This is a genomic window from Vibrio sp. 10N.261.51.F12, from assembly GCF_041471725.1.
Taxonomy (GTDB): Bacteria; Pseudomonadota; Gammaproteobacteria; order Enterobacterales; family Vibrionaceae; genus Vibrio.
Genome location: NZ_JBFROV010000016.1, coordinates 213,819 through 271,489, shown reverse-complemented (window position 1 = coordinate 271,489; position 57,671 = coordinate 213,819). Strand labels below are relative to the sequence as shown.

General features: G+C 44.4%; 45 protein-coding genes and 1 riboswitch (2 of these 46 cut by a window edge). Of the genes, 24 read left to right on the top strand and 21 right to left on the bottom strand.

Annotated features, from left to right (window positions below; genetic code table 11):
- The 4 genes from cmoB to AB4405_RS11470 form a co-directional block, all read left to right on the top strand.
- On the top strand, window positions 1–351 hold the final stretch of the coding sequence (gene cmoB, locus AB4405_RS11485; RefSeq protein ID WP_372060865.1) for a tRNA 5-methoxyuridine(34)/uridine 5-oxyacetic acid(34) synthase CmoB. Its footprint begins 627 nt before the window's first position; only the last 351 of its 978 coding nucleotides appear in the window; its start codon lies beyond the left edge, outside the window; it ends in the stop codon at window positions 349–351.
- 150 nt (window positions 352–501) lie between these two features.
- Window positions 502–1,236: a RimK/LysX family protein gene (locus AB4405_RS11480; protein ID WP_372060864.1), complete on the top strand. Its 735-nt coding sequence runs from the start codon at window positions 502–504 to the stop codon at window positions 1,234–1,236.
- A gap of 54 nt (window positions 1,237–1,290) precedes the next feature.
- Window positions 1,291–2,796 (top strand): inactive transglutaminase family protein, encoded by a 1,506-nt coding sequence (locus AB4405_RS11475; protein ID WP_102471411.1) that lies wholly within the window; start codon window positions 1,291–1,293, stop codon window positions 2,794–2,796.
- A gap of 3 nt (window positions 2,797–2,799) precedes the next feature.
- Complete coding sequence (locus AB4405_RS11470) at window positions 2,800–3,771, top strand: alpha-L-glutamate ligase-like protein (RefSeq protein WP_372060863.1); 972 nt, start codon at window positions 2,800–2,802, stop codon at window positions 3,769–3,771.
- Window positions 3,772–5,288: 1,517 nt separating this feature from the next.
- On the opposite strand, the gene mukB is transcribed toward AB4405_RS11470, so the two are convergent.
- The 4 genes from mukB to cmoM are packed head-to-tail and all read right to left on the bottom strand — an operon-like array spanning window position 5,289 to window position 12,589.
- On the bottom strand, window positions 5,289–9,737 hold the full coding sequence (mukB, locus tag AB4405_RS11465) for a chromosome partition protein MukB (RefSeq protein ID WP_372060862.1): 4,449 nt from the start codon (window positions 9,735–9,737) through the stop codon (window positions 5,289–5,291).
- Window positions 9,734–10,480, bottom strand: a complete 747-nt coding sequence (mukE, locus tag AB4405_RS11460; RefSeq protein ID WP_372060861.1) for a chromosome partition protein MukE — start codon at window positions 10,478–10,480, stop codon at window positions 9,734–9,736. The genes mukB and mukE overlap by 4 nt, the downstream gene beginning before the upstream one ends.
- On the bottom strand, window positions 10,461–11,798 hold the full coding sequence (gene mukF / locus AB4405_RS11455) for a chromosome partition protein MukF (protein ID WP_372060860.1): 1,338 nt from the start codon (window positions 11,796–11,798) through the stop codon (window positions 10,461–10,463). Before mukF ends, mukE begins: the two co-directional genes overlap by 20 nt.
- Window positions 11,795–12,589 (bottom strand): tRNA uridine 5-oxyacetic acid(34) methyltransferase CmoM, encoded by a 795-nt coding sequence (gene cmoM, locus AB4405_RS11450; RefSeq protein ID WP_372060859.1) that lies wholly within the window; start codon window positions 12,587–12,589, stop codon window positions 11,795–11,797. The genes mukF and cmoM overlap by 4 nt, the downstream gene beginning before the upstream one ends.
- Before the next feature lie 114 nt (window positions 12,590–12,703).
- Between cmoM and elyC the strand changes: the two genes are divergently transcribed.
- Entirely contained in the window at window positions 12,704–13,651 is a 948-nt protein-coding gene (elyC, locus tag AB4405_RS11445; RefSeq protein ID WP_372060858.1) for an envelope biogenesis factor ElyC, read from the top strand.
- 233 nt (window positions 13,652–13,884) lie between these two features.
- Here the strand turns inward: elyC and torR are convergent, their stop codons facing one another.
- A complete protein-coding gene (torR, locus tag AB4405_RS11440) occupies window positions 13,885–14,595 on the bottom strand; it encodes a two-component system response regulator TorR (RefSeq protein WP_102471594.1) in 711 nt (236 codons plus the stop codon).
- A 291-nt stretch (window positions 14,596–14,886) separates the two neighbouring features.
- Between torR and torD the strand changes: the two genes are divergently transcribed.
- The 5 genes from torD to AB4405_RS11415 all read left to right on the top strand — a co-directional run bounded on the left by torD (window position 14,887) and on the right by AB4405_RS11415 (window position 18,979).
- Complete coding sequence (gene torD, locus AB4405_RS11435) at window positions 14,887–15,534, top strand: molecular chaperone TorD (protein WP_372060857.1); 648 nt, start codon at window positions 14,887–14,889, stop codon at window positions 15,532–15,534.
- Between the two features lie 347 nt (window positions 15,535–15,881).
- The gene (gene purR / locus AB4405_RS11430) at window positions 15,882–16,892 is read left to right on the top strand and encodes an HTH-type transcriptional repressor PurR (protein ID WP_102471403.1); all 1,011 of its coding nucleotides are present in this window, start codon (window positions 15,882–15,884) and stop codon (window positions 16,890–16,892) included.
- Window positions 16,893–17,064: 172 nt separating this feature from the next.
- A riboswitch (cyclic di-GMP riboswitch) is annotated at window positions 17,065–17,148 on the top strand.
- A 113-nt stretch (window positions 17,149–17,261) separates the two neighbouring features.
- Window positions 17,262–17,852: a TfoX/Sxy family DNA transformation protein gene (locus AB4405_RS11425; protein ID WP_102471402.1), complete on the top strand. Its 591-nt coding sequence runs from the start codon at window positions 17,262–17,264 to the stop codon at window positions 17,850–17,852.
- 123 nt (window positions 17,853–17,975) lie between these two features.
- Entirely contained in the window at window positions 17,976–18,662 is a 687-nt protein-coding gene (locus AB4405_RS11420) for a TVP38/TMEM64 family protein (protein ID WP_372060856.1), read from the top strand.
- On the top strand, window positions 18,659–18,979 hold the full coding sequence (locus AB4405_RS11415) for a DUF2007 domain-containing protein (protein WP_372060855.1): 321 nt from the start codon (window positions 18,659–18,661) through the stop codon (window positions 18,977–18,979). The genes AB4405_RS11420 and AB4405_RS11415 overlap by 4 nt, the downstream gene beginning before the upstream one ends.
- Before the next feature lie 62 nt (window positions 18,980–19,041).
- Here AB4405_RS11415 and AB4405_RS11410 read toward each other — a convergent pair whose 3' ends face one another.
- The 4 genes from AB4405_RS11410 to topA form a co-directional block, all read right to left on the bottom strand.
- Window positions 19,042–19,836 carry an alpha/beta fold hydrolase gene (locus AB4405_RS11410; protein WP_102471400.1) on the bottom strand — a complete coding sequence of 265 codons (795 nt, stop codon included), beginning with the start codon at window positions 19,834–19,836 and terminating at the stop codon, window positions 19,042–19,044.
- Window positions 19,837–20,031: 195 nt separating this feature from the next.
- A complete protein-coding gene (gene glgA / locus AB4405_RS11405; RefSeq protein ID WP_372060854.1) occupies window positions 20,032–21,489 on the bottom strand; it encodes a glycogen synthase GlgA in 1,458 nt (485 codons plus the stop codon).
- Window position 21,490: 1 nt separating this feature from the next.
- Window positions 21,491–22,708 carry a glucose-1-phosphate adenylyltransferase gene (gene glgC, locus AB4405_RS11400; RefSeq protein ID WP_102471398.1) on the bottom strand — a complete coding sequence of 406 codons (1,218 nt, stop codon included), beginning with the start codon at window positions 22,706–22,708 and terminating at the stop codon, window positions 21,491–21,493.
- A 497-nt stretch (window positions 22,709–23,205) separates the two neighbouring features.
- On the bottom strand, window positions 23,206–25,839 hold the full coding sequence (gene topA / locus AB4405_RS11395) for a type I DNA topoisomerase (protein ID WP_372060853.1): 2,634 nt from the start codon (window positions 25,837–25,839) through the stop codon (window positions 23,206–23,208).
- Window positions 25,840–26,173: 334 nt separating this feature from the next.
- Here topA and AB4405_RS11390 point away from each other — a divergent pair, with 334 nt between their 5' ends.
- Window positions 26,174–26,419, top strand: coding sequence for a YciN family protein (locus tag AB4405_RS11390; protein ID WP_102471593.1), 246 nt, complete (start codon window positions 26,174–26,176; stop codon window positions 26,417–26,419).
- A 40-nt stretch (window positions 26,420–26,459) separates the two neighbouring features.
- On the opposite strand, the gene aroA is transcribed toward AB4405_RS11390, so the two are convergent.
- Window positions 26,460–27,740: a 3-phosphoshikimate 1-carboxyvinyltransferase gene (aroA, locus tag AB4405_RS11385; RefSeq protein ID WP_372060852.1), complete on the bottom strand. Its 1,281-nt coding sequence runs from the start codon at window positions 27,738–27,740 to the stop codon at window positions 26,460–26,462.
- A 222-nt stretch (window positions 27,741–27,962) separates the two neighbouring features.
- Here aroA and aat point away from each other — a divergent pair, with 222 nt between their 5' ends.
- The 3 genes from aat to infA all read left to right on the top strand — a co-directional run bounded on the left by aat (window position 27,963) and on the right by infA (window position 29,704).
- Entirely contained in the window at window positions 27,963–28,709 is a 747-nt protein-coding gene (aat, locus tag AB4405_RS11380) for a leucyl/phenylalanyl-tRNA--protein transferase (RefSeq protein ID WP_372060851.1), read from the top strand.
- Window positions 28,706–29,404 carry an arginyltransferase gene (locus tag AB4405_RS11375; protein ID WP_372060850.1) on the top strand — a complete coding sequence of 233 codons (699 nt, stop codon included), beginning with the start codon at window positions 28,706–28,708 and terminating at the stop codon, window positions 29,402–29,404. The genes aat and AB4405_RS11375 overlap by 4 nt, the downstream gene beginning before the upstream one ends.
- An 81-nt stretch (window positions 29,405–29,485) precedes the next feature.
- Window positions 29,486–29,704, top strand: a complete 219-nt coding sequence (infA, locus tag AB4405_RS11370; protein WP_005600159.1) for a translation initiation factor IF-1 — start codon at window positions 29,486–29,488, stop codon at window positions 29,702–29,704.
- Between the two features lie 162 nt (window positions 29,705–29,866).
- Here infA and clpA read toward each other — a convergent pair whose 3' ends face one another.
- On the bottom strand, window positions 29,867–32,143 hold the full coding sequence (gene clpA, locus AB4405_RS11365) for an ATP-dependent Clp protease ATP-binding subunit ClpA (protein ID WP_102471393.1): 2,277 nt from the start codon (window positions 32,141–32,143) through the stop codon (window positions 29,867–29,869).
- 41 nt (window positions 32,144–32,184) lie between these two features.
- On the bottom strand, window positions 32,185–32,505 hold the full coding sequence (gene clpS, locus AB4405_RS11360; protein ID WP_102471392.1) for an ATP-dependent Clp protease adapter ClpS: 321 nt from the start codon (window positions 32,503–32,505) through the stop codon (window positions 32,185–32,187).
- Between the two features lie 546 nt (window positions 32,506–33,051).
- On the opposite strand from clpS, the gene cspD reads away from it, so the two are divergent.
- Window positions 33,052–33,273 (top strand): cold shock domain-containing protein CspD, encoded by a 222-nt coding sequence (cspD, locus tag AB4405_RS11355; protein ID WP_198593072.1) that lies wholly within the window; start codon window positions 33,052–33,054, stop codon window positions 33,271–33,273.
- Between the two features lie 244 nt (window positions 33,274–33,517).
- Here cspD and hisIE read toward each other — a convergent pair whose 3' ends face one another.
- The 3 genes from hisIE to AB4405_RS11340 form a co-directional block, all read right to left on the bottom strand.
- On the bottom strand, window positions 33,518–34,144 hold the full coding sequence (gene hisIE / locus AB4405_RS11350) for a bifunctional phosphoribosyl-AMP cyclohydrolase/phosphoribosyl-ATP diphosphatase HisIE (RefSeq protein WP_102471390.1): 627 nt from the start codon (window positions 34,142–34,144) through the stop codon (window positions 33,518–33,520).
- On the bottom strand, window positions 34,141–34,914 hold the full coding sequence (hisF, locus tag AB4405_RS11345; protein ID WP_102471389.1) for an imidazole glycerol phosphate synthase subunit HisF: 774 nt from the start codon (window positions 34,912–34,914) through the stop codon (window positions 34,141–34,143). Before hisF ends, hisIE begins: the two co-directional genes overlap by 4 nt.
- A gap of 332 nt (window positions 34,915–35,246) precedes the next feature.
- The gene (locus AB4405_RS11340; RefSeq protein ID WP_372060849.1) at window positions 35,247–36,737 is read right to left on the bottom strand and encodes a hypothetical protein; all 1,491 of its coding nucleotides are present in this window, start codon (window positions 36,735–36,737) and stop codon (window positions 35,247–35,249) included.
- 440 nt (window positions 36,738–37,177) lie between these two features.
- Here AB4405_RS11340 and AB4405_RS11335 point away from each other — a divergent pair, with 440 nt between their 5' ends.
- The 8 genes from AB4405_RS11335 to AB4405_RS11300 all read left to right on the top strand — a co-directional run bounded on the left by AB4405_RS11335 (window position 37,178) and on the right by AB4405_RS11300 (window position 49,248).
- Window positions 37,178–38,725 carry a DUF3360 family protein gene (locus AB4405_RS11335; protein WP_372060848.1) on the top strand — a complete coding sequence of 516 codons (1,548 nt, stop codon included), beginning with the start codon at window positions 37,178–37,180 and terminating at the stop codon, window positions 38,723–38,725.
- Between the two features lie 265 nt (window positions 38,726–38,990).
- On the top strand, window positions 38,991–41,267 hold the full coding sequence (pflB, locus tag AB4405_RS11330; protein ID WP_372060847.1) for a formate C-acetyltransferase: 2,277 nt from the start codon (window positions 38,991–38,993) through the stop codon (window positions 41,265–41,267).
- A gap of 234 nt (window positions 41,268–41,501) precedes the next feature.
- Window positions 41,502–42,482, top strand: coding sequence for a lipid A deacylase LpxR family protein (locus AB4405_RS11325; RefSeq protein ID WP_372060846.1), 981 nt, complete (start codon window positions 41,502–41,504; stop codon window positions 42,480–42,482).
- Window positions 42,483–42,727: 245 nt separating this feature from the next.
- Window positions 42,728–43,468: a pyruvate formate lyase 1-activating protein gene (gene pflA, locus AB4405_RS11320; RefSeq protein ID WP_372060845.1), complete on the top strand. Its 741-nt coding sequence runs from the start codon at window positions 42,728–42,730 to the stop codon at window positions 43,466–43,468.
- 162 nt (window positions 43,469–43,630) lie between these two features.
- On the top strand, window positions 43,631–44,131 hold the full coding sequence (locus AB4405_RS11315; protein WP_102471383.1) for a YfbU family protein: 501 nt from the start codon (window positions 43,631–43,633) through the stop codon (window positions 44,129–44,131).
- A gap of 287 nt (window positions 44,132–44,418) precedes the next feature.
- Window positions 44,419–46,353: a PrkA family serine protein kinase gene (locus AB4405_RS11310; RefSeq protein WP_102471382.1), complete on the top strand. Its 1,935-nt coding sequence runs from the start codon at window positions 44,419–44,421 to the stop codon at window positions 46,351–46,353.
- Window positions 46,354–46,431: 78 nt separating this feature from the next.
- The gene (locus AB4405_RS11305) at window positions 46,432–47,703 is read left to right on the top strand and encodes a YeaH/YhbH family protein (protein WP_102471381.1); all 1,272 of its coding nucleotides are present in this window, start codon (window positions 46,432–46,434) and stop codon (window positions 47,701–47,703) included.
- Window positions 47,704–47,715: 12 nt separating this feature from the next.
- A complete protein-coding gene (locus AB4405_RS11300; protein WP_102471380.1) occupies window positions 47,716–49,248 on the top strand; it encodes a SpoVR family protein in 1,533 nt (510 codons plus the stop codon).
- A 144-nt stretch (window positions 49,249–49,392) separates the two neighbouring features.
- Here the strand turns inward: AB4405_RS11300 and AB4405_RS11295 are convergent, their stop codons facing one another.
- Complete coding sequence (locus AB4405_RS11295; RefSeq protein WP_372060844.1) at window positions 49,393–51,618, bottom strand: NADP-dependent isocitrate dehydrogenase; 2,226 nt, start codon at window positions 51,616–51,618, stop codon at window positions 49,393–49,395.
- 312 nt (window positions 51,619–51,930) lie between these two features.
- On the opposite strand from AB4405_RS11295, the gene AB4405_RS11290 reads away from it, so the two are divergent.
- Window positions 51,931–52,656: a pseudouridine synthase gene (locus AB4405_RS11290; protein ID WP_102471378.1), complete on the top strand. Its 726-nt coding sequence runs from the start codon at window positions 51,931–51,933 to the stop codon at window positions 52,654–52,656.
- 17 nt (window positions 52,657–52,673) lie between these two features.
- Here AB4405_RS11290 and kdsB read toward each other — a convergent pair whose 3' ends face one another.
- The 5 genes in view from kdsB to AB4405_RS11265 are tightly spaced (at most 31 nt apart) and all read right to left on the bottom strand, a layout consistent with a single transcriptional unit that may run on beyond the window.
- Window positions 52,674–53,438: a 3-deoxy-manno-octulosonate cytidylyltransferase gene (gene kdsB, locus AB4405_RS11285; RefSeq protein WP_372060843.1), complete on the bottom strand. Its 765-nt coding sequence runs from the start codon at window positions 53,436–53,438 to the stop codon at window positions 52,674–52,676.
- Window positions 53,438–53,617, bottom strand: a complete 180-nt coding sequence (locus AB4405_RS11280) for a Trm112 family protein (protein ID WP_102471376.1) — start codon at window positions 53,615–53,617, stop codon at window positions 53,438–53,440. The genes kdsB and AB4405_RS11280 overlap by 1 nt, the downstream gene beginning before the upstream one ends.
- Entirely contained in the window at window positions 53,607–54,608 is a 1,002-nt protein-coding gene (gene lpxK, locus AB4405_RS11275) for a tetraacyldisaccharide 4'-kinase (protein WP_372060842.1), read from the bottom strand. The genes AB4405_RS11280 and lpxK overlap by 11 nt, the downstream gene beginning before the upstream one ends.
- On the bottom strand, window positions 54,605–56,359 hold the full coding sequence (msbA, locus tag AB4405_RS11270; RefSeq protein ID WP_372060841.1) for a lipid A ABC transporter ATP-binding protein/permease MsbA: 1,755 nt from the start codon (window positions 56,357–56,359) through the stop codon (window positions 54,605–54,607). The genes lpxK and msbA overlap by 4 nt, the downstream gene beginning before the upstream one ends.
- Before the next feature lie 31 nt (window positions 56,360–56,390).
- On the bottom strand, window positions 56,391–57,671 hold the 3' portion of the coding sequence (locus AB4405_RS11265; protein ID WP_372060840.1) for a DNA internalization-related competence protein ComEC/Rec2. Its footprint extends 1,014 nt past the window's final position; only the last 1,281 of its 2,295 coding nucleotides appear in the window; its start codon lies beyond the right edge, outside the window — the gene reads right to left on this strand; it ends in the stop codon at window positions 56,391–56,393.

Below are 57,671 nucleotides of genomic sequence, written 5' to 3'. Positions count from 1 at the left end.
ATTCAACTAAAAAACCAATTGGTCCCAGGTGGTGAGTTAATCCTTGAGACGCTGGTTATCGACGGCGATGAAAACGCCGTATTGGTGCCATTCGATCGCTATGCGCAAATGCGCAATGTCTATTTTTTCCCGTCTGCACTCGCGTTAAAGGTATGGCTCGAGAAAGTAGGCTTTGAAAATGTTCGCATTGTTGACGAAAACGTCACCTCTGTCGGCGAACAACGAACCACGGAGTGGATGACCCATAACTCACTACCTGATTATCTAGACCCTAGTGACCCAAGCAAAACAATCGAGGGGTATCCAGCGCCACGTCGCGCAGTACTAATTGCCGATAATCCAAGCAGTTAAATCGTTTTTTGCGCGGTTTTTCTACGATCAATACCAGCAAGTAATAACTCTGACGTAGCGCTGACAATAGGGAGTATCATCCTCCCTATTTGATGCGTTAAAATTCGCGTCGACCCATTCCCACTGACCACTTACTATTTAGGATTTAAGATGTACAAACGCTTGGTACCGCTTGCCGCCATCGCTCTGCTCGCTGGCTGCACTTCCGTAAACCACCAAGAACTTCACCAAAGTACCTTAAACGCGATTGAGACCTCAGAGCAGCGCATTGATAATCGCCTGACCAATTTAGATTTACAAATTAGCAACCAAAGTGACTACATCGATAGCCTTGAATCCGAAGTGATTGCGCTCACCGAACGCATCGACACATTACAAAGCAATCAAGAAAGCGCTGTTGAAAAACTTGCAGAGCCCCAGAAACAACCTGCCCCTATCATTGCTTCTAATTCATCGAAGCCCGTATTGTTAGGTTCAGTGGAGAAGGTTGAGCTGGATGCCCTAAAACGCGGCTTTGACGCTCGTGTGGATACTGGTGCCGCGACCTCTTCATTAAACGCGGTTGATATTCAGGTATTTGAGCGGGATGGGAAAGAATGGGTCAAGTTTCATCTCATCGACGATCACGCTAAAGAGCAAGAAAAACGCTGGATTGAATCCCCAGTAGTACGTTACGTCAAGATTCGCCAACCAACAAATGACAAAGCTGAACGCAGAGCTGTCGTTCAATTATGGATTCGTGTCGGAAAAATCCATGAAAAAGCGCAATTTACATTGGCAGATCGCTCTCAAATGACCCACCCTATATTACTAGGAAGAGAATTCATCAAAGATATTGCTTTAGTTGACGTAAGTCAGCAATATATACTTTCTTCTAACGAATGAATCTCTTTTGAATAACACTTTCAGGGAAAGTAAATTACAATAATAAGGTTGTTTATGACTTCACGTATTCCATTTTTTTTATCAGTTGGTGTACTGATTGCAATAGGTATCGCGCTTAGCGTCTTAAGACACGACACCTATGGTGTGCCTTGGACCCCGGGCGAAGCTCGTCAAGTTTGGGATATTGAATCTCGTGTCGAGTTCAATGGTACGGGCGAGCCAGCTAAAGTGTCCCTAGCCGCTCCCTATACACAAGACGGTTTCACTCTAATCAGTGAGTCAGCCTCTTCACCTGGCTACGGCATCTCTTACGTAGACACCGATGCTGGTCGACGAGCAGAATGGTCTATCCGTGAAGCTAACGGGCCACAAACGATATACTATAAAACACAGTTTTTAGTCGATGATCAAGCGGTTGCACAATCAGAGCCACCCACTGGCGACATGGTTATCCCAACCTTTGACGGCCCAGAAGAAGCCGCGGCGATTGCTCTAATTGATCGCGCAAATGGCCGCTCTTCTGACAACATCACCTTCACTCGCGAACTCATCAAAACCCTTAACGATGTCGATAGCCAAAACTCGGCACTTATCCTCAATACGATGAATAAAACCCAAGCGGCGGCTAAGCTGTTAGCGTTTGCTGAAGTTCCAAGTAAAACGGTTGGTGTGATTGAGCTAGAAGATGGTCGTCGTAGACAGTCGATTCAGCAAATGATCCAGGTCTGGGACGGCGCTAAATGGCAAATTTTTGCGCCCGAGTCTGCAGACGGTCTCAAAAAGAACAACCTACTGGTTTGGGATGCTTCAAACGTGTCATTACTTGACGTCGTAGGCGGTAAAGACAGTAAAGTGCACTTTACTATGATCGCTCAAGAAGTCAGCGCGCAAGAGGCAACAAACAGTAAAGTCGACTCTGATGGCCTATTAAACTTCTCTATCCACAGTTTGCCGCTCGAAGAGCAAGCTATGTTTAAGACCATTATGTTGATTCCGATTGGTGCGTTAATCGTTGTGTTATTGCGCGTTCTCGTCGGATTAAAAACATCGGGTACTTTCATGCCGGTACTGATTGCGGTCGCATTTGTGCAGACTCAACTGGTCACTGGTATTGTGGGCTTTTTGCTCATTGTCGGTACAGGTCTTGTCATTCGTAGTTACTTATCCAAGCTCAATCTCTTGTTAGTCGCACGAATATCTGCCGTCATAATCACGGTTATTTTGATTATTTCCGTCTTTACCGTTGTCGCGTTTAAGATTGGCCTTACCGAAGGACTCTCTATCACGTTCTTCCCTATGATCATCCTGTCGTGGACGATTGAACGTATGTCTATCTTGTGGGAAGAAGAAGGCGTGAAGGAAGTCGTGCTGCAAGGCGGTGGCTCTCTAGCAACGGCTGTGATTGTCTATCTGGCAATGACCAATCCATACATCCAACATCTGACGTTTAACTTTATCGGTTTACAGCTGGTCATCCTTGGAGCGATTTTATTAGTCGGTACTTATACAGGTTATCGTCTAACAGAGCTTCGTCGATTCAAACCTCTAACGGAGGATTAATCTATGTTCGACAAGATTACTAGCCCGTTTAAGCTACGTGACCGTGGCATTATGGGAATGAACAAGCGAAACCATAGTTACATTAGTAAATACAATGATCGCTCTAAGTACCCCTTGGTTGATGATAAGTTGCAGACCAAGATTATTGCGGAAAAAGCCGGAGCTACCACACCGGCTTTGATTGGCGTTATTCGCAGCCAAGCCGAAGTAAAGAAAGTTCATAAAATGGTCAAAGAGTGGCCTGGTTTTGTTATCAAGCCTGCTCAAGGCAGTGGTGGTAAAGGCATTCTGGTGATCATTGACCATAAAGATGGGGTGTACACCAAACCATCAGGGGCAACGATCAACGAGGTCGATGTTGAGCGTCACATCAGTAACGCGCTAGCAGGTTTGTTCTCTTTAGGTGGCAAAAATGACGTAGCGGTCGTCGAGAACCTCATCAAGTTTGATGATTGCTTCGACGGCTTTAGTTACGAAGGTGTGCCTGATGTCCGTATTATCGTCTTTCAGGGCTACCCTGTTATGGCCATGATGCGCTTGTCGACCTCGATGTCAGACGGTAAGGCAAACTTGCACCAAGGCGCCGTAGGGGTTGGTATTGACATTGCCACTGGCAAAGCCGTTCGCGCAGTTCAATACGATCAACCTGTACTGCTTCATCCTGATACAGGAAAAGAGTTGTCTCAATTAGTGGTTCCGCATTGGAAGCGCTTATTGACGCTTGCCTCCAGTGCCTATGAGATGACAACGCTCGGTTACATGGGCACAGACATGGTGCTCGACCGTGAAGAAGGGCCAATGGTGCTCGAGTTGAATGCTCGACCAGGGCTTGCTATTCAGATAGCGAACGGCAGTGGATTACTTCCACGCCTTCAACACATCGAGTCACTGGGAACACCAAACCCATTCGAATACCCTTCTCCGGAAGAACGAGTCGAGTACGCGGCGAAGATGTTTGGTCACCCAAACGACTAACAAACTAAACAAGAACGGTGAGTTTTATACTCACCGTTTTTTTTTGAGCAAAATACAGGTACTACTAATCGAACACTTCATGCTTACACTAGTTGTCGCTTACAGACGAGGGTCGCCCAAAGCGTGTGAATCACTTAAATAGACACGAATGACACCAGAATAGGTTCACAACACGCTGATGAAGATCCCCTTTTTCAAGGGGATGACGGTTAGTTTTATTTGTGAGATCACTAACATGCCAGAGTTCATTCTACGCTGGTGAAGACTAAGCCGACTCATTTCTGAGCAGTGACTTCCTAGCTGATCGCTCTTCCCCCTATTACGCCGTTATGCTCGTGCAGACGAGGATCGCCCAAAGCGTGTGACTCACTTAAATAGACACGAATGACACCAGAATAGGTTTACAACACGCTGATGAAGATCCCCTTTTTCAAGGGGATGACGGTTAGTTTTTATTTAGGATAGCACTAACATGCCAGAGTTCATTCTGCGCCAGTTAAGACTAAGCCGACTCATTTCTGGGCAGTGTCTTCCTAGCTAATCGCTCTTCAAACCATCTCAATTACGCCGTTATGCTCGTGCAGACGAGGATCGCCTAAAGCGTGTGGCTCACTTAAATAGACACGAATGACACCAGAATAGGTTCACAACACGCTGATGAAGATCCCCTTTTTCAAGGGGATGACGGTTAGTTTTATTTGTGAGATCACTAACATGCCAAAGTTCATTCTGCGCTGATGAAGACTAAGCCGACTCATTTATGGGCAGTGACTTCCTAGCTGATCGCTCTTCACCCCCCCCCTATTACGCCGTTATGCTCGTGCAGACGAGGATTGCGTAAAGCATGTGGCTCACTTAAATAGACACGAATGACACCAGAAAAGGCTCACAACACGCTGATGATGATCCCCTTTTCAAGGGGATGACGGTTAGTTTTTATTTGGGATAGCACTAACATGCTAGAGTTCAATCTGCGCTGGTGAAGACTAAGCCGACTCATTTATGGGCAGTGACTTCCTAGCTGATCGCTCTTCCCCCCCTATTACGCCTTTATGCTCGTGCAGACGAGGATCGCCTAAAGCGTGTGGCTCACTTAAATAGACACGAATGACACCAGAATAGGTTTACAACACGCTGATGAAGATCCCCTTTTTCAAGGGGATGACGGTTAGTTTTTGATACTGTTTTGGTTCAGTGAGCGCTGTCGGTAGATTCTTTTCTTCAAAGGAATGACGAATTGTTGGATGTTTTCGTTACTGATTAAGGCTAGCTTTTGTCCGGAAAGGTTTTTGAAATTTACGTTGAAATACGTCTCGGCTGACCCACGAGAAGTAGAGTGTCGAAATCACCCTAGACCGATACCGTCTTATACGAATGGATAACAACCCCGTGAGCACTTTTCGGCGTCGCCCAAAAAACGATTATCACCCTCATTGAATAAGGTTAAAGAGTGACAACAAAAAAGAGGCATGACACTTATCGTGCCACGCCTCTTTCTACCTATATCCAATTGGATCTTAACCTAAGATCTGCTCTTCAAGCTCTTTTATCTGTTCTGCTTGCTTATTCTCACCAAACCCTCGCAGACCAACGACATGCACATGCTCGTGATCTTTAAAGACCTTACGAACGAGTTTATACGTTGTACCCTTCTCTGGGCTGATGTTTTCAGGTGCCGCTATCAATAACTGCATGCCTTGACGATCACATAGCTCAAACAAGGTAGCGATCGACTTCGCATCTAAACGTGCTGCTTCGTCCAAGAACAATAATCGGCAAGGAACAATGTCCTTGCTACGTAAGCGTCTCGATTCTTCTTCCCAACTTTGTACGACCATCAATAGGATAGATTGGCCAGTACCAATGGCTTCACCTGTCGACAACGCACCAGACTCGGCTTGCAACCAACCATCGGACCCACGGTTCACTTCAACGCTGAGTTCGAGATAATTACGATAATCAAGAAGCTCTTCACCTAATACCTGTGGCGAGCGCTGCCCCATATCAATATGTGGATTAACGCGCTGGAACAATTTCGCCATCGCTTCAGAGAAGGTGTAGCGCATGGTTTCAAACAAGTCAGTGTGTTCGCGCGTCAATGCCTCGAGCAGCTGCTCATGGCTTTCACGAACTTTCACGTTGAGACGCACACCCTTGACTTGCCCAAAGTGGATATTGGATAAGCCTTGATTGAGCATTCGAATACGATTTTGCTCTCGTTGGATGGTCTTTTTAATGATACTAGAGACAGAATCTGAGCTCAATGCAAGGCGGTTTTCACGCTGTGTCAGTTCTTCAGTCAGTCGAGCAAGCTCCACTTCCATCTCTTCAATCGCTTCTACCGGATCATCGGTGCGAATAATATCTTGGCGAATTCGTTCACGTAAGTGTTGATAAACTGCGATATAGAATAAGACCTTACGCTCAGGCTTAGCATTGTCTTCAGACAACCTTAGCGCATCACGTAAGTTTTCATTATCAGCAACCGCTAAACGTAGCGCACCTAGCGACTTATCCGACATAGAACGCAGTTCATTTGCGCTAAGATAAGCCAATTCACGACGATGCAGTCGACGTTCTACATCATTTTCTTTTGCTAGACGTAGGACGCTGCACCAACCCGCCTTGGCGGCAACCACATAAGTGCGCAGTTCAACATACTCTTTTTGAGCCTTTTTCAGGCGCTTCACCAGCCCCTTCATTTCGAGCTCTGTCGCTGTCATGGTTTTTTCATACTCGCTTTTACGAGTACGTGAGGTTTGCAGCGCTAAATGCAGCTCTTCACGACGCTTTTCTGCACGCTCAAACGCGGTTTCATCCGCAACCACACCGTAGTCTTGCAACTCAACCTTAAATTCTTGAACGGTTTCTTGCTTCGCTTGATATGAACTTTTCAGCGAGGCCATGACTTGGTTGTATTGATTCGATTGTTCTTGAGCTTGTTTCAACCCATCACGCAGGCGACCACGAGCGGCTTCTGCTTGAACCAATTTAGCCTTGAGTTGCTCACTCAATTCGCTGCTTTTACTTAGCATCTCAACTGAATCTGCATAAGCGAAATGTGGACGACGCTCTACCAAATCAGCGACGGCAAAAATCTGACCTTTCAGGGTCTGCAGCGCGACATCAAGTCTGTTGTACTCACCTTCTAGCGCATCAAACTGTTCTGGATCGCTATCCAACGCATTCGACACTTCCGCCAATTTAGCAAGCACCGCTCCATGAACAGAGACAAATTGCTTCGCTGAATTCAGTTCTTCAATACGAACCTGTAAGGTTTCAAAGCGCTCAACAAGCGTCTCATCAAATAACATGTTCGCTGCCATGGTAAGACGGTCAAGTAACACAACCGTCTGTTTGGCTTGTTTAAATTGTGAGACCACACTCTGTTCTTGTTGCTTCAGATCGTTGTTCTGACGATTACATTGCCCTAATTGCTCACGCAATACGGCAATCGCCTGCTCAGGGTCCTCGTCAAAAGCGAGCTGCATGTGTTCGGCAACAAACGCATTGAACGCTTGATAAAGTCGTTGAAGTTTCTGAGCATCAAACGCAGCTTTTGCATGTAGCTCGACGGTCTCATCTCTTTGCTCACGCAACAACTCTAAACGCTGATCACGCGCAGCGCGTCCAAACAATGGAATGGTTGGAAAACGTGAATAACGCAGTTGACGTTCATTTAATTGAACGCAAACCGCGCCGCCGAGTTCGTCTGCATCAAAGGTGCTGTCATCAAAGGCATCAATATCACCTTCAATGATATAGAGGTCTTCCGGACAATCATCCAGCTCGACTAACTTTTCTTTAATGCCGTCTAGGTTTGAGACCACAATAGCGTGACGAGCTGGACCATACATGGCACTAAAATACGGGGCGTCATCTAAGGTAATATCGTCATAAATCTCTGACAATAGAACGCCACCTAATGTATCGGCTAACCCCTTGAGACGAGGATCGTTTGAACCACCCGGCGAAGCCAGGCGCTCGATCTCTCTTTCAAGCTCTTCACGTTTGATCGCTAGTGTGTCTCTAGAAGACGCTGTCTGGCGTTCAGATTCGTTGATCTGTTGCATTGAGGCAATCACATCAGAGCGGTCGACCAACTCTAGCGCCGATTGTTCACGTAATGCTTCTAAGGCGTTAAACGAGCGAATCCATTGTGGTGCATATGATTCTAATTTTGCGATGTCAGCACTGTAGGTTTGTGCTTTCTGTTTTGTATCGCGCTGCGTATCTTTTAGCGTTTCAAGCTGTAGCTCTGTTTCCAGTACACGTTCGCGCTGATTTTCTGACTCAAGTTCTAAATCGGCTTCACTGGTAATGACGACGCCTTGTTGCTCGACATCGGTTAGCAACTGCTTCGCTTGCTGCTGCTGTTCCATTGATTTCTCAACATCACGATACTGAGCGCGCAGTTGATTTTCATCTTTTAGCGTTTGCTGATGTTGGTTGAAATCTTTCATCAACCCTTTCGCGACACTTGACGCTTCAGCACGGCTCACGTTAGCCACAACCTGTTTGACTAACGCCAACGCAGACTCGAATTGTTGCGCGGCTGCCGACGATAAATCGACACGATGCTTAAGCTCAAGCAGGGTTGTCGTGGTCGTGGTTTCTTGCGCTTTTAATGCCGTAAGCTGAGCCGCGGCCGTGCTTTCATCAAGATCAACTTGACCCAACAACTGGCGAGCTTTCTCCAGCGCTTGCACGGCTTGTTGATACTGCAAGGTTCGTGTTTGCTGAACATCAAGCGCTTGTTGGTAATCAGCGAGTTGAGTCTTAAGGCTATCCACCTCTTCCTCGGCCTGAACACTTTGCTCTTCTGCGATGAGTTTACGCTCTTGCGCTTCCTCAACCACCATCACCTGTTCTTCTAAACGCTCGCTCAGCTCTTCAAGATCTTCCTGATAGCGAGCAATTTTTTCTTGCTGGCGTAGGGCGTTTTGCACCAGTTGTAGATGGTCTTGCGCCGCTTGATGGTCTTGTTCTAAGCCAGCCTCACTTTCCACCAGCATGGTCAACGCCTGCTGAACGTTGTTGAGCAATTCGTTTTGAGAAATAAGACTTTGGCGCGAACCAAATAACTCACCACGCAGCGCCAGTGTTTGCTCTAGCTTATTACGCCTTTCATTTGCATGACGCATGTAATCAGCCGCCACGTAATTCGTTGACTCGGTGATCAGATGTTTAAACAGATCTCGGTCGGCTTGTGTGGTTTTGATCGCCTCTAGGGTCATGCGGTTTTCACGCAGCGCCGACTCCATATCTTGGAAGGCTTTCTTCACACCACCATTCTGCGGTAATAGATAATCACGAAGCGAACGAGTAATCGCGCTTGAGATCCCGCCGTATAATGAGGCTTCAATTAATCGGTAAAACTTAGAGCGGTCGCTGTTATTACGCAACTTTTTCGGCAATACGCCGAAATCAAACATTTGCGAATGGTATTCAACAATCGAGCTGAAGGCTTTGAATTGAACGCCTTCCATCGCACTCACGACGTCTTTGACTTCGTTGATCTGGCGAACGCGAGCATGGTTGTCTGACACATTTTCAATCAACACATCGGTCGGTTTAACATGACTTGGCAAACCCTGAATAATAAAGGGCTTGATATCCACTTTCTTATCGCGACCCGCGACTTGCTGCAGCTTAACCACAAACAAAATGCGTTGATTTCGTGAATTCACCACATCCAGCGCTGAATAACAGGTACCCGGCTGTAGTTTTCCGTAAAGCCCTTTGTCACGCGAGGCTTGGGAGCTCCCTGCTTCTGTGGTGTTTCTAAAATGCAGTAAACTTTGATCCGGGATCAATGCCGTAATGAACGAGGCCATCGCCGTCGATTTACCAGCGCCATTTCCGCCAGATAAGGTGGTTACAAGACCGTCGATATCAAAGGTACGAGCAAAGAACCCGTTCCAGTTGATCATGGTCATTGATTGATACTTGCCTCTTTCAATCATACGTCAGCCTCGAATTGCCCTTGCTCGTTTTCGTTGTTACTTAATTGCTCATCATTACTAGTCGTTTCTTCGCTAGGAATCAAGCTTTGTTGCATAGGTGCTTGAGAGTGAGCAACCGCTTCACCGTCTCGAATCAGGCGAAGTTGTGCATCTCGCATATCGTCACCCAACCTCACGTCTGCACCAAACCTGAAGACCGCTTCGCTGATACGAAACTTGCCAGTATCACCGATAGAAATCGTCATACCTAAACGGCGTAAACGACGAAGAGACGTTTTCACCTTATCAAACAGTTTTTCTTTATCGAGATCAGAGCCGGTCGCGCGATTCGTTACGAGACGCATTAGTTTGGTTTCATCTGCCAATGATAGAATCTCTTCGTAGAGTTCTTGATTGGTGAAGATACCTTCATGCGCAAGACGCTCAGGGCTCAGATAAAGGAAACACAGTACTTTTCCGACCAGCATATCGAGCTCTGAAAGCACGCTTCGTCCAATCAACGTTGTAGAACGTGGTCTTAGGTAGAAGAAGCCTTCTGCGGCTTTCACCAGTTCGGTGTTATAGCGTTGATAGAATGAGGCTAGCTCTAGTTCAAAATCACACAGTAATGCGTGGTTGTCTAGGTCTTCCGACGAGACGTGTCGCCCTGCTCGAAGGGCACTATCGAGTGCGGGGAACAGGGGATTAGTGATTGCTTTTGCCAGTTTCTCTGACATGTATTCGTCAATATTTGTCGATGACATTTGCTTGTACCTTTGCGCCAAAATCGTTGATCGCTTGCCAGTCGGGCTGAATAGCCGCGTAGTCAGATTGTGAATAACCGAGTCTGACGGCTTGATCGATCACGATTCTTGCTAAATCAAAATGATGTGTTTGAGGATGGGCGGTTAAATAGTCTCTTAGTACTCGGCCTAAATCGATGGCCGCACCACGTTCTCTGTGCACTTTCAACATCTCAGCGATGCGCTCTGCAAGCTCATCATTCACTTGTTCAAATTCTTCGTATTCGACGTCTAATGGTACGGCACCCGTCACTTCTTCATTGCGCAGTACGAGGGCATCATCACGTAGGTCTGACAGCTTCTCAGCGTCAGCGTAGGTCAGATACCAAGGCGCATCAAAATAGTCCGTGACCGATTGGCGTAACCGTTGGCTAAACGCTCTGTTTTGGTCCATATCAATCGCGGTTCGAATGAACTTGTGCACATGACGGTCGTAGCCGATCCAAAGGTCGATGGCCTGCTGTCCCCAGCTAATAATGCGGTCAAGCTTCATTTGAAGCCCAAACAGTGCCTCACCAACAAATTCGAGCTCATCATCACCGTAGACGATCTCTTGAATATCAAGAATCTGGGTTTGTAGTTCATCACCAGCTGCCTGCAGCGTATCTTGCAATTCTCTAAGATTTGCAGACGTTTCTGATAGCAATGATTCACAGTTATTGATCGCCTCTCGCCAGTCTTTATTTAGTAGCTCTGCGATCTGCTGTTTCATTAATTGCTGCTGTTCATCCATGACACGTTGGTTAAGATCAATCTGGTCGAAAATTTCCCCAACCGAATACTTTAAAACGCCAAAGACATTTTTACGCCAATGGCCAACCGTGCCACCTTCTTGCGCAGACACAATGGCCTTCGCCATCTCATCAGCCACCATAGACAACTGAATCGATAAACGTAGCTTAGAAAATTCGCGATGTCTGACGTAATAGTCGGTAATACCAATCGCCAATGGACTCAAGCGATAAATGCTCGCCCCATCGGTCACTTCACTGGTAAAACGACTCATGAGCTTCTGTTTTACGAGCTCATTAATCGCATTATTTGCGCGGAATGCAGATGCATCACCGGTCTCATCAAACTGCTGGGTTACGATCTTGAACGCGTCATGCAATTCTCCTTCGCCCAGCTCTTCATCAAACCTTTCGTTACTCAAAACTGCGATAGAAATGAGAAACGCCAACCGTTCTGTTGACAGATTTAATGAAAAATCATGCTGTTTAACCCATCCGACAAGTTCGTCAATAGGTTTGTCTCCAGCAGGAAGAGCGTGTTCACTCATGATCTTTCCTGTTCATTTTTTTGTGCCCATACATGAATATATCGACCCATAGAGAGATAAGGCTCTTGCCGACACAGCTGTTGCTCTAACTTCAGAACCTCTTCAGCCGTGTAATCTCCCATGTACTGCATATTGCCGATGTAATCACTAAATGAGCGAATGCCAGATTTACCATGAATCGTAAATCCCGCTTCCTCAATCCACTGATACACCTCGTCTGGCTTCAACCCCTGTTGCGGCTGAAGCTTAAATCTTTTTCTATGAGGCATTCCATCCAACACATGCGGGATATTGCCACAAATGACATTCTTAAACACCAACCCATGATGGTTATAGAACATAACGGAGGCAACGCCACCGGGTTTGACTTGCCTTAATACGGTTTTAAGCGCTGATTTAGGGTCAGCTAACCATTCCATAACGGCGTGAAACAACACGAGGTCGACGGGGCCTTCTAACTGCTCATCAATATCTTGGACCGCACTGTGGACCCAGCGATACTGTGCCTGAAGACCCTTTTTATCTACGTCAGATTTCGCAAGTTTCAGCATCTCGGACGATAGGTCACATAAGGTGACATGATGGCCCCTCGCCGCAAGCCTTTGCGAAACTTGCCCTAATCCACCACCTGCATCTAATATTTGCAGTGTTTTTCTAGTATCATCCAACACGGCAAGAGCGTGGGTTAAGTCTTCCCAAACAATAGTTTGGCGTATTTCTCCCTTCTCTGAGCCGTAAATATTTTTTGCAAATTTGTGGGCGATATCGTCGAAATTACGGTCTTGCATCACGGTTTATTAAGTTAAGATAGCCAATCGGACTGCTATTCTGTCATATAAGTGACAGGAATAAAGGGGCAAGCTCCTTTTTTAGCGTTAAGTGGTGTTTTTTCGGACTATTAGTTTATGTTTGAGCTGAAAAAAATCGTGTCATCCCTTCTAATGCCTTTGCCAGCTATGCTGATCCTAGGTTTTTTGGGACTCGCGCTTATTATGTTTACTGCAAGGCGCAGAATAGGATGCATGATTATTCTTGTATCACTTTGTGGGATTTTTCTCATCGCCTTCCAACCTTTGTCAAGCCGATTATTGATGCCATTAGAGCGTCAATACAAGCCTTTCTTACCGATCAACGAAACGATTGACTATGTCATGGTACTCGGTGGGGGTCATACTGTTGATGATGATTTGCCTCCGACTTCGCAGCTTAGTCGAACCTCACTTATGAGGCTCAGCGAAGGCATACGAATTATGCGTATGTACCCTGGTGCAAAAATGATCCTCTCTGGATACGCAGGTGGCACCGATGTCAGCCACGCAAGAATGATGGCGAAGGTCGCACTGGGACTTGGTGTCGCTAAGTCCGAGATTATTTTGCTTGAAACCGCGAAAGACACCTGGGAAGAAGCAAGACAAGCCACCGCATTTGTCAAAAACAGAAAATTGGTTCTTGTGACGTCAGCCAGTCATATGCAAAGAGCGATGTACGAGTTTGAATCTGCAGGCTTAGTACCCTACCCTGCGCCCACTAACTTTTTGGCCCAAAAAGATATTGAGCAAGCATGGCAAAAATATACCCCGCAAGCTCGCTACCTCGAACAAACAGAGCGATACTGGCATGAAACCATGGGGCTGGCATGGCAAAGGTTACGTGACTGGGTTGCGAGCGAGGGAGTGTCGTCTACAGATGAGCTCACGCCTGAAGATAATCCACTTTCAACGTTAGAAGGTGACGACGATGCAACCGTTGTAGGAAAGAGTAACGTTGAGGGTGAACAGGGAAATGAAGGCACGCCATTGGATACCAGCACTGACAAGGCCCTTAGCCCACCCGCAGAATCTGCTCAACCTTAGCTAGGGATAATATCATCTCGCTCTAATTGCTGTGGTTCTAATTGCTGTGGTTCTATGTGCGCTGGTTCTAAGTGCGCTGATTCTAAGTGCACTGGCTCTAAGTACATTGATGTAAAAAAGCCAGGCTGTGTTAAACGCCTGGCTTTTTTAACGATGGAGCTCTGTTTTTTAATGATGAGACACGCTATTTTTGTGAAAGAGTGCAACCTACATCGTTAAATTAAACGTAGTCGCTAGTCACCCGCAAACATATATCCTTCACCATGAACCGTGATGAATATTTGTGGGTTTTTCGGATCCGCTTCCATTTTAGTGCGCATACGTCGGATTAATACATCAATAGTGCGATCATTTGGCGCGTCAACTCGATGACTGATCATGTTCAAGATTCGCTCACGACTCAGAACTTGATTAGGGTAAGTAGATAACGCGACTAAAAGCTCATACTCGGCTTTTGTCAGTTTGACTGGTTCACCATTGCAACTTAATGAGCGGCGCTGTTTATCGAATAACCACTCCCCAAAGTGCACAACATGCTCGTTCTCGGCACTTTGTGATATTAAGGGCTGCTTACGAGCTTGAGCAATACGCCACAGTAAGTTTTTAACTCTGACCAATAATTCTCTTAATTCAAACGGTTTCGTTACATAGTCATCTGCGCCCATTTCTAGGCCAACGATCCGATCAATACTATCAGTACGACCTGTTACCAATATAATACCGATATCAGACTGGCTACGTAACTCTCGAGTTAACATCAGACCATCTTCACCAGGAAGATTGATATCAAGCATGACAAGGTCGACACTGGAAGACTGCAATACTTGTCGCATCTCTTCACCGCTTTCAGCCTCGCTTACTAAATAGCCTTCACTCTCAAAGTAACCAGACAACTTGCTACGCGTAACGACATCATCTTCAACTACTAATACGTGATAACTCATATTCACCGTTTCTATTCTATCTATGACCGAAGCCATTCTATTCATAATTAGTCACAATTCTAGCGGACATTACGGTATTGTGTAGAAAGTCGTGCTTTTATTGATTCAAGACAAGAACACTTTTTATCCACTATATGCAATCAGAACCTTGCCCATCTGGTGTCGCTTTAAAACCATCAACCGCTCTTTTATTCATTTATCTTCATAAACGTTCGATTTTTTTCATTATTGCCCTTACTGCTGTTCATTTTTATTGTCTAAAATAAGGGCAAGACTTTTGGAGAGAACAAGATGCAAGAATTGAAAGCATTTAATGAACAACGTGCAGAGATATACTGGTGGCTTTCTAGCCTATTTGCCAAAGAGCTCACTCAACAAGAACTGGATAAATATCACAGTGTCGAAATACGTTCTTTTTTGAGCGGTCTCGGTGAAAACCCATCACTCGAAGCGCCGATCAATACACTCATTGATGGCTTGAACCGATTACAGACTCGAGAAGACGCCCAACTTGAGCTATCCGCAGATTTTTGTGACCTATTTCTTAAATCAGATAAGCATGGCGCATTACCTTATGCCTCAATGTACATAGGTGAATCAGGTCTTCTCAATGATAAACCGGCTAATGACATGACCGAGCTGTTAAAAAAACACAATGTCGCCGTCTCTGAAGACTTAAATGAGCCAGCCGATCACCTCGCGATAGAGTTGGACTTTCTCGGCAACCTTATTATTCGTTCTAATGAACTGGAGTCCGAGGCGCACATCAACAACGCATTATTAGAGCAAGCTGATTACCTTAATCAGCACCTGATGACATGGCTGCCTCAATTCGAAAAAAAATGTAAAGAGTATGATGTATTTGGATTTTACGCCGCGGTAGCAACACTCCTCATTGCATTTTGTCAGTTAGACCTTAACTATTTAACTGCTGAGTAACCGATGCAGACACCGCTATCAATCAAGGTGGCGGTGTTACCCCATATTAATTTTAATTTATCATCAAATTTGTCGGTTGAAACGTTGCTAGAGTCACCGACTAGCATTACAATCCGCCGTTTCAATGCGAAAACCAAATTTTAGTGCCCCATGCTTTCCTATCTTTAGCTATTATGTCCTTGTCAGGTGAATAGCTAACCCACAATTGGAATCCAATGTTTCACTAGGTTCACTTACTCGGTACGCATTCCATACACCAAAGCGCTTTTTTAATTAAACAAAGCTGCATTACCGCAACGACGTTTTTGCTGACCATACGCAAAAGCCGTTACTAATAGGATAAAGCTATGGCAACAATCAAAGATGTCGCCCGTCTAGCTGGCGTTTCAACTACTACTGTGTCTCACGTTATTAACAAAACACGTTTTGTTGCCGAAGCCACACAAGAAAAAGTCAACGCCGCCGTAGAAGAACTCAATTACGCGCCAAGCGCCGTTGCGCGAAGCTTAAAATGTAACTCAACAAAAACCATCGGTATGTTGGTTACACAATCAACGAACTTATTCTTCTCCGAGGTTATCGATGGCGTTGAAAGCTATTGCTATCGTCAAGGTTACACATTAATTCTGTGTAACACTGGTGGCGTGTATGAAAAGCAGAGAGATTACATTCGGATGCTAGCAGAGAAGCGCGTCGACGGTATTCTCGTTATGTGTTCAGATCTCACAGAAGAGCTTCTTAGCATGCTTGATCGTCACTCCGATATTCCTAAAGTGATCATGGACTGGGGTCCTGAGAGCTCGCAAGCAGATAAGATCATTGATAATTCGGAGGAAGGTGGTTATCTCGCCACAAAATACCTAATTGATAAAGGTCATACGGACATCGCATGTTTGAGCGGTCACCTAGAAAAAGCGGTGTGCCAAGAACGCATTATTGGTTACAAGCGTGCGCTATCAGAAGCCGGCATCGAAATGAAAGAAGACCGTATATTTGAAGGTAACTTTGAGTGTGACACAGCGGTCATCGCAGCGAATCGTATTGCCGCAATGGAAGAACGACCAAGCGCCGTGTTCTGCTTTAACGATACGATGGCGTTAGGCCTAATGAGTCGTTTACAACAACTCGGTTTGAACGTACCAGAAGATATCTCTGTGATTGGTTACGATAACATTGAGCTTGCTGAGTATTTTTCTCCACCACTGACGACGGTTCACCAACCGAAACGTCGTGTCGGAAAGAACGCCTTTGAGATTTTGCTAGAACGCATAAAAGATAAAGGTCATGACAAACGTATATTTGAGATGCACCCCGAGATAATTGAACGCCACTCTGTCAAAAACCTGACAAAAAAATGACAAAGGCGCCTAGTTAGGCGCTTTTTTTTGATCTTGTTCCCAGATTTTATACGCCTTATTGTTAGTTTATGTTACCTCTTAAGCACAAATACCCGTCTAATTTTTGAAGCAACATCACACTTTAGTTATATCTCAATGCAGATTAGCGCATTTTTTCTTTATTCTAACAAAGTCACGCACAGGGCAAACCATCTGAAAAGTTGGGACGCAAAGCCTCCGGCCTAAACCATTTATGGTAGGTAGCGGGGTTACCGATGGCAAAGGACACTGAATTCTTGTTTTTAATTTAACAAGGAATTGATGCCTGTTTGCTACACTCTCGGACCTGATTTTGGTGACACAATCAAATAACACCGAGAAAAGACAAATATGGACAATCCAATATTAAAAAATTCGATGCAGTTGTTCGCTCAACTTGGAAAAGTCAAATCCCGCTCTATGTTCGGTGGATTTGGCATTTTTGTTGACGATACGATGTTTGCATTAGCAGTGAACAGTAAATTACACATCAGAACTAACCCAACAACCGTCGCGACATTCAAGCAAAACGGCTTCAAACCTTACGTTTATAAAAAGCGCGGATTTCCAGTAGTGACAAAATATTTTGCCCTACCTGAAGATAGCTGGGATGACAGTGAAATAATATTGAGCTACGCACGCTCAGCGTTGGATTACGCAAAAGATGAAAAAGTAAAACAATCTGACTGCAAACCAACCCGATTAAAAGATCTCCCGAATTTACGTCTTGCAACAGAGCGCATGCTCAAAAAAGCGGGGATAGAATCGGTGAACTCACTTCAAGAGCATGGATCCGTTGAAGCCTTCAAGGCCATTCAAAAAACACACTCGACAAGTGTCGGTCTCGAATTACTTTGGGCGTTAGAAGGTGCGATTAATGGTACTCACTGGTCTGTGATTCCACAAGCCAAGCGCGACGAGCTAGCCAATCATATCAATTAGTACTTGCTCTCTCTTACTTATAAAAAAATCAGCCCATTAGCTGATTTTTTTTTATCTGTTTGAAAGTTAAATTCCGATGTTCGTGTCTTATACTAAAGATGCATTATCGACATGGAGTAGGACATGAGTAAAAAATTGTTATTGGGCTTAGGATTTGTTGCCGTTATTGTTTTTCTAGGCGTAGAGTTTGGACAATACCTGACCTTAGAAAATGCCAAGGCACAACAGGCAGCGCTTGCCACTTATATTGACAATAATTTTTTGGTTGCCGCGCTTACCTATTTCTTTCTGTATATCACCATCACCGCCTTCTCTGTCCCAGGCGCCGCTGTCGTCACTTTGTTGGGCGCCGCGTTATTTGGTTTTTGGGTGAGCTTATTGCTGGTCTCTTTTGCAAGTACTATTGGCGCTACGCTCGCTTTTCTTAGCAGTCGTTTTCTTCTACGTGATTGGGTACAAAAGCGGTTCGGCGGTAAACTGGCGACGATCAACAAGGGCGTTGAAAAGGATGGCGCGTTTTACCTTTTTTCTTTGAGGCTCATCCCTATTTTCCCATTTTTTCTAATTAACCTACTCATGGGGCTAACCCCAATTCGTGTTTCAAAATACTATTTGGTCAGCCAACTTGGTATGCTACCGGGTACCGCGGTTTACCTTAATGCAGGCACCCAACTCGCCAGTATTGACAGTTTATCAGGCATAGTATCACCCGCTGTTCTCGCTTCCTTTGCATTGTTAGGGTTATTTCCTTTAATCACGAAATGGGCGATGGCTCGGTTTTCAAAATCACCCCAGGTACAGACTAAATGAAGATATACATAGGTAATAATCCTACCGAAACACATATCATGCAACAGCAACTGTTTGCCGAAGGGGTTCAGTGTGAGGTACGTGGCGAGGGGGTATTTGGATTGAGAGGCGAAGTGCCTTTTGACGAAAGCTCCCTACCTTACATCTGGTTACACGAAGTGTCCCAAGAAGCGAAAGCTAAATCGTTAATCTTAGCGGTGCAACAACAAGAGAACAATCGCGACCAAGTTAGCTGGCACTGCCCACAATGCAATGAGCTCAATGAAGCGCAGTTTGGAGCATGCTGGAACTGTCAGCACTTAGCACTTAGCACTTAGCACTTAGCACTTAGCACTCAACGGTTAGCACTTAACCATCAATTAAAGTACTTAGGGTTATTTTATTGTACCGATTTAATAAACGCGATGGAGTGTTTATTAAATTCATCTGGTCTTTCGACATTACAGACATGCCCGCAGTTTTCAATTTCAAGCAAGCGGCTCGATTCATGCTCTGCTACCATTTCTTTTACTGGGTGGATGAACATATAGTCTTTATCCCCCATTAAATACAATGTTGGAATAGGAAGTTCTTTATCCTTGAAATAACGATGAAGTGGATTAACCTCTGTTGTTAGCGTGTACCATCTCTTAAATTCTTTCTGGCACAGCTTCTTCGCTTCTCGCACAAATAAAAGACGAGATTCTTTTTGTCCACGCTGAGGCATAACAATATAGGCGAATAAGCGATATAACCACATATAAGGGATAATATGCTTACTCCAATTCCCTAGGTTCACAAGCAACTGTGAGCGGGTATTAAACCGTGTTACAGCGCCCCCTAACACCATAGAACGAACTCGAGGTGAGGCCAGTTCAGCAATATTACGGACGATAATTGTGCCAAGTGACATACCAACAAAGTGTGCCGATTGAATTTTAAGGTGATCGAGCACTTTAAGAATATCAATAGTCACACTTTTAAACGTGTAGCCACTTGCCATAATATCTTTAATCAACTCGTTTGACTTACCATGCCCACGTAGATCGACAAACAGCAGATTAAAGTGCTCTCTGTAGGCTCTGATTTGTTTAAACCAAATCGAGGAACTTCCACCCGCACCATGTACAAACACCACCCACTCTTTGCTCGTAGGATGTGCGTAAGTTTTATGAAACAGTAGATTCTCTGACATAGGATCTTTTAGGTAATGGCGATGAGCATTACGGTATCACAATTCACGGAACGGCTGTTAAAAACTGCACATAATTTATTTGAAAATTATTTCGAAGTGTTAACCAGCTAGAGCGGTCCTTGACAAAAGCAACGGAAAAAATAGGCAGGAAATAAAAAAGGCGACCTGAGGTCGCCTTTTCGAGTTGGAACGAAATTAATGTTGATGCAGCGCTATCTCATACATTTTATTGTATTCTTTTGCTGACTCTAACCAACTGAAGTCGCGACGCATCGCTCTTAGTTGGATATTATGCATTTCATCTGGTTGTTGTAGATAAAAAAGCAGCGCCCTTTGCAACACAATAAGCAACGCATCATGACACGGCTCTTCGAAACCAAAGCCAGTAGCTTCTGATGGGTTATCATCAAAATCAATCACTGTATCTTTGAGTCCGCCAACCTTCCGAATGATAGGCAAGGTGCCGTAGGCCATACTGTACAACTGGTTTAGCCCACAAGCCTCAAACTCAGATGGCATCAAGAAGAAATCCGAACCCGCTTCTACGAGATGAGCAAAGCGATTGCTATAGGCTTCTACAAATGCCAATTTGTCTGGATACGCGGCGGCAACATCACGTAAATGGGACGCAATCTGAGACTCACCCGTTCCAATAATAACCATCTGCACATCGTTTTTGAGAAACTTCTCTAAGATAGGCAGGATATAATGAAACCCTTTTTGGTGGGTCAGACGACATACCATCCCGACCATAGGAACATTAGTCTCAGGCAGGTTCAGCTCTTGTTGTAATAACGTTTTGGACGCGAGTTTACCTTTTAGCATACTCGCTAATTCGGCTTCATAGCTAACCGGTAAGAACTCATCGTTCCTCGGATCCCACTCCGAATAATCACAACCATTTACGATACCGTGTAGGTCTTTGGCACGATGAACAAAATCATCGACTAGACCATGAGAACCCAGAGGGGTAACCAGCTCGGCAGCGTAATTTGGGCTAACCGCGTTCACTTTGTCGGCAAACGCAATGCCAGCTCGCAACATACTGACCCAACCTTCACCGTATTGCAGGAACTCCATGCCGGAAAGATTAAGTTCAGGGATGATTTCTAGTTGGCTATAAGAAAAAATACCTTTGAATATTGCATTGTGAACGGTCAGAACTGACTTCACATCCTTGAAACGGTCATCGCTACCGTATCGAGTTTTAAGCAAAAACGGCACCAAACTGGTATGCCAATCATTCGCATGCACTACCGCAGGTTTAATACCAAGCTTAGGCAATACATCGAGGCTCGCGGCTGAAAAAAAGCTAAATCTCTCGCCATTGTCAGCATACGCCCGGTTATGTTCTGCATACAACTCTGGGCGGTCAAAATATTTATCACATTCAATGACATAAACATCGACACCGTCGAGCTCAGTTTTCTTGACCTGATAAGCCGTATGAGGCCAATGCTCTAACTCTGTCGATAGAACACACTCATAATCTTGCTTATTCGGTAAGGTTTGATAACCAGGTAATGTGATAGCAACTGATTTCCCGAGCTCTTGCAATGCCTTAGGCAGGGCTTTGGCAACATCAGCCAAGCCCCCACTTTTTACAAGTCCTTGAGCTTCTGAAACTGGAAACCATACATCTATGTTTCTCATTCTAGAATCCAACTTTTGTCCCTTTTTTGATGACAACAATGCCACCTGGAGACACGTGGAAGCGTTTCGCATCCAACTCTAGATCTTCACCAATCACTGTCCCAGGGGCAATCTCTACATTTTTATCGATAATTGCGTTCTTGATTGTACACCCTGCACCGATTTTTACATCACCTATGATGACCGATTCACTGATCTTAGTGCCTGCGGCAATATTACTTCGGTAACCGAGCACCGACTTATAAATGGAAGCACCTTGAATATAACTTCCTCCAGCAATTAAGCTGTCAGTCACTTTCACTTTACGGTCTTCTGCATCGATAAATGTGGCTGGTGGCAGTGGTGGATAAAAGGTATGTAGAGGCCATTTACGGTTGTACAATGAAAAATCAGGATCATGTTCAAGTAAATCCATATGAGCTGACCAGTACGAGTCAATCGAACCTACATCACGCCAATAAGTGGTTCCTTTTTCACCGCTGATTTTATTGGTTGAAAAGTCATAAACATAGACTTCACCTTCAGGAAACATCTTAGGGATAATGTCTTTACCAAAGTCATGGCTTGATTCGGTATTGTCCGCATCAAGCTTTAGCTCTGTACACAAAGTGTCGGCGTCAAAGATGTAGTTACCCATTGATATTAATGCCATATCAGGGTGGCCTGGAATCGATTTCGGGTTCGATGGTTTTTCTTCAAAGCCAATCATCTTGCCTGTTTCGTCCACTTCAATCACGCCAAACTCTGAGGCTTCTGACAATGGCATACGCAGTGCAGATACCGTCAGTTTTGCATCGACTCTTTTATGGAAATCGAGCATTTGGCGGATATCCATTTTATAGATATGGTCAGAGCCGAAGATGCACACTTGGTCTGGGGTAGACAGCTCAATAAAGCTAATATTCTGATAGATAGCATCCGCTGTACCTTCATACCAACGTTTACCATCACGCATTTGTGCAGGGATTGGGTCGATGAAGCGGTCTGTAATACCGGCAAGGTTCCAACCCTTTCTCATATGCTGATAAAGCGACTGAGATTTGAATTGCGTTAATACGTAGATACGCATTAGATCCGCATTGATAAAATTATTAAGGGCAAAATCGATTAAACGATAACTGCCTCCAAAAGGCACCGCAGGTTTCGTGCGAGATTCAGTTAAAGGACGAAGGCGAGACCCTTCGCCACCAGCAAGAATCATTCCTAATACACCAGCCATTATATTCTCCGTTTTATAGCGTTATCATTGTCGCCAGACTTGTCTCTTGGACGGGGGAGTCTGACTTTATTAGTCACGGATGATGATGTCGATGTTGGCATCGAACACTCAAACGTTGAATCTGTATATCAAAGTGCGCGATGCTAAAGGTAGTCGCACAAATAGAGTTTCTTAGAACCATAATCTGCGTATGGTTTCGTTCTAAATTATCGTGTTGAAAAAAGATTACAACCCAAAATATGTCATTATGCTTGATGGAACCTAATTGCATTTCAGCACTTGGCATTGGTCACAAAATATTACTGTTAAGTCACATTTTAAACACAATAGGTTAACAGCAGAGTCACCTTAACATACTTTATTGTTATAGATATACCAGCTTATGTTTTATAAAATAATCGATGATATACGGACTGTATCGCTACGTCTTGATCCCTAACCTACGTTTATTACGGACATAAAAAAACAGCACCCTAAGGTGCTGTTTTTATAGTTATCTACGCTTCTTTTTTGGGTTTCTTACGTTTATCCGTAATCTCCCACTTCCCGTCTACGAACAATCCGGTCCAACCTGATGGTTTACCATCTTCTTCGGAACGAACATAGTTCTCTTTCGTCTTACGGCTAAAACGAACAACAGCTGGACGGCCATCTGGGTCTGCTGCAGGCGCATCGGCTAAGTAATGGAACTTAGGCGAGATACGTTCTTTATACTGCGCAAGTTCACTGACAAGCGGCGCACGTGTTTCCCTTGATTTAGGGAAGTTACTCGCTGCCATGAACAAACCAGATGCTCCGTCACGTAACACGAAGTACGCATCTGAGTTTTCACAAGGTAGCTCAGGGAAATGAACCGGGTCTTCTTTAGGTGGCGCAACCTCACCGTTCCTAAGAATTTTACGAGTATTTTTACATTCCTCGTTCGTACAACCCATGTATTTTCCGAATCGGCCGTTTTTCAACACCATTTCAGAGCCACATTTGTCACATTCAACCGTTGGGCCATCATAACCCTTAACCTTGTACTCGCCATGCTCAACGACATAACCTTCACAATTCGGGTTATTACCGCATACATGAAGCTTACGCTTATCATCAATGAGGTAAGCATCCATCGCCGTTTCACAGATTGGGCAACGTTTCTTCGCTCGCAACGCGGCCGTTTCAACATCTTCTTCTAGAACGTTGACGACGCCCTCTTCATCACCAAGGTTGATCGTTGTTTTACAGCGCTCTTTGGGTGGTAAAGCATAACCAGAGCATCCCAAGAACACACCCGTCGATGCGGTACGTATACCCATTGGACGAGAACATGTCGGACACTCGATGTCGGTTTCGACGATATGGTTAGGCTTCATTCCTCCCGTATCTTCATCAAGCTCTGCTTTCTCAAGATCGGTGGTAAACTCATTAAAGAAGTCGTTAAGAACGCCTTTCCAACTGGTTTCACCTTCAGCGATTTGATCGAGCTTTTGCTCCATTCGAGCCGTAAAGTCATAGTTCATCAAATCATCAAAGCTGTAGTTCAGGCGATCGGTAACAATCTCTCCCATTTTCTCAGCATAGAAACGACGCTGTTCTACTTTTACGTAGCCACGGTCTTGAATGGTCGAGATAATCGATGCATACGTCGATGGGCGACCAATGCCTTTTTTCTCTAACTCTTTAACCAACGCAGCTTCAGTGAATCGAGCAGGCGGCTTGGTAAAGTGTTGCTTTGGATCCAAAGCGACTAAATCAAGCTTATCCCCTACTTTTACCGCAGGTAGAATCGCATCTTCGTTTTTACCCATTGGGCGTTGAACACGAGTCCAACCATCAAACTTAAGAATACGACCTTTCGCTTTCAGGGTGAAACCCTCTGCTTTGACGCTCACGGTTGTTGAGTCATATTTTGCAGGTGTCATTTGACACGCGACAAATTGGTTCCAAATCAGTGAGTACAGTTTATGAGCATCTGCTTCCATACCCTGTAAATCATCAACTTTGACCGTGACATCTGAAGGACGAATCGCTTCGTGCGCCTCTTGCGCCCCTTCTTTGCTTCCGTAGCGTAGAGCATTGTCCGGTAAGTACTCTGCGCCAAATTCACTGTTGATATAATCTCGCAGTGTATCGACAGCCTCTGAACTCAAGTTTGTTGAGTCGGTACGCATGTAGGTGATGTAACCACCTTCATAGAGACGCTGCGCCAACATCATGGTCTTTTTAACACCGTATCCAAGACGGGTACTCGCAGCCTGCTGAAGTGTTGACGTAATGTAAGGCGCCGATGGCTTACTCTGTGTTGGTCGGTCTTCTCGCTTACATACCTCATAAGCGGCCTTTTCCAACACGGATGTCGCTGCGCTTGCCTCGGTTTCATTCGTCGGCTTAAACGCTTTGCCATCTTTTTGGGCAACTAATAAACGGAAATCCGTGTTATTAGCTGTTTTCGTATCAGCGTGAATATCCCAAAACTCTTCAGGAATAAACGCGTTGATCTCGCGTTCTCTTTCAACCAATAGCTTAACGGCAACCGATTGGACACGACCTGCTGACAAGCCTCGAGCCACTTTTTTCCAAAGCAGCGGCGAGACCATAAAGCCAACAACACGGTCTAAGAATCGACGTGCCTGTTGTGCATTAACGCCATCCATATTGAGCTCGCCTGGAGTCTCAAAGGCTTGTTGGATTGCGTTTTTAGTAATTTCGTTAAAAACGACTCGTTTATATCGCTGTTCATCGCCACCGATGATCTCACGAAGGTGCCATGCGATAGCTTCTCCCTCGCGGTCCAAATCGGTTGCGAGATAAACGTAGTCTGCGTCTTTCGCTAATTTTTGGAGCTCAGCAACCACTTTTTCTTTGCCAGGCAAGATTTGGTAGTTTGCGTCCCAATCGCTGTATGGGTCGATACCCATTTTTTTAACGAGCGCTTTTTTATCTTTTATTTTTTTAATTCGTGCCTTTTCTTCGACACTTAAACCTTTGGTTGAGACTGCCGCTGCTTTTTTACCAGTACTTTGACCTGCGGTAGGTAAATCACGTACGTGACCCACACTCGACTTCACTACAAAGTCTTTACCTAGGTATTTGTTGATGGTTTTAGCCTTAGCGGGTGACTCCACTATAACCAGTGACTTTCCCATAATGACACTAACGTCCTATATCACATTGCGAGTATTAATCGCACGATGTTCGAAATTTATGCTTCTTTTTACTATTGAGCGAGAACAAAAGAAGATCAACCTGTTTTTTTACAATTGTATTCTAATCGCTCGACAAATGTCCGATCGAACCGAGTTTACACGTTGAAAGACTGGCGCCATACTAAACGCCATACCCTTGCTGTGACTAGTGTTGATAATCAAAATTTGTTTCTTATCACATAATACCCGGCATTCTAGGCCGCAACTTAGCACTTGCAAACCCCCTACACCTCAATACACTATCGGATATTAACTAATGATTGAGAGCGCTTATATGTCCGAGAAACAACCCATTTCCGAGTTTGATTTATTGCTAATCGCAAACCAAATAATTCAAGAGCATGACGACTATTTGGAAGGCATGCGTGCAGAGAGTGTAGAAGAAAAAGAAGAGGTTCTGGTTTTCAAGGGGCATTATTTTCTCGATGAGCAAGGATTACCAACGCCAAATACCACCGCCGTGTTCAACATGTTTAAGTACTTAGCTCACCATCTCTCTAAAGAATTCACCCTGAAATAATAAAGCGCCCTGAATGGGCGCTTTATTTAAATCATATTCGTTAGTGGCTCAATTCAGCCAATTTTTCGAAATAATCCGGGAATGTTTTCGATGTGCACTTAGGGTCATTAATCGTGACAGGTGTATGACTAAGCGCCACCAATGAAAAGCACATGGCCATCCTATGATCATCATAAGTGTCAATCGTCGCATGCGTCAATTTAGCCACAGGTTCGACAATGATATAGTCCTCCCCCTCTTCAACAACCGCCCCCACTTTTCTAAGCTCAGTGGCCATCGCAGCTAAGCGATCGGTTTCTTTAACACGCCAGTTATAAACGTTACGAATCACAGTCTTACCCGTTGCAAACAACGCGGTTGTTGCGATAGTCATGGCCGCATCGGGAATATGGTTGTAATCCATATCGATGCCAACAAGTTCGCCTCTACGACACGTAATATAATCCTCTCCCCATTCAATTTCCGCACCCATTTTTTCCAATGCGTCAGCAAAACGGATATCACCTTGAATGCTATTTTTACCGATACCTGTGACTTTAATTTCGCCACCTTTTATCGCTGCCGCCGCTAAAAAATAAGAGGCTGAAGACGCATCGCCTTCCACTAAAAATTGACCAGGAGAGCGGTATTGCTGCCCGCTTCTAATGACGAAGGTTTGATAATTATTATTCTCTACCACAACACCAAATTGCTGCATAATATGCAGTGTAATATCGATGTAAGGCTTAGAAACGAGTTCACCGTCAATTTCGATAGTAACGTCTGATTCAGCAAACGGCGCTGACATTAAAAATGCCGTAAGAAACTGACTAGAAATAGAGCCATCAATCGTCACTTTTCCACCTTTCAGACCGGTACCATACAGTTTTAGCGGTGGATAATTTTCGTTTTCTAGATACTCAACTCTTGCACCAGCCTGAGTCAATGCGTCAACCAAGTGTCCAATTGGGCGCTCTTTCATTCTTGGTTCGCCAGTTAGGACATACTCACCCTGCCCCAGACATAATGCTGCAGCAAGTGGACGCATCGCAGTACCTGCGTTGCCCAAGAATAATTCCGTCATTTGACTCACAGAAAAAGGGCGACCTAATCCGTTCACAACACACTGTTTTTTATCATCTGACAATTCATAGCTGACACCGAGCGCCGTTAATGCGTTCAACATGTGCTTGATGTCATCACTGTCCAAAAGATTGGTTAGTGTCGTCGTACCTTGAGCTAAAGCTGCCAACAGCAATGCGCGATTGGAAACACTTTTTGAACCAGGAAGGTTTACGGTTCCGGAGACTTTATTGATGGGTTGGAGTGTTAAACTTTCCATTAGCTGTATCTAATCCTTTACTGACATCGTATGTCCTGCAACGAATGTCATCGTCATTCTTCGTAAAAGCAGCGTACCCAAATTACACGGATAACACCAGCTTTTATCCGCTGAAACCGCCTACCTTTTGCGCAATCAGTACTAGCTAGCTAGTACTGATTGCGCGCGTATAACTTGCGAAAATAACGTATAATTACGGCAAGAGCATCTAAACTTATTATCATGACTATCTATCTACCTGAACTCGGCCCTGACTGCTTTGACTTTCCTTCTCCGTTTGAAGCACTGCAAGACCCAAATGGGTTACTCGCTTTTGGTGGCGATCTCAATCCACAAAGAATTTTAAATGCCTACCGTCATGGTGTGTTTCCATGGTTTGGGCCTAACGAACCTTTATTGTGGTGGAGCCCAGCCCCGCGAGCGGTGTTTGTCCCCACCCAATTCACACCGTCGCGAAGCCTGAAGAAATTTCAAAAAAAAGCGCAATATCGCATCACGATTAATGCAGCAACAGAACAGGTCATCAATTATTGTTCCAGCACCCGTCCTGCAGAAGAAACGTGGTTAAACCAAGACATGCGGCACGCCTACATTGCATTGTCTAAGCAGGGACATTGCCATTCAGTCGAGGTTTGGGACGAGGATACCTTGGTGGGTGGCCTTTATGGACTCTCCATCGGCACTTTGTTTTGTGGCGAGTCAATGTTTTCCCTAAAAACAAACGCATCCAAAATTGCACTTTGGTATTTTTGTCAGCATTTCATGCGTCATGGCGGCACACTCATTGACTGCCAAGTAATGAATCCTCACTTAGCGTCACTGGGGGCAATAGAATTGACGAGAGAAACGTTTATCGAAAATCTCCATCAACGTAGAGAAGTGGCAATGGACAAAGGCTGCTACCACCGTCAAGAAATCAAAGTCAGCCACTCAACGACGTCAATAAAACGTGAGGAAGCAAGCAAATGAATATGGCTTCACAGCAAATCCGTATTGGCTTAACGACCAATCAACCCTGTAGTTACCTCAAAGGCCAGGATGAACGAGTTGCCATCGTTTTAGAAAAATATTGCCATGACGAACAACACTTCGAGATGTTACTGGCTAACGGGTTTCGACGCAGTGGTGATGTGATTTATAAACCCCAATGCGATCACTGCCAAGCTTGTCAGGCACTTAGAGTCGCTATCCCTGATTTCAAACCAACAAAAAGCCAAAAACGCCTTTTGGCCAAGTCTAAGCACCTCTCCTGGAGGATTAATTCAGAGCTCGATGAAAACTGGTTTGAGCTTTATGCCAAATATATTAACGCTCGCCACACAAGTGGCAGTATGCACCCCCCTAAAAAAGAACAGTTCTTTGATTTTGCAAAATGTGGCTGGATGACAATGCACTTTTTGCATATTTATGACGGTGACACACTTGTGGGTGTTGCCATTACTGATATTTTAGAAAACAGTGCTAGTGCTTTTTACACCTTTTTTGACCCTGACATCTCGTTGTCCTTGGGAACGCTTGCCGTACTCTTTCAAGCACAATACTGCCAACAATATGATAAACAATGGCTATATTTGGGGTATCAAATCGACCAATGTTCCGCAATGAACTATAAAACCCGCTTCCAACGTCATCAAAGGCTAGTAAATCAGCGGTGGCAAGGGTAGAATACGCGACAACTTTACTTATAAAGATTTTGACGGCACAATGCAGACCGTTAAAAGCGCCACATTTCGAAAGAGGGTTCAATGGCTAAAGAAGACGTAATTGAGTTGCAAGGCACTGTTCTTGATACTCTACCAAACACAATGTTCCGTGTTGAACTAGAAAACGGTCACGTAGTTACAGCTCACATCTCTGGTAAGATGCGTAAAAACTACATCCGTATCCTTACTGGTGACAAAGTAACTGTAGAGATGACTCCATACGACCTATCTAAAGGTCGCATCGTCTTCCGTGCTCGTTAATCTCTAGGTTTAACCGATCACAAAAAAACGGAGCTTAGGCTCCGTTTTTTGTTTTTAGTAGTACCAGCCATCATCTTAGGTTTAGCGTAAGCAGCCCCAAGAATGGTTAAAAAAAACGTACGATAATTCGTACGTTTTTTTCCTTTGGCAAACGGATGCTAACTAGTGAAGAACTTCTTCTTTCGAGCCAATATACTCAAAGTCTAAGTCATCATCTTTTAGCGATACTCTTACCGTGCCACCATCTATAAGCGAGCCAAACAACAGCTCATTAGCCAACGGTTTCTTAAGTTTGTCTTGTACCACTCGTCCCATTGGACGCGCGCCCATCGTCTTGTCATAGCCTTTAAGAGCTAACCAATCACGCGCATCTGCAGAAACCTCTAAAGATACCCCTCGTGAGTCTAGTTGGGCCTGGAGCTCAACGATAAACTTATCGACCACTTGATGGATAACGGTATCGTCTAGACTATTAAACCAAATAATCCCATCAAGGCGGTTGCGGAATTCAGGTGTGAATACGCGCTTAATCGCTCCCATGGCATCTGGTTGGTGATCTTGTTGAATAAGACCAATCGATTTTTTCTCGGTCTCAGAAACGCCCGCATTACTTGTCATGACAAGAATAACATTTCGGAAATCGGCTTTACGGCCATTGTTATCCGTTAATGTACCGTTATCCATGACCTGCAACAGCAAGTTAAAAATATCCGGGTGCGCTTTTTCAATCTCATCCAATAAGACAACCGAATGCGGATGTTTAATCACTGAGTCTGTGAGCAGTCCGCCTTGGTCGTAGCCAACATAACCAGGAGGCGCACCAATCAAGCGACTAACTGAGTGACGCTCACCGTACTCAGACATATCAAACCTTAGCAGCTCGATACCCAGTAATTTGGACAACTGAACGGTAACTTCGGTTTTACCTACCCCTGTTGGGCCTGCAAATAAGAATGAACCGACTGGGCGATCATCATTACCTAAGCCCGCACGAGTCATCTTGATTGCTTCAGATAGAACATCGATAGCCTTATCTTGACCAAAGACAAGCATCTTCATTTTTTCATCTAGATTTTGAAGAATGTCTTTGTCCGATGAAGACACTGACTTTTCTGGAATACGGGCCATCTTCGCAACCATTGACTCGATATCGGCAACCCCGACGGTTTTCTTACGTCGGCTCGCTGGGACTAACCGGCTACGAGCCCCCGCTTCATCGATAACATCAATCGCTTTGTCAGGCAGATGACGCTCATTAATATATTTGGCCGAAAGCTCAACCGCGGCACGAAGTGCTTTGTTGGTATAACGAACCTCATGGTGCGCTTCATACTTTGGTTTCAAACCAATCAATATCTTAGTGGTATCGTCTAATGATGGTTCAACCACGTCAATTTTTTGGAAACGACGAGATAATGCTCGTTCTTTATCAAAGATATTACTGTATTCCTGGTAGGTCGTTGACCCAATACAACGTAGCTTACCGCTGCTCAGTAATGGCTTGATAAGGTTTGCTGCATCAACTTGCCCGCCAGAAGCGGCACCCGCGCCAATAATGGTATGGATTTCATCGATAAATAGAATGGCGTCATCTTCTTTCTCAAGTTGCTTCAATATGGCTTTAAAGCGTTTCTCGAAGTCCCCTCGATATTTAGTGCCGGCCAGCAAGGACCCAATATCTAAAGAATAAATAACACAATTTTCAATCACGTCAGGCACCAAGCCTTCAACGATTCTCCATGCCAGTCCTTCTGCGATAGCCGTTTTACCGACTCCAGCTTCGCCCACAAGCAATGGGTTATTTTTACGGCGACGACACAATACTTGTATGGTTCTTTCAAGCTCTTTGTCTCGACCAATAAGCGGGTCGATGTCACCATCTTTGGCGACTTGATTCAGGTTGGTCGCAAAATTTTCTAAGCGATCTTCACCATTTGCATCTTCAACGGGTTCACTTCCTCCGCCCAATGAGCCGCTTGTCGGTTCACTGTCTGACGCACCAGAGTTTTTGGTAATACCGTGAGAGATAAAATTAACGATATCTAAACGGCTAATATCGTTTTTCTTCAGCAAATAGGCAGCATGTGATTCCTGCTCACTAAATATGGCAACGAGCACATTGGCCCCTGTCACTTCGCTACGACCAGAAGATTGCACATGGAAAACAGCACGTTGCAACACTCGTTGGAAGCTTAGTGTTGGCTGTGTCTCACGGGTATCGTCGTTATCAGGAATTAACGGCGTAGTTTGGTCGATGAATGCGTCGAGCTCTTCACGCAGATTGTCGAGATTTGCGCTACAAGCCGTTAAAGCTTCTTTAGCAGAATCGTTTTCTAACAATGCTAAAAGGAGATGCTCTACGGTCATGAATTCATGTCTTTTGTCACGGGCACGAGCAAATGCGCCGTTGAGACTCGATTCTAATTCTTTATTCAGCATAAGTACCTCCTAAGGAATGACAACTGCCATTCATTCGAAAATTAGGCTTTTTCCATGGTACACAAAAGTGGATGTTCATTTTCCCTTGAATACATGGTCACTTGAGCAACTTTTGTTTCAGCGACTTCGGATGTATAGGTGCCACATACGGCTTTACCGTCATAATGTACCTGTAGCATCACTTGCGTCGCTTGATCTTCGTTGAGTGAAAAAAAGCGTTCCAAGATTTCTACAACAAAGTCCATCGGGGTGTAATCATCATTATTTAAAACAACGTGGTACATGCCCGGTGGCTTAACCTTAGTTTTTTCTTTCTCCAGTAAATCTGAGTCTGGAGTCACCCATTCAAAATTTTTACTCATGGCCAGAATGTTTGAGAGTTTTCGTTAATATTCAAAAGACTGTATAAACAACATCGTTACCTTACTGTTACAGAGGTACATTGTCGCTACACTCGAAAAGCATCTCTATATTAGAGACTAAGACACCAATTGTATCGCTGCAAACAAAACAATGCTATTAGTGTGTGTCACATATGAGCCAAGTAGAAAAAACATTTCCCCCTCCCCATTAAGAATACATCATCACGCCCTAAACTAAAGCCACCGTTTGCGACATTGTTAAAACCAAAGTGAATATGTTTAGAATATGTGGTTATTTATGTGACATTCTTATTGACTAAGTTTAATGATTGACTAAAGTGGTTATTTAGTGACTAAAATTTAACAAGTTTATCTTGATACTCTCCCTTGGGTAGGAATTTACTTACTGTGGATTTTTTATCCTAGCCGCGATGAGATAATGAAAAGAGCTTTGAAAATTTAAGTGACCGATAAGGAAGTGTCGACGGTGAAGTGGTAACCCGTGTCTTCGAACAACTTCAGAAAAATGCATGAGGGATGTATAGCATGGCTACAGGTACAGTAAAATGGTTTAACAATGCCAAGGGATTTGGATTCATTTGTCCAGAAGGTGGCGACAACGATATTTTTGCACATTATTCAACGATTCATATGGATGGTTACCGCACATTAAAAGCGGGACAACAAGTCAACTATGAAGTAGAAGAAGGGCCTAAAGGATACCATGCAAGTTCTGTGACCCCTGTGGACGGTGACATGGCCAAATAACGTTTAAGTTCACACTAATAAATATTTAATCGAAGACACGATGTTTCAACGATCTAATGGGTATCAACAATATATTAGGTATCAACAACCTAATTGCTCTGCGGCTTAAATGATTACCACTCATTTGTGCAATATAATGTTATACGGCTTACAATTTAGTTAAGTGATTTACCGCACTATCGACGTAGATTCCATAAAAAAACCCTCTGTAGAGGGTTTTTTTATGCTTTGTTTACTGAGTCAGCTATTTATGACGCTCTTTCAGTTTGTTAACAACGTCATTAAGTGATAAACCTTGGTCCTGCAGTAAAACAAGTAAATGGTAAATTAGATCGGCAGACTCACAGACTAATTCCGCCTTGTCACCCGACGTTGCCGCAAGCGCGACTTCAACGCCTTCTTCGCCAACTTTCTGCGATATACGCTTGGTGCCCCTAGCATAGAGGCTCGCGGTATAGGAGGAGTCAGGATCAGCATTTTTTCGGTCGGCGAGCAATTGCTCAAGCTGATGAAGCCACACCATTTGTGATTCTTCTTGTTGATCGGCGTCGAAACACGTTGTGGTCCCAGTGTGGCAGGTCGGTCCAATAGGGTCTACTTTCACCAATAGCGTGTCATTATCGCAATCTAACGCGATCGATTTTAGTTGAAGAACATTCCCAGATGTTTCCCCTTTGGTCCAAAGTCGTGCTTTTGTACGGGAGAAAAACGTGACTTGTTGAGTCTCAGTCGTTTTATCTAACGCATCTGGTGTCATGTAACCCATCATCAGCACTTGGCTTGACTGAAAGTCCTGAATGATCGCAGGGATCAGTCCATCTACTTTTTCCCAGTCAATACGTTCTTTTAATGCTGCAGCTGTATTACTCATAATCTGATCTCCACACCTTGACCAGCTAAATATTGCTTTAGCTCACCAATATTAATAATTTGCTTGTGGAAGACAGACGCGGCGAGCGCCCCATCCACGTTTGTTTCTTTATATACTTCAGAAAAGTGTTCCATCGCCCCAGCTCCGCCTGAAGCAATGAGAGGGACATGGCAAACTTCACGAACCATGTTGAGTTGAGTCAGATCGTACCCACTACGAACACCATCTTGGTTCATCATATTAAGAACGATCTCTCCAGCCCCACGTTTCTGCACTTCTTGCACCCAGTCGCGAGTTTCCCATTGTGTCGCTTTGGTTCGGTTTTCATCACCCGTAAACTGGTAGACCTGATATTTACCCGTCTCTTTATCAAAGTAGGAATCTATGCCCACCACGATGCACTGGACACCAAATTTGTCGGCTAATTCAGTAATCAACTCAGGATTTGCTAAAGCCGGAGAGTTAATTGAGACTTTATCAGCCCCGAACTCCAAAATGCGAGCAGCGTCCTCTGCAGACTTGATGCCACCAGCAACACAAAATGGGATATCAATTACTTCAGCGACTCGAGCAACCCAGCTTTTGTCAACAACACGGCCATCACTCGATGCGGTGATATCATAAAAAACCAGTTCATCTGCACCTTCCTCGGCATAACGAGCGGCAAGAGGGACAATATCGCCTATTACTTCATGGTTACGGAACTGGACACCCTTCACCACTTGACCATCTCGGACATCCAGACAAGGAATAATTCTTTTTGCTAGCACTACTTGCTCCCTACGGCATAAAACGGAGTTATCGTTCCCTTTTAACCTTCAAACCTTCACTTTCATGTGATTTAACACCGTCGCTTCACACCGATTAGAAGCAACTCTAATGCGAGTGTATTGTTCCACTTCAGTCATGTAACTAAATCGTACGTCAAAACACTATATAACAACCTTTTTTACATTTCATTGAAAAGTTCAACTGTTCTTAAAACCCCATCCGCGCTCTGCTTCACATCTAGTTAACTTCGCATGTTATCGCGTAAAAAAAGAGCCTCGCATTTCTATGCGAGGCTCTTCAATTTAATCATTACAATACTGCATTCATATCGTTAATTATTTCGATTAGTCAAAAAGGTAAGCTCTGACTTCATCATGTTAATATCTTCAGTAAGGGAGTCAGCCTCCAGCACTACTCGACCATTAAAATCTGAGTAAGCCGCGCTTCCATTACTAACATGATCTTGCATATCTATAGAATTCTTCATTAGGTATTGAGCTGAGTAGGCAAAACTTACATTACTTTCATCAACTGCGACCAAACCTATCTCGATAGTATCACTCGCCGTAGTCGGCGAAACCTGCTCCGTTGGGCTTTCTAAAACGACTTGCGATGCTGTTACTGGGCCATATATTGATTGGTAGAAATTCTTATTTTGATCAGTTTTACTGCGAATTGCCGTTCTTTGGATAGCGAAATCGTTCACACTGTAAGAAGGTGAAGTTACACAATATCCCGAGTCGCAATTTGATATCGATGTCCCAGTAAAATCAGTGACTGTAGGAGCTACAATAGTTGCAGGTGAAGCAGATAGTGGGAGTAACCCAACATAATTCCAATCAGAGGTAGTCTTACCATAAACTTCGGCCGCCCAATTTGATAACCTCTTTTCAGACGCCACGTATGAAAAGTCGTTGGTGTCGCTATTGATCGGTTGCCATCCATAAACGTCGTTATCAAGTACAACTTTCACCTTACTTGCTTCATTTAATGTGATATTTGTATTTGTAAATGGATATTGAACCACATCTGAGCTGGTCATTTCTCTAATAGGCTTACTGGTTGGAGGCGTTTGCTTATCATACACGTCGGCTGACTCAATAATGGCATAGTGCGTAAGCGAATTTAGCTTGCTTCCCGTTGGGTTAAAACCAGTTACTATCTTTCTTTCTAATGCTGGAAACCCCGATACCACTGGTAAGTCAATTAACGTACTTCCTTCCAACACTTTCGCTCCTGATGCACTAGTTTGAAATTTAGTGGCACCTGAGCTGTCAGGTGAAACAGCAATCACCGCATCATCGTTAGCATTTTCTTCTAGCGCTAAACCACCGCGATAACAAGCATTTCCACTAGGTTGCTCATTTCTTACGGCAATAGTCATACTGTGCATCAAATCTTTTTGCACACCAAAGATATACGACTCTCTTTGCCCAGACACAAGGCCACTTAACTCTTCCAAAGCCACATAGCCCTTGTAAGGTATGTCATCTTTCTTAATAGAAACAAGTCCATTTGTCGGAATGTTATCTATCGTCTTTTCTGTTATAACCTGACCATTCTCGTCGTGAAACAAAATACGGAAGTTGCGATCAGCAACTCTCGCTGCGATGACATTACCATCAACAGAATCATCATTCGCAAAAATCGCACAACCCGAAGATACTTTTGAACGTTCAATCGAATACAGGTCAACAACTTGCCATTGATATACGATTGGTGCAGGGCCACTAGATCCACCGCTATCACCGCCGCCTCCGCCACACCCAACCATTACTGTAGAAATCGCGGCAACAAGCGGCAACATTAGTCTTTTTTTCATCATTCTTTCCTAGCTGATTTTTGTGCGGCAAAGCGTTGCCATGCCAATCTATTACCTTAAAACAAGCAAGGAATATGCCACCTATTATTTTTATCGCAATAGATTGAGCTCCTTTTTATTAGTAAACTTGACTCATATTGTTAATTTATGAAAGTGACTTACGCAGAATGTTAATCAAGTGCGCATATTCAAACATTGGTTGTAATTTTCTTTCACAATATTTCGTAAAGTGATCAAGATCAATCAAGCTCTTAGCGTTGCTTGCTAGACTCGGCTGCATTGATATAGCACGAATAATTCGCCTACTTGTTATAGATATCGTCTATTCTTAAGCACGCTAGTCGCGTGTAAGTATCCATTTCATATTCAGCGAATGTATTCTTCTATCAAGCCAAACGACTAAAACGCCAAACGACTAACTTTTTATAAATGAGGAATCTATGTCAGACGCCGTTAATAAAGCGCATTCTGATTCAGATATTGAGACTAAAAGCTATCAAGAGCTTCACCGTCCTGCTTCTGAGTTTGCCAGCCGCTCTGAATACCTAGACCACGAACTTCAAATCATGAAACCACGCCGCTATGGGTTAAACCTACCAGGTCGTGATTTCCGCTTTGAACTCGAAGACTTAGTACCTGCCCTGGCGGGTACTATTGGTATTATCGCCATGTATTCAGCGGTAATGATGTCTTGGGCTGACGGTTTAACCGCAGCATGGGACCATGTAAACCTTGGCAAAGAATTTGCAATTGAAGTTGCACGTGTAGAGATGCTGATCCCTGCTTTGTTGTTCTGTATTCTTGCTTCTGGCTTCTTCAATCCAAGAGCCAACCTTGCCGGTAACCACGGACCAATGATTCCACTGATTGGCTCAATTGCTCTTGCAGGCGCTCACCCTCTCGCTCTTGCTATTTTATTGGGTGTCTTCGGTTTACTATTGAGCTACTTCAAAGGTGGGTCCAAGCTGGTGAATCTCACCTCGCAAGGTACCGCTGGTGGTCTATTGATTTTCCTAGGCTTCACCGGGACCATGAGTCAAATCGGATCGATTCAAGAATGGGCAGTAGGCCTTTCGTCTGCCACGGTTGACGCTGGGAGCATGGGCTATGTTGGCTTAGTGGTTCTTGGTATTAACATTGCTGTGTATGCCTATCTTGCGAAAATCAACAAGCGTTGGTTAGCGATTCCAGTTTGTGCGATTACCGGGTTATTGATTGCTCTAGGTTTAGGCGCCGGCTTTGACCTAACATTTGAAACACAAATGGGGATCCCGAACCTGAACCCTGTTTACTGGTGGGGCAGCACAGAACAAGGTTGGCAATTAGGTTTACCAAATCTTGCACACTTCATTGCTTCATTACCATTCGCGATCTTAGCGGTAGCAATGTGGTCACCGGATTTCTTAGGTCACCGTATCTTCCAAGAACTTAACTATCCTCGCAAAACTGAAAAAGTATTGATGGATGTTGATGACACCATGACGATGTGTTCAGTTCGTCAAATAGTTGGTACTGCAGTAGGTGGTGGTAACATTACCTCTTCTTGGGGTACGTACATGATCCCAGCAGCTATCGCAAAACGTCCAATTCCAGCAGGCGCGATTCTTCTTGGTTCTCTATGTATCATTGTTGCAATCCTAGGCTTCCCGATGGATGTTGCAGTATGGCCACCAGTGATGCGTGTTGCGCTGCTTGTGGGTGTATTCTTGCCGCTACTTGAAGCAGGTATGCAAATGGTAAGAGAAACAAAAGACTCTCAAGCAGCAGGCATCTGTATCTTTGCAGCTGTGGTAGCGAACCCTGTACTTGCTTGGGCGCTAACCATGTTCCTCGATAATAATGGCCTTATTGGCGACAAAGAGCGTGCATCTCGTCTATCTTTTGTAGACAAAATCGTGATCCCTGTTGGTGTCTTCGTCGTATGTCTGATAGCAATGCTTGCTGTTGGTATGCTAGAAGGCCAGTATGGAATCCCAGCATTCCTATAGAAATGCAGTGAAAAATTTGGGTAGTGCCCGTCGCTACCCAAATTTTTATTATGTTTTTTTAATTTTTATTGATTTAGTTTAAGTTTTACAATAAATTTTTAGTGTAGACTTGATTTCAACCTGATGAATAACAATATTTATGATTAATTGGTACTATGATTGACCATAAATATTTTTATTAATGTGTGTACTGGTTCCCCATTCGGAGAGCACTCGATTACCAGAGAACAGTACGTGTTTTTTCTACTAACAAGGTAGGTATGTCATGGCAGAGCAATTTGCTAAAGCTTGGGAAGGTTTTGCGGCAGGTGAGTGGCAAAACGAAGTAAACGTTCGTGATTTCATCCAAAAGAACTATGCACCTTATGAAGGTGACGAAGACTTCCTAGTTTCTGAAGGTACTGAAGCAACTAACAAGCTTTGGGCTAAAGTAATGGAAGGTATCAAACAGGAAAACGCGACTAAAGCACCTGTAGATTTCGATACTTCTGTTATTTCTACCATCACTGCACACGATGCAGGCTACATTGAGCAAGACCTAGAGACTATCGTTGGTCTTCAAACTGAAGCGCCACTTAAACGTGCAATCATCCCTAACGGTGGTGTACGTATGGTTGAAGGTTCTTGTAAAGCATACGGTCGCACTCTCGACCCAATGGTTTCAAAAATCTACTCTGAATACCGTAAAACACACAATGCTGGTGTTTTCGATATCTACACGCCTGATATCCTAAAATGTCGTAAATCTGGTGTTCTAACAGGTCTTCCTGATGCATACGGTCGTGGTCGTATCATCGGTGACTACCGTCGTGTAGCACTTTACGGTATCAACCGTCTAATGAAAGACAAGCAAGCTCAATTTGCTTCTCTTCAAGAGCGTTTCGAAAACGGCGAAGACCTTGCAGCAACAATGCAACTTCGTGAAGAAATCTCTGAGCAACACCGTGCTCTTGGCCAAATCAAAGTTATGGCTGAAAAATACGGTTTCGATATCTCTGAGCCAGCTCAAACTGCTCAAGAAGCGATTCAGTGGACTTACTTCGGCTACCTAGCTGCAGTTAAATCACAAAACGGCGCGGCAATGTCTCTTGGTCGTACTTCATCTTTCCTAGATATCTTTATCGAGCGTGATATCGCTGCTGGTAAGATCACAGAAGTTGAAGCACAAGAAATGATTGACCATTTCGTCATGAAGCTACGTATGGTTCGTTTCCTACGTACGCCTGAATACGATGAGTTGTTCTCTGGTGACCCAATCTGGGCAACAGAATCAATGGGTGGTATGGGTATCGACGGTCGTACACTAGTGACACGTACTAACTTCCGTTTCCTAAACAGCCTATACACAATGGGTCCATCGCCAGAGCCAAACATCACGGTTCTTTGGTCTGAGCAACTGCCTGTAGGCTTCAAGAAGTTCTGTGCAAAAGTATCTATCGATACTTCTTCTATCCAGTACGAAAATGATGACCTAATGCGTCCTGACCTAGAATCTGACGACTACGCAATCGCTTGTTGTGTATCTCCAATGATTGTTGGTAAGCAAATGCAGTTCTTTGGCGCTCGTGCTAACCTTGCTAAAACAATGTTGTACGCAATCAATGGCGGCATTGATGAGAAACTGAAAATGCAGGTTGGTCCTAAAGAAGCACCAATGACTGATTCAGTTCTTGATTACGACAAAGTAATGGACCGTCTAGACCACTTCATGGATTGGCTAGCGAAGCAATACGTGACGGCACTAAACAGCATTCACTTCATGCACGATAAGTACAGCTACGAAGCGTCTCTAATGGCTCTACATGACCGTGACGTTCGTCGTACTATGGCATGTGGTATTGCAGGTCTTTCTGTTGCTGCTGACTCATTGTCTGCTATCAAGTACGCTACTGTTAAACCAGTACGTGACGAAGACGGCATTGCAACTGATTTCGAAATCGAAGGCGATTACCCTAAATTTGGTAACAATGATGCGCGCGTTGATGACATCGCATGTGAACTTGTTTCTACATTCATGGGCAAAATCCGTGCACTTAAGATGTACCGCGATGCAATCCCTACTCAGTCTATCCTTACTATCACTTCAAACGTGGTATACGGTAAGAAGACAGGTAACACTCCAGACGGTCGTCGTGCTGGCGCTCCTTTCGCTCCTGGTGCTAACCCAATGCACGGTCGTGACGAAAAAGGCGCTGTAGCTTCACTTACTTCTGTAGGTAAACTACCGTTCGCTGACGCACAAGATGGTATCTCTTACACTTTCTCTATCGTTCCTAACGCGCTAGGTAAAGAAGAAGATAGCCAACGTGCTAACCTTGCAGGCCTAATGGATGGTTACTTCCACCACGAAGCTGGCATCGAAGGTGGTCAACACCTTAACGTTAACGTTCTTAACCGCGGTACTCTTGAAGACGCAGTTAAGCACCCTGAGAATTACCCTCAGTTAACAATCCGTGTATCAGGTTACGCAGTACGCTTTAACTCTCTAACACCAGAGCAGCAAGCAGACGTAATCGCACGTACATTTACTGAGTCTCTATAATTTAACGTTATAATGATTTAGACATAAACCTCGCTTCGGCGAGGTTTTTTTTTAGCCAATAATAGGCTTACTTTCCCATTTAGTATTAATCGTTACTGTGTAAATGTTACTTACAATTCTCCCCCTCTCTACACCGAACTTTCGCACCTAATATCCAACCTTCCCCTTCACAAACATCACACTATCGTCTTAACTTAGATTAACTCTATCTGTTGTACTGAAAGAGAGTGGGTCATGAATTATAGTGTTGTATTCCCTTTAGTTTTGTTATCTGTAAGTGCACTCGCGTCTGAACGCTCTACCCTTGCGTTCTCAATAGACAATGACAGTGTGTTTGGTACTGACGAAGACTATACTAATGGCCTATTCCTTTCCTATACGAGTGGAAAAATCTCACCCTATCCTGCTTTTAAACCATTGAGTTTGTCGTACTGGAAAGCATCATCACTTGATAAGATAGAATTCCAACTCGGGCATAAGATGTGGACACCTTCGGATATCAATTCTTCCAAACCCGTCGCCAATGATCGCCCCTATGCGGGTTATTTTTACGCAGAACTCAACTATATCAGCTTGCACCCTCAACAAGCGCAACAGTTCAACCTTACCATAGGCGCTACTGGCGAAAGCTCATTTGCTGACCGAGCTCAGAAGCTTGTTCACTCAATAACAAGGTCAACCGAGCCTAAAGGCTGGGAATATCAAATTGAAGATCAAGCCGCCGGCAGTATCGGCTATTTAACACATTTCAATTTACAAAGGCAGTCATTGTCTGAGCATACCTCATGGGAAATATCAAACGTCACAGAGACTAACATCGGTAACTTTAGAAGTGATCTATCTACAGGAGCGATGTTCAGGTGGGGAAAGGACCTAAGTGGCAGTTTTGGGTCCGCCAATATCAACAGTGAAAATCCATTTAAGGCTGGCATGATTGGCGCTTCAAACACCGGCTGGTTTGGCTATTTGGGAGCAAAAGCCCGCTATCGATTTAATGATCTAACCATTCAAGGCGATCGACCTGGTATTCCAGAGCCAAGTGCCGCCTATAACGTCACTTTAGAACCACTCCAAGCAGAGGCTATTCTTGGAGTAACTTGGTATAACCAATATGTTGGTATCAGTACCTTTCTAGCGACCAAATCCCCTGAGTACAAGGAAGCAGCTCGCTCGATTTATGCTAACGGCGGGATGTCTATGTTTGCTTTTTTTTAAGTGGCTACGCCGCGTATCTCTTCACAACCCACTATTTCAAAAGAGTTGTTGAAACAAAGCCATTTCAAGGCTCATCACGATTTATAAATCTGACCGATACCACTATTCAAGCATCTAACAGTTACCTATTATTAACAACATCATACGCTGTATTCACAGGATGAAGGTTTCCGCCAGTTTTCCTGTTAGGCGCCGCTGTTTTATAATAAAATAGCGGGTAAAAATAATTAGTAGAGAAAGAGCTCATGTCAATATCTGGACGCATTCACTCATACGAATCCTGTGGCACAGTCGATGGCCCTGGGATACGCTTTATCGTGTTCTTACAAGGCTGCCTTATGCGCTGCATGTATTGTCATAATCGCGATACATGGGACACTCACGGCGGGAAAGAAGTAACGGTTGATGAATTGATCGCTGAAGCGAAATCATACCGCCATTTCATGAATGCCTCAGGCGGCGGTATTACATGTTCGGGTGGCGAAGCGATGCTTCAACCTGAGTTTGTCCGTGACTTTTTCCAAGCAGCACAAGCCGAAGGTATCCATACGTGTTTAGACACCAATGGCTATATTCGAAAGCACACCGAGGTGGTGGACGAAGTGCTCGCCGCAACCGATCTCGTTATGCTAGATATCAAGCATATGAAAGACGAAATTCACCAAGATTTCATTGGGGTCTCTAACCGACGAACCTTAGATTTCGCTCGCTATCTACAAAAAATAAATCAGAAAACTTGGATCCGCTATGTCATTGTTCCTGGGTACACCGACGACCCTGAATCTGCGCATTTGTTAGGCCAATTTATTCAAGGTATGGATAACATTGAAAAAGTGGAGCTATTGCCATACCACAAACTCGGTGCACATAAGTGGGAAGCTCTGGGGTATGACTACCCATTAGAGGGAACGCAACCACCATCAAAAGAAGTGATGGATGGCATCGTTGATATCCTTTCACAATATACAGATATCGTAAAATACTAGCCGATATGCACCTCAGAACAAAAACGCGCTTGATGCGCGTTTTTTTGTCACAATTTCGTGTTGAGATCATGTTCCTTATTGGCAGTAAACTGGTAACCTAACTAAAATTCAAATGCGGTACACCGCATATAATAAAAGACTATCTGTAGTGAGGCTCGAAAGATGGAAATGACTAATGCTCAACGTCTAATTTTGTCGAATCAATATTACCTAATGGCTAAACTTAGCCCTGAAAGTGAAAACAAATATAAAAGACTACAAACCATTGTTGAACGTGGCTATGAACTTCAAATGCGTGAGATGAACAAAGAGTTCGGTTGTCTCATTGAAGATGAATGTCGTGAAATTATCGACATCATGGAGATGTACCACGCCATGCAAGAATCGAACAAAATGCTCGACCAAAATGAGCGTAAAGACGTCGATCAACGTCGTTTGTTATTCCTAGGCTTTGACATTGCAAGTGAGGCTCAACTTGTCAATTATGTCCGTTTTTTAGTTGACTCTGAAGGGTTATATCCACAATTTGATAAAGCAGACCATCATTTTAACAGCCAAATGCCAATGCTTGAAAAATATCGTCGTATGCTGGTTACGTGGAAAAATTGCCCTCGTCAGTACCATTTATCTAGTGCTGAATTTAAGCAAATATTTAACGCTTAATCGTCTACACGAAGTGTGATAGCTCAAATTTAATACGCCTCGCAACTATCAAGCGGGGCGTTATTCATTCAAGTACCCCAATAGAAATACCGACAATTCCCAAAAACAAGACCGCTGTTTAATACCTGAGACTTCCACTGATTTTCATCCGCCCTCCTCCACTGGTTTACAAATAAACACATAATTGTAAAGCATAAATCTCAAAAGCCTACTAGTCTTTAAATTGACATGGAGTCGCATTATTTGTGTGTTATCAGTCAGCTTTGCCGGTTTAAGGGGAATCAGCTATGAGTATTTTCGACCATTATCAATCGCGGTACGAAGCCGCAAAAGATGAAGAGCTATCAATTCAAGAATTCTTGAGTCTATGTAAAGACGAAAAAAGTGCTTACGCTAATGCAGCTGAACGTCTTTTACTTGCGATCGGTGAGCCTGAAGTCATCGACACGGCACAAGATCCACATTTGAGCCGCCTTTTTTCAAATAGAATCATATCGCGCTATAAAACCTTCGAAGACTTTTATGGAATGGAAGACGCCATTGAGCAGATCGTCTCCTACCTCAAGCATGCCGCTCAAGGCTTGGAAGAAAGAAAACAAATTTTATACCTTCTCGGTCCTGTAGGCGGAGGGAAATCATCACTTGCTGAAAAACTTAAAGCGTTAATGCAAAAGATGCCTATCTACGTTTTATCTGCAAACGGCGAGCGAAGCCCAGTAAATGATCACCCATTCTGTTTGTTTGATGTGTCTGAGGATGGCGATTTACTAAAAAGTGAATACGGCATTGAAAAGCGCTATGTTCGCTCAGTGATGTCTCCTTGGGCAGCAAAACGTCTGCACGATTTTGGTGGTGATATTACCAAATTTAAAGTGGTGAAAGTGCGTCCATCGATTCTCGACCAAGTCGGGATAGCGAAAACCGAACCCGGTGATGAAAACAACCAAGACATTTCATCGTTAGTCGGTAAAGTCGATATTCGACAACTTGAGCATTTCTCACAAGATGACCCTGATGCCTACAGCTACTCGGGTGCACTTTGTCGGGCGAACCAAGGCTTGATGGAGTTTGTAGAGATGTTCAAAGCGCCAATTAAGGTGCTACACCCATTATTGACAGCAACGCAAGAAGGCAACTACAACGGTACTGAAGGGCTTTCTGCCCTGCCCTTTGACGGTATGATTCTGGCGCACTCGAACGAATCAGAATGGCAGACGTTTAGAAACAATAAGAATAACGAAGCATTCCTAGATCGTGTCTATATTGTGAAAGTTCCTTACTGCTTACGAGTCTCTGAAGAAGTTAAGATTTATCAAAAGCTTCTTGAACACAGTGAGCTGACCAAAGCACCTTGTTCACCAAGTACGCTAGAGTTACTAGGTCAGTTCAGTGTCCTTTCACGCCTAAAAGATCCAGAGAATTCATCGTTATTCTCTAAAATGCGGGTTTATGACGGCGAAACGCTTAAAGACACGGATCCTAAGGCAAAAAGCTATCAAGAATACCGCGATTACGCTGGCGTTGATGAAGGCATGTCTGGGTTATCGACACGGTTTGCCTTTAAGATCTTGTCTCGTGTGTTCAACTTTGACCAAACAGAAGTCGCGGCCAACCCAGTACATCTGTTTTATGTCATCGAGCAACAAATTGAGCGAGAACAGTTCCCTCAAGAAGTAGGCGAAAAATACCTCGAATTCTTAAAGGGTTATCTTGTACCTCGCTATGTTGAGTTCATCGGTAAAGAGATTCAAACTGCTTATCTCGAATCTTATTCTGAGTACGGCCAAAATATCTTTGACCGATACGTCACGTATGCCGATTTTTGGATTCAAGATCAAGAGTATCGCGATCCGGAAACTGGGCAGTTATTCGATCGTTCTTCACTTAATGAGGAACTCGAAAAAATTGAGAAAACAGCAGGGATCAGCAATCCAAAAGACTTCCGTAACGAGATTGTTAACTTTGTTCTTAGAGCACGTGCAAACAATAACGGTTCGAATCCAGTTTGGACGAGTTACGAAAAATTACGCACCGTAATCGAAAAGAAAATGTTCTCTAACACTGAAGAACTGCTGCCCGTCATCTCTTTCAATGCCAAAACTTCATCAGACGATCAACGCAAGCACGACGATTTTGTCAACCGTATGATGGAAAAAGGCTATACCGAAAAACAAGTAAGGCTATTGTCTGAGTGGTACTTGCGCGTTCGTAAGTCCTCTTAAACACACCGAGCTTTTTATGCAGCCCCGAGCGAACGCTCGGGTCCTGCTTGGTGAGGGGAATACAGGGAGTAATAGCTCATGTCTCAATTTATCGATAGACGCCTAAATGGTAAAAATAAGAGTGCCGTTAATCGACAACGATTCTTGCGCCGACACAAACAAAAAATCAAAGAGTCCGTCACTGATGCGGTGAACCGACGCTCAATCACAAATACGGAAACCGGCGAAGATGTCTCGATACCCAATACTGATATCAGCGAGCCAATCTTTCATCAAGGTAAAGGCGGATTAAAAGAGCAAGTGCATCCGGGTAATGACCAATTCATTACTGGAGACAAAATTGAACGTCCCCCGAAGGGAGGACAAGGCGGTGGCGCGGGTCAAGGCGATGCCAGTCAAGATGGCGAAGGGGAAGATGAATTCGTTTTCCAGATCTCAAAAGATGAATATCTCGATATCCTCTTTGAAGACTTAGCGTTACCTAACCTACAAAAAAATCAAATCAATAAAATAAAAGAGTGGAAAACGCACCGCTCTGGTTACCAAACGGCTGGTATGCCATCCAACATCGCTATTGTACGTTCATTGCAACAATCTTTAGCACGCAGAACGGCTATGACCGCCGGGAAGCGTCGATTGGTTGAGGAGCTATATCAACAGTTAGACGATATTCAAATGAGTGAACCCGCTCAGCCTATTGAAGAAAAACGTATAAAAGAAGAGATAGCCAACCTTCGTAAAAAAATCGAAAGCGTGCCCTTTATTGACACCTTTGATCTTCGCTTCAAGAACTATGAAAAACGGCCAGTTCCTTCAAGCCAAGCCGTTATGTTTTGTTTGATGGATGTGTCTGGCTCGATGGACCAAGCCACCAAAGACATCGCTAAGCGCTTTTATGTATTGCTCTATCTGTTTCTGACGCGTACATACGAAAACGTTGAAGTCGTGTTTATTCGCCACCACACTCAGGCAAAAGAGGTGGATGAGCATGAGTTTTTCTATTCGCAAGAAACGGGTGGAACCATTGTTTCAAGTGCATTGAAGCTAATGCAACAAATCGTGCAAGAGCGTTTCCCACTTGAGCAATGGAACATCTATGCAGCACAGGCGTCCGATGGCGATAATTGGGCGGATGACTCCCCTCGATGCAAAGAACTGCTCGTCAACAGCTTACTACCTGCATGTCAATATTACTCTTATATCGAAATCACTCGTCGCACTCATCAAACACTGTGGCATGAATATGAAAAGCTCGAAAATGACTTTGACAATTTTGCGATGAAAAACATACGTTCCGTTGAAGATATTTTTCCAGTGTTCAGAGAATTGTTTCAAAAAGAAACGACATAGGGAGATGTGTCTATGACCACCGAAGCTAAAACGACATCGAAGGTACTGCCTGATGGTCCTGATTGGACATTTGACTTGCTTGAACGCTATCACACTGAAATCAAGCGCGTCGCAGCTTTATATAAATTGGATACGTACCCCAATCAAATCGAGGTCATCACGTCAGAGCAAATGATGGATGCCTATTCTAGTATTGGGATGCCCATCAATTACAACCATTGGTCTTTTGGTAAAAAGTTCATCCAAACTGAACAAGGTTATAAACACGGTCAGATGGGGCTAGCCTACGAGATCGTCATCAACTCAGACCCATGTATTGCCTACTTGATGGAAGAAAACTCTGTCACCATGCAAGCCTTAGTCATGGCTCACGCTTGTTACGGTCATAACTCATTTTTCAAAGGCAACTATCTATTTCAAACTTGGACAGATGCCGGTTCAATTATCGACTATCTGTTATTTGCCAAAAACTACATCTCCGAATGTGAGCAAAAATACGGAGTAGAAGAGGTAGAACAAACCCTCGATTCCTGCCATGCTTTAATGAATTATGGCGTTGACCGATATAAAAGACCGGAAAAAATATCCATCGCTGAGGAAACGATCCGTCAGCAGCAACGTGAGGCTTACCTCCAATCTCAGGTCAATGAACTATGGCGAACAGTGCCACAAAATAAAGAAAAAGAATCCACACAAAAAAGCCGATTCCCTAGCGAGCCGCAGGAAAATATCCTGTATTTCATTGAAAAAAACGCCCCACTTCTAGAACCATGGCAGCGTGAAATTGTTCGTATTGTGCGTAAAGTCAGCCAGTATTTTTATCCACAAAAACAAACGCAAGTCATGAATGAAGGTTGGGCAACTTTCTGGCATTACACCATACTCAACCACCTTTATGACGAAGGCTTGGTCAGCGATAAATTCATCCTCGAATTTCTCCATAGCCACACTAGCGTGGTTGCTCAACCTGCCTATAACAGCCCTTATTTCAGTGGTATTAACCCTTATGCGCTCGGGTTTGCCATGTTTAGAGATATTAAACGCATTTGCGAAGAGCCCACCGATGAGGATAAAGAGTGGTTCCCAGACTTGGCGGGCAGCGATTGGTTAGAGTCCATGCATTTTGCGATGCACAACTTTAAAGACGAGAGTTTCATCAGCCAGTATCTTTCACCTCGATTAATGAGGGAATTTAAGCTGTTCTCTATCCTTGATGACGATAGAAAGAACTTTATCGAGATCTCAGCTATTCATGACGAGATGGGCTATCGAAAAATACGAGAAAAATTGGCGGCTCAATACAATCTAAGTAACCTTGAACCTAACATACAAGTGTTTAACGTTGATGTTCGCGGCGACCGATCGTTGACATTACAACATGTGCCTCACAATCGTATCCCACTAGACGGGGGGCACGAAGAGGTTCTCAAGCACTTGTACCGGTTATGGGGCTTTGATGTCATATTAGAGGAAGTGAAAGAATCAGGGCGACGCGAGATACTTGCCACTTGTCCAAAACGAGAGGCATACAACTCGACGATCTAAAGCTTTTGTCTAAACACGTGAATAGCCTACATCCTCACTCTTTAAACAGCTCTTCAGAAAATAAAAAACGGTCCTTAATAAGGACCGTTTTCATTTAGGTATCAATCATCGTCATTGGGTTAGTCACCCAACGATTCAAAAGCCCTAACGATTGACGATTGCGTTCAGTGTTGAGCTTGCACGCATTAATGGTGAAACTAAGTCATCATTAAGTAGGTAGTAACCACCAAGATCCCCTGGGACACCTTGAGCCTTATTAAGCTCAGAGACAATCACACTCTCGTTGGATGCCAGCTGCTCTGCAATAGGTGCAAATTCACTCGCCAAAGCCGCATCTTCAGTCTGAAGCGCAAGCGCTTGAGCCCAGTACAACGCAAGGTAGTAATGCGAGCCACGGTTATCTAATTCACCGACTTTGCGAGATGGGGACTTGTTCATATCCAAGAATTGGCCTGTCGCCAAGTCTAGCGCTTTCGCTAATACATTGGCACGTTCGTTACCGCTAACCGTGCTCAGGTGCTCTAAAGAGGCCGCTAATGCTAGGAATTCACCTAATGAATCCCAACGCAAGTGGTTTTCTTTTTGAACTTGCTGTACGTGCTTAGGCGCTGAGCCACCCGCCCCCGTTTCAAACAAACCACCACCGTTCATGAGTGGAACGATAGAGAGCATTTTCGCTGAAGTGCCCAACTCAAGAATAGGGAAAAGATCGGTCAGGTAATCACGTAACACGTTACCAGTGACAGAAATGGTGTCTTGCCCTTTCTTAATGCGGTCTAATGAGAAAATTGTTGCCTCTAGCGGCGCAAGAATTCGAATATCCAAACCACTCGTATCATAGTCTGGGAGGTACTGATTTACTTTCTTAATCAGCTCTGCATCATGTGCACGAGCTTCATCTAGCCAAAAGACCGCTGGCACGCCTGACGCGCGAGCACGCGTGACCGCCAGTTTTACCCAATCTTGGATTGGCGCGTCTTTAACTTGGCACATACGGAAAATATCACCGACTTCGACGGTTTGCTCTAAGAGCGTTAAACCTTCGCTGTTGATGACTTCAACTTTACCTGCATCGTCTAGAATGAATGTTTTGTCATGAGAGCCATATTCTTCGGCCTTTTGAGCCATAAGGCCAACGTTAGGTACACTACCCATTGTCGTTGGATCAAACGCTCCATTCTCAATACAAAAATCAATCACAGCTTGGTAAATGCTTGCATAACTACGGTCTGGAATCAGAGCTTTGGTGTCTTGTTGCTTACCATCCGGGCCCCACATTTGACCAGAAGAGCGCAGCATTGCTGGCATTGACGCATCAACGATAATATCACTTGGTACATGCAAGTTGGTGATGCCACGGTCAGAGTCAACCATCGCAAGTGGCGGTTGTGTTTCATACACAGCCTCAAGGTCAGCTTCGATCTCAGCTTTTTGAGCCGCAGGCAATGATGCAATTTTTGCGTACACATCACCGATACCGTTACGGACGTCAACACCAAGCTCGGTAAATAACGCACCATGCTTGGCAAACACATCTTTGTAGTACACTTTAACCGCATGACCGAAGATAACTGGGTCAGAGACTTTCATCATTGTCGCTTTCAAGTGAAGAGACAGCAGCACACCTTGTTGCTTGGCTTCCGCAATTTGTGTTTCGAAAAATTCAACCAAGGCATTCTTATTTAGAACCGATGCGTCGATAATCTCACCAGAAAGCAACGCTACGTTTTCTTTTAGCGTCGTGACCTTACCGTCAACCGACGTAAATTGAATCTTAACGTTTGTTGCCTCGGCAACGGTGACTGACTTTTCGCTACCGAAGAAATCTTTATCCGACATACTCGCAACATGCGACTGTGAGTCTTTCGACCAAGCACCCATTGAATGCGGATTTTTCTTCGCGTAGTTTTTCACTGACAATGGTGCACGACGATCTGAGTTACCTTCGCGTAATACTGGGTTTACCGCACTACCTTTAATTTTGTCGTAAGTCGACTTGATGGCTTCTTGCTCTGGTGAGCTTGGATCTTCTGGGTAGTCAGGCAGTGCGTATCCGTTAGCTTGTAGCTCTTGGATTGCCGTTTTCAATTGTGGAATTGATGCGGATATATTCGGAAGCTTAATAATATTTGCTTCAGGCGTTTTAGCAAGCTCACCAAGCTCACTCAGCGCATCGCCGATACGCTGCTCATCATTCAGATATTCAGGGAAGTTTGCAATAATGCGCCCTGCTAATGAGATGTCTCTCGTATCAACGTTGATACCAGATGAGGCAGTGAATGATTGAATAATCGGTAGTAGTGAATACGTGGCAAGCGCTGGTGCTTCATCCGTAATCGTGTAAATAATGGTCGGCTTTTCTGTAGGCATGAAATTTCCCTATCGTTCTAATTGGGCAAGGTTACCCTTATCAATTAACGCATACCGAAAGAGGCAGCGTAAACGTTATAACTCAAACTCGCTACTCTAGTTACTGCACCCAAATGTGGTGCATTAACGAGCAATTAGAGGCATTTAGTCAAGTTTAACGAAATCCTGAGCAACTATAATTAAACAAAAATGAGCAATTAGTCTATTATCTTGTGCATAAATCCTGTTTTTGAGCGCGCTTATGATAGCTCAAAACAGCGTTAGGCAAAACTAATGCAAACAGTTTGTTTACATTTTTGCAGGGTAGTTAACATGACATTTAAAACAACGCGCACTCAATCCAAGCCGCGCGCGAAAGCAAAATCAACACATTTCAAACAATCTTCAAGCTCATCTTCCTCATCAAATCGTCGTCCTTCACGCCGTTACAAAAACGATGACAGTAAACCAAGGGTATCGCTTGAGGATCGCCAGGTAATCGTATTCAACAAGCCTTACGATACGTTAAGTCAATTCACTGATGGGGACGGACGAAAAACCTTGGCTGATTTTATACCAGTCAAAGAGGTGTATGCTGCGGGTCGATTAGATCGTGATAGCGAAGGGTTACTCATCCTGACGAATGACGGTGTATTACAAGCACGCTTAACCCAACCTAGCTCTAGGTCTGAAAAAACATATTGGGTGCAGGTAGACGGTGCGCCTTCAGATGCGGAGCTCGAAACGCTAGCCAATGGCGTGACATTGAAAGATGGGCCAACGCTGCCGGCTAAGGTAGTACGAATGGAAGCGCCCGATGTATGGGAAAGAAATCCACCAGTACGTTTTCGAGCGAACATTCCAACCACTTGGCTTGCGATCACGATTATTGAAGGGCGAAACCGGCAAGTAAGACGCATGACGGCCAATATTGGCTACCCGACACTGCGTCTTATCCGAGCTTCAGTGGGTAAGTTTACACTTAACCAATTACAACCTGGCGAGTGGGAAAGCCTTCCGGCTGACCACCCCGCTCTAACCGCTTACCCTTCGAATTAGTTGAGTAAGGCTTAACGTTACGGCGTAGGTTGCTCAGCAATCAATTGACGTACATGTTCTAGATCCTCTGGCGTATCTACACCCGCTGGAGGAGCTTCCAACGCCAATTCAACATGAATTTTTTCGCCATACCAAAGTACTCGAAGCTGCTCTAAACACTCGATCTTTTCTAATACACTAGGCTTCCACGTAACGTAGGTATTAATAAACCCCGCACGGTACGCATAAATACCGATATGTCTCAATAGTGGCTGCGCAGGTGACTGTTTTGATGGCGTACTGTACGCGTCTCGATCCCAAGGAATAGTCGCGCGACTAAAATACAACGCATACCCTTTCTCATCAGTCACCACTTTAACCGCGTTAGGATTAAAGGCTTCTTGCTCCGTCTCTATACTCACACCTAGCGTTGCCATTGGGGCGACGCTTTGCTCTAAGTTATTGGCAACTTGCGTAATAATGGACGGTGGAATTAATGGCTCATCGCCTTGGACATTAACAACGATGTGTTCGGGTTCAATGCCCATGAGCTGAACAACCTCTGCCAGTCGTTCCGTTCCCGATTCATGCGATGACGACGTCATACACACCTCAGCACCAAAACCCTTTGCTGCTAATTCAACGCGACTGTCATCGGTGGCAATAATGACGCGTTTCGCCCCCGATAACATGGCTTTATCGTAAACATGTTGAATCATCGGCTTGCCCGCAATATCCGCGAGAGGCTTACCCGGTAGACGGGAAGACTCGTAACGCGCAGGAATAATGACCGTAAATGACATTAACGTCCCTCATCCATGCCCATGGTTCTGGCTTCTGGCTCCAGTAATACTGGAATGCCTTCTTTAATTGGGTAGGCAAGCCTGTCTAACTTGCAGACTAGCTCTTGTTTATCCTTATCAAACGTCAGCTTACCTTTACAAATTGGGCATGCCACAATTTCCAGAAGTCTATGATCCATAACTTTCTATAACCTTTCTAATTTTTGTCAGTATTTGTGTTCTATCGTTGGCTGAAAAATGCGCAGACACCGGCAGGTACCACCAATTGTCACGAGCAAAATGTCGACATTTAACCGCGTCTTTTTCTGTCATGATGACATTATCCACGCCTTCTTCTAAGGCGACAAGCTGCGACAGTTCGAACTCTTTATGATCAGCAAACCCTTGGGCGCATAAAACATTAGCACCAAGCTGCTTCAACGTAGCAAAGAAACGAGGCGGATGTCCAATGCCAGCAAAAGCGGCTAATGATCCAAGCTCATGAACGGGCATTTTCTCACCTGACCGTAAGTTCACAGCGTAGTCAGGCTCCAATTGAAATACTTTCTCGCTCTCACTTTTCGCTTGAGAACCATTGACGACAATGAGATCAACCTCATTAAGCCGGGAAAGTGGCTCTCTCAATGGACCAAGAGGAATAAGGGATTCATTGCCGAAACGGCGCTGTCCGTCTACGACGACAATCTCAAATGCGCGGTCTAGTGCATAATGTTGAAGTCCATCATCGGTAATGATGACATCAACGTTTTGTTTCTCCAATTCTTGTACGGCCTGAGCACGCACAGGGTCAACGACAACGGGCGCACCTGTTCGTTCGAACATCAATTTCGGCTCATCACCGCAATGCGCTGTTGACGAGTTTTCATCGACTCGAAATGGGTAATGCGGCGCTTTTGCACCATAGCCTCTGGAAACTATACCAGGCTTAAAACCAAGTGCGGTTAGCTGTTCAACTAACCATATAACCATGGGTGTTTTGCCATTTCCACCAGCGGTAATATTACCCACAACCACCACGGGTAATGAGGATCGATAAACCGCTTTTTCACCTTGTTGATACGCGTGTCGACGCCTGTTTGAAATGATTCCATACAAACGGCTTAGTGGCCACAACAGCACCCATAATAAGAATCGAAGCGGGTGCTGGTTGAACCAAAGCTTTTCTATCACGAATGCTCACCAAACTGGATACGGTGTAGCTGAGCATACGCGCCTTGATGAGTGATCAATGCTTCGTGATTGCCACGTTCGATGATCTCACCCTCGTCGACGACGAGGATTTCATCCGCCTCTTCAATAGTGGATAAGCGGTGCGCGATAACGAGCACTGTTTTGTCTTTTTGCAATTCATCAAGGGCAGATTGAATCGCTCGCTCTGATTCTGTGTCCAATGCAGACGTTGCTTCATCGAGAATCAATACAGGCGCATCGCGCAGCAGGGCGCGGGCAATAGCAATTCGTTGACGTTGACCGCCAGAAAGGCTCGCACCGTTCTCGCCAATAACCGTATCAAGACCATGCTCGAGTCCCTCGATGAACTCCATCGCATGAGCTTGTGTTGCCGCGTGCTCTATTTGCTCACGACTATAATCACCTTGGGCAGCGTAAGCGATATTATTGGCAATAGTGTCGTTAAATAAATGGACATTTTGCGATACTAGCGCAAAGTGCTGGCGAAGGTTTGTCAGTTTTAAATCATCAATTTTGTGGCCATCAAGAGCAATATGACCACTGTCAACATCGTAAAAACGAGTAAACAAATTGGCGATGGTACTTTTACCCGAACCCGAGCGCCCTACTAGTGCAATCGTCTTGCCTGCCGGGAGTTCGAAACTCACGTTTCGTAGTGCGGGTTTGTCCGTGCCTTGGTAGGTAAAGGTGATGTCATTAACATGAATATCACCCTTCACTTTTTGTAGTTCTTTCGTTCCGCTGTCTTTTTCCGTATCGAGGTCAATTAGCGCAAACAAGGTTTGGCTGGCCGCCATTCCACGTTGGAATTCTGCGGTCACACTAGTTAAAGCTTTAAGAGGACGCATAAGCGCAAACATGGCAGAGAAAATAACCGTAAAAGTACCCGGTGTGAGTTCACTTCGGATAGAGTCAAAACTGGCGAGATACAACACCGATACCAATGCGAGAGAAGCAATCATTTGAATCACTGGATTCGCAATCGCAGATGCACCGACCATTTTCATGGTTTGTTGGCGCATTTGATTACTCATATTATCAAAGCGTTCGCTTTCGACTTTCTGGCCACCGTAGGTTAACACCACCTTGTGCCCCTTCAGCATCTGCTCTGCTGACGTCGTCATCTCACCCATAGAGGTTTGCATGTTGCGCGAGATTTTTCTAAAGCGCTTTGATACAAAACCGATCGCCCATGCCACGATAGGAGCCACCGCAATCAAAACCAAAGACAATTGCCAGCTATTCCAAAACATCAAGAATATCAGCCCGATGATACTCGCGCCTTCACGCACTATACTGACAAGAGAACGGCTCGTCGCCCCTGCCACTTGTTCCGAGTCGTAAGTAATTCTTGAAAGCAGCCCGCCTGTTGATTCTTTGTCGAAAAATGAGACAGGCATATGCATAAAGTGACGGAAAATCGTCCTACGCAGCTGCATGACAACGTTGCCTGATACCCAGCTCAAGCAATACGTCGATACAAAACCGCTCAAACCTCGCACAAACATCATACCTAGTATTATGATCGGCAAAATCTTCAAAAAATTCGATTCAACGTCGCCAAAACCTTCATCAAGAAGCGGTTTAAGCAAAGAAAGCATGTAAGTATCAGCGGCGGCGTTAATCACGAGGGCGATAACGGCGACGGTCAAGCCTGTTTTGTATTTGCGGATATAAATCCACAAGCGCTTAAAGGTTTGCAGCGTTGTTTCGTCTTGATTTAGCGACATAATTTATCAATCATTTTTTCTTCATTTCCCTTTATTCTACTCCGCTTCTCAACATCTGCCTATACCAAGGCGCAAGCTTATCGCTCCGAAGCGAAGAAGCGCTCACTTCTTGACCATTAAATCGATAAACCACCTGTCCCGCCGATCCAGTATCATGCCAAATACTGCCGCGTCGCTGATAGCTTTCTTTAATCGCCGGATTAGGCAAGTTCCATCGTCCACCAAAGCGGGTCGAGGCGACCGCATAATTGGCTGTCACTTTGCTCATCAAAAACCTCGACGACGACGTTTTACTACCGTGATGTGGAACAATTAACACATCAATATTCTGCAAAGACAGGTCGCGAAATAATAAGATTTCGCCAATTTTGTCAACATCACCAGCAAACAGTACTCGATAGCTGGCCCCTGACTCCGCGGCATAATACGTCATGAGTACAACACACGAATGTGGGTTGTATGCTCGTGTCACGAGTTTCGGGGGCCATAAGGCCTCAAAGGTTACAGACTTCCAGTACCACTTCTCTCCCTTTTTACAAGGACGTGCACGATCGCTCACATCGGGGCGACGTATCCAGATCAGCGGCCATGTATTAATAAGGGCTTGCGCTCCGCCTGCGTGATCATTATCTGAGTGACTCAATATCAAGCCTTTAACGGAGTCTATACCTAATCGTGTTAACGTCGGCGTAATGACACGCTCAGCAATGCTAAACCCGTTAACCTCCATCCCAGTATCATATATCACCGCTTCTTTACCTTGCTGGATAATCACCGCAAGCCCGTGACCTATATCCAAGACATTGACCTGAAAACCAGGCTTTTTGTCCGATACTATAACCGTTATTCCAGCAGTGACGCCAAGGCAGACGAGTACCTGAACATTCATCCAAACGCGTAAATACCATAAACAAATCAACGTCATCAATAGCCAAACATAAAGCACCTCAAGCTCAAGCCAAAACCAATGTGAATAAGATAGCGCGACATCCACAACCGACAATAACGGATCCATCACAGCGCCATATAACCCGTTATGACTCACGACAAGAGAACATAACGTAATGACTAACAAACTTGGGATAACAACAAACGTAAACCAGGGCACGAATACGAGGTTGTAAAAAGAACTGCCCAGCGATACCCCATTAAAAAGAAACACTAAAAGGGGTAAAAACAAAATGGCTAGTCCAAGATGAAAATACGCCCACCCGTGCCTTTTATGGCTCTCACTCTTTTCGGGACCATGGTGACCAACCGATAAAATAATCAAAGCCGTCACGGCGTAATAAGACAGCCAAAAACTCATACT

Excerpts from the sequence above, each read along its gene's own strand:
- AB4405_RS11340 (WP_372060849.1), bottom strand. The coding sequence starts at position 36,737 with ATGAAAAAAAGACTAATGTTGCCGCTTGTTGCCGCGATTTCTACAGTA.
- topA (WP_372060853.1), bottom strand. The coding sequence starts at position 25,839 with ATGGGAAAGTCACTGGTTATAGTGGAGTCACCCGCTAAGGCTAAAACC.
- AB4405_RS11410 (WP_102471400.1), bottom strand. The coding sequence starts at position 19,836 with ATGTCAGAGAATCTACTGTTTCATAAAACTTACGCACATCCTACGAGC.
- AB4405_RS11375 (WP_372060850.1), top strand. The coding sequence starts at position 28,706 with ATGAATATGGCTTCACAGCAAATCCGTATTGGCTTAACGACCAATCAA.
- AB4405_RS11325 (WP_372060846.1), top strand. The coding sequence starts at position 41,502 with ATGAATTATAGTGTTGTATTCCCTTTAGTTTTGTTATCTGTAAGTGCA.
- aat (WP_372060851.1), top strand. The coding sequence starts at position 27,963 with ATGACTATCTATCTACCTGAACTCGGCCCTGACTGCTTTGACTTTCCT.
- AB4405_RS11290 (WP_102471378.1), top strand. The coding sequence starts at position 51,931 with ATGACATTTAAAACAACGCGCACTCAATCCAAGCCGCGCGCGAAAGCA.
- clpA (WP_102471393.1), bottom strand. The coding sequence starts at position 32,143 with ATGCTGAATAAAGAATTAGAATCGAGTCTCAACGGCGCATTTGCTCGT.
- AB4405_RS11425 (WP_102471402.1), top strand. The coding sequence starts at position 17,262 with ATGGACAATCCAATATTAAAAAATTCGATGCAGTTGTTCGCTCAACTT.
- aroA (WP_372060852.1), bottom strand. The coding sequence starts at position 27,740 with ATGGAAAGTTTAACACTCCAACCCATCAATAAAGTCTCCGGAACCGTA.
- AB4405_RS11300 (WP_102471380.1), top strand. The coding sequence starts at position 47,716 with ATGACCACCGAAGCTAAAACGACATCGAAGGTACTGCCTGATGGTCCT.
- hisIE (WP_102471390.1), bottom strand. The coding sequence starts at position 34,144 with ATGAGTAATACAGCTGCAGCATTAAAAGAACGTATTGACTGGGAAAAA.
- AB4405_RS11415 (WP_372060855.1), top strand. The coding sequence starts at position 18,659 with ATGAAGATATACATAGGTAATAATCCTACCGAAACACATATCATGCAA.
- purR (WP_102471403.1), top strand. The coding sequence starts at position 15,882 with ATGGCAACAATCAAAGATGTCGCCCGTCTAGCTGGCGTTTCAACTACT.
- torR (WP_102471594.1), bottom strand. The coding sequence starts at position 14,595 with ATGAGTTATCACGTATTAGTAGTTGAAGATGATGTCGTTACGCGTAGC.
- AB4405_RS11470 (WP_372060863.1), top strand. The coding sequence starts at position 2,800 with ATGTTCGACAAGATTACTAGCCCGTTTAAGCTACGTGACCGTGGCATT.
- AB4405_RS11305 (WP_102471381.1), top strand. The coding sequence starts at position 46,432 with ATGTCTCAATTTATCGATAGACGCCTAAATGGTAAAAATAAGAGTGCC.
- mukF (WP_372060860.1), bottom strand. The coding sequence starts at position 11,798 with ATGAGTGAACACGCTCTTCCTGCTGGAGACAAACCTATTGACGAACTT.
- mukE (WP_372060861.1), bottom strand. The coding sequence starts at position 10,480 with ATGTCATCGACAAATATTGACGAATACATGTCAGAGAAACTGGCAAAA.
- AB4405_RS11475 (WP_102471411.1), top strand. The coding sequence starts at position 1,291 with ATGACTTCACGTATTCCATTTTTTTTATCAGTTGGTGTACTGATTGCA.
- torD (WP_372060857.1), top strand. The coding sequence starts at position 14,887 with ATGCAAGAATTGAAAGCATTTAATGAACAACGTGCAGAGATATACTGG.
- AB4405_RS11390 (WP_102471593.1), top strand. The coding sequence starts at position 26,174 with ATGTCCGAGAAACAACCCATTTCCGAGTTTGATTTATTGCTAATCGCA.
- glgC (WP_102471398.1), bottom strand. The coding sequence starts at position 22,708 with ATGGCTGGTGTATTAGGAATGATTCTTGCTGGTGGCGAAGGGTCTCGC.
- AB4405_RS11295 (WP_372060844.1), bottom strand. The coding sequence starts at position 51,618 with ATGCCTACAGAAAAGCCGACCATTATTTACACGATTACGGATGAAGCA.
- pflB (WP_372060847.1), top strand. The coding sequence starts at position 38,991 with ATGGCAGAGCAATTTGCTAAAGCTTGGGAAGGTTTTGCGGCAGGTGAG.
- AB4405_RS11280 (WP_102471376.1), bottom strand. The coding sequence starts at position 53,617 with ATGGATCATAGACTTCTGGAAATTGTGGCATGCCCAATTTGTAAAGGT.
- pflA (WP_372060845.1), top strand. The coding sequence starts at position 42,728 with ATGTCAATATCTGGACGCATTCACTCATACGAATCCTGTGGCACAGTC.
- glgA (WP_372060854.1), bottom strand. The coding sequence starts at position 21,489 with ATGAGAAACATAGATGTATGGTTTCCAGTTTCAGAAGCTCAAGGACTT.
- cspD (WP_198593072.1), top strand. The coding sequence starts at position 33,052 with ATGGCTACAGGTACAGTAAAATGGTTTAACAATGCCAAGGGATTTGGA.
- AB4405_RS11420 (WP_372060856.1), top strand. The coding sequence starts at position 17,976 with ATGAGTAAAAAATTGTTATTGGGCTTAGGATTTGTTGCCGTTATTGTT.
- kdsB (WP_372060843.1), bottom strand. The coding sequence starts at position 53,438 with ATGTCATTTACGGTCATTATTCCTGCGCGTTACGAGTCTTCCCGTCTA.
- clpS (WP_102471392.1), bottom strand. The coding sequence starts at position 32,505 with ATGAGTAAAAATTTTGAATGGGTGACTCCAGACTCAGATTTACTGGAG.
- infA (WP_005600159.1), top strand. The coding sequence starts at position 29,486 with ATGGCTAAAGAAGACGTAATTGAGTTGCAAGGCACTGTTCTTGATACT.
- AB4405_RS11335 (WP_372060848.1), top strand. The coding sequence starts at position 37,178 with ATGTCAGACGCCGTTAATAAAGCGCATTCTGATTCAGATATTGAGACT.
- AB4405_RS11315 (WP_102471383.1), top strand. The coding sequence starts at position 43,631 with ATGGAAATGACTAATGCTCAACGTCTAATTTTGTCGAATCAATATTAC.
- mukB (WP_372060862.1), bottom strand. The coding sequence starts at position 9,737 with ATGATTGAAAGAGGCAAGTATCAATCAATGACCATGATCAACTGGAAC.
- msbA (WP_372060841.1), bottom strand. The coding sequence starts at position 56,359 with ATGTCGCTAAATCAAGACGAAACAACGCTGCAAACCTTTAAGCGCTTG.
- AB4405_RS11310 (WP_102471382.1), top strand. The coding sequence starts at position 44,419 with ATGAGTATTTTCGACCATTATCAATCGCGGTACGAAGCCGCAAAAGAT.
- elyC (WP_372060858.1), top strand. The coding sequence starts at position 12,704 with ATGTTTGAGCTGAAAAAAATCGTGTCATCCCTTCTAATGCCTTTGCCA.
- AB4405_RS11480 (WP_372060864.1), top strand. The coding sequence starts at position 502 with ATGTACAAACGCTTGGTACCGCTTGCCGCCATCGCTCTGCTCGCTGGC.